Origin of the sequence: Caulobacter sp. Root1472 (assembly GCF_001426985.1) — a bacterium.
GTDB classification, from domain to species: Bacteria; Pseudomonadota; Alphaproteobacteria; order Caulobacterales; family Caulobacteraceae; genus Caulobacter; species Caulobacter rhizosphaerae.
The window spans coordinates 1-50,363 of sequence record NZ_LMFX01000026.1 but is presented as its reverse complement, the minus strand read 5'-3'; the positions used below and the strand labels follow the sequence as shown (position 1 = coordinate 50,363).

Annotated in this window: 59 protein-coding genes and 4 pseudogenes; 53 read left to right on the top strand and 10 right to left on the bottom strand. The window is 68.1% G+C overall.

The genetic code is table 11. The annotated features are described in order from the left end of the window. Positions 1-326 precede the first annotated feature (326 nt). Positions 327-1,694 carry a serine hydrolase gene (locus ASD47_RS17705; protein ID WP_056759358.1) on the bottom strand — a complete coding sequence of 456 codons (1,368 nt, stop codon included), beginning with the start codon at positions 1,692-1,694 and terminating at the stop codon, positions 327-329. 132 nt (positions 1,695-1,826) lie between these two features. On the opposite strand from ASD47_RS17705, the gene ASD47_RS26710 reads away from it, so the two are divergent. Beyond that, on the top strand, positions 1,827-2,216 hold the full coding sequence (locus tag ASD47_RS26710) for a hypothetical protein (protein WP_156402303.1): 390 nt from the start codon (positions 1,827-1,829) through the stop codon (positions 2,214-2,216). 3 nt (positions 2,217-2,219) lie between these two features. On the opposite strand, the gene ASD47_RS17695 is transcribed toward ASD47_RS26710, so the two are convergent. Beyond that, positions 2,220-3,887, bottom strand: a complete 1,668-nt coding sequence (locus ASD47_RS17695; protein WP_056759355.1) for a cyclic nucleotide-binding domain-containing thioredoxin-disulfide reductase — start codon at positions 3,885-3,887, stop codon at positions 2,220-2,222. Positions 3,888-4,019: 132 nt separating this feature from the next. Between ASD47_RS17695 and fdhD the strand changes: the two genes are divergently transcribed. The 4 genes from fdhD (at position 4,020) to ASD47_RS17675 (ending at position 9,224) form a co-directional block, all read left to right on the top strand. After that, positions 4,020-4,835 carry a formate dehydrogenase accessory sulfurtransferase FdhD gene (gene fdhD / locus ASD47_RS17690; protein WP_056759353.1) on the top strand — a complete coding sequence of 272 codons (816 nt, stop codon included), beginning with the start codon at positions 4,020-4,022 and terminating at the stop codon, positions 4,833-4,835. Continuing rightward, entirely contained in the window at positions 4,835-7,129 is a 2,295-nt protein-coding gene (locus tag ASD47_RS17685) for an FdhF/YdeP family oxidoreductase (RefSeq protein ID WP_056759352.1), read from the top strand. The genes fdhD and ASD47_RS17685 overlap by 1 nt, the downstream gene beginning before the upstream one ends. Before the next feature lie 128 nt (positions 7,130-7,257). Beyond that, positions 7,258-8,097 (top strand): GIN domain-containing protein, encoded by an 840-nt coding sequence (locus tag ASD47_RS17680; protein WP_056759350.1) that lies wholly within the window; start codon positions 7,258-7,260, stop codon positions 8,095-8,097. 125 nt (positions 8,098-8,222) lie between these two features. Then, a complete protein-coding gene (locus ASD47_RS17675; RefSeq protein ID WP_200945271.1) occupies positions 8,223-9,224 on the top strand; it encodes a glycoside hydrolase family 43 in 1,002 nt (333 codons plus the stop codon). 100 nt (positions 9,225-9,324) lie between these two features. Here the strand turns inward: ASD47_RS17675 and ASD47_RS17670 are convergent, their stop codons facing one another. Beyond that, entirely contained in the window at positions 9,325-10,089 is a 765-nt protein-coding gene (locus ASD47_RS17670) for a P22 phage major capsid protein family protein (protein WP_056759347.1), read from the bottom strand. A 573-nt stretch (positions 10,090-10,662) separates the two neighbouring features. On the opposite strand from ASD47_RS17670, the pseudogene ASD47_RS27705 reads away from it, so the two are divergent. The 29 genes and pseudogenes from ASD47_RS27705 to ASD47_RS17530 all read left to right on the top strand — a co-directional run. Beyond that, positions 10,663-10,755: pseudogene (locus ASD47_RS27705) on the top strand (hypothetical protein); the annotation flags it as partial. Positions 10,756-10,768: 13 nt separating this feature from the next. Next, positions 10,769-11,077, top strand: coding sequence for a 30S ribosomal protein S10 (rpsJ, locus tag ASD47_RS17665; RefSeq protein ID WP_004616952.1), 309 nt, complete (start codon positions 10,769-10,771; stop codon positions 11,075-11,077). Between the two features lie 14 nt (positions 11,078-11,091). Continuing rightward, the gene (rplC, locus tag ASD47_RS17660; RefSeq protein WP_056759345.1) at positions 11,092-11,859 is read left to right on the top strand and encodes a 50S ribosomal protein L3; all 768 of its coding nucleotides are present in this window, start codon (positions 11,092-11,094) and stop codon (positions 11,857-11,859) included. Then, entirely contained in the window at positions 11,859-12,497 is a 639-nt protein-coding gene (rplD, locus tag ASD47_RS17655; protein WP_056759343.1) for a 50S ribosomal protein L4, read from the top strand. The genes rplC and rplD overlap by 1 nt, the downstream gene beginning before the upstream one ends. Beyond that, positions 12,497-12,793 carry a 50S ribosomal protein L23 gene (locus tag ASD47_RS17650; protein ID WP_029912290.1) on the top strand — a complete coding sequence of 99 codons (297 nt, stop codon included), beginning with the start codon at positions 12,497-12,499 and terminating at the stop codon, positions 12,791-12,793. The genes rplD and ASD47_RS17650 overlap by 1 nt, the downstream gene beginning before the upstream one ends. 3 nt (positions 12,794-12,796) lie before the next feature. After that, positions 12,797-13,633 (top strand): 50S ribosomal protein L2, encoded by an 837-nt coding sequence (gene rplB / locus ASD47_RS17645; protein ID WP_028041110.1) that lies wholly within the window; start codon positions 12,797-12,799, stop codon positions 13,631-13,633. A 3-nt stretch (positions 13,634-13,636) separates the two neighbouring features. Beyond that, a complete protein-coding gene (gene rpsS, locus ASD47_RS17640; protein WP_012285669.1) occupies positions 13,637-13,915 on the top strand; it encodes a 30S ribosomal protein S19 in 279 nt (92 codons plus the stop codon). A gap of 3 nt (positions 13,916-13,918) precedes the next feature. Further along, positions 13,919-14,299: a 50S ribosomal protein L22 gene (gene rplV, locus ASD47_RS17635; protein WP_012285670.1), complete on the top strand. Its 381-nt coding sequence runs from the start codon at positions 13,919-13,921 to the stop codon at positions 14,297-14,299. Continuing rightward, positions 14,299-15,048, top strand: a complete 750-nt coding sequence (rpsC, locus tag ASD47_RS17630) for a 30S ribosomal protein S3 (RefSeq protein WP_028041108.1) — start codon at positions 14,299-14,301, stop codon at positions 15,046-15,048. The genes rplV and rpsC overlap by 1 nt, the downstream gene beginning before the upstream one ends. Before the next feature lie 12 nt (positions 15,049-15,060). After that, a complete protein-coding gene (rplP, locus tag ASD47_RS17625; protein ID WP_012285672.1) occupies positions 15,061-15,501 on the top strand; it encodes a 50S ribosomal protein L16 in 441 nt (146 codons plus the stop codon). Then, on the top strand, positions 15,498-15,692 hold the full coding sequence (gene rpmC, locus ASD47_RS17620; protein WP_012285673.1) for a 50S ribosomal protein L29: 195 nt from the start codon (positions 15,498-15,500) through the stop codon (positions 15,690-15,692). The genes rplP and rpmC overlap by 4 nt, the downstream gene beginning before the upstream one ends. A gap of 10 nt (positions 15,693-15,702) precedes the next feature. Beyond that, entirely contained in the window at positions 15,703-15,942 is a 240-nt protein-coding gene (gene rpsQ, locus ASD47_RS17615) for a 30S ribosomal protein S17 (protein WP_035080025.1), read from the top strand. A 17-nt stretch (positions 15,943-15,959) separates the two neighbouring features. Next, positions 15,960-16,328 (top strand): 50S ribosomal protein L14, encoded by a 369-nt coding sequence (rplN, locus tag ASD47_RS17610; RefSeq protein WP_007662742.1) that lies wholly within the window; start codon positions 15,960-15,962, stop codon positions 16,326-16,328. Beyond that, positions 16,328-16,642, top strand: a complete 315-nt coding sequence (rplX, locus tag ASD47_RS17605) for a 50S ribosomal protein L24 (RefSeq protein WP_056759341.1) — start codon at positions 16,328-16,330, stop codon at positions 16,640-16,642. Before rplN ends, rplX begins: the two co-directional genes overlap by 1 nt. Next, complete coding sequence (gene rplE / locus ASD47_RS17600; protein ID WP_035080021.1) at positions 16,635-17,192, top strand: 50S ribosomal protein L5; 558 nt, start codon at positions 16,635-16,637, stop codon at positions 17,190-17,192. The genes rplX and rplE overlap by 8 nt, the downstream gene beginning before the upstream one ends. A gap of 21 nt (positions 17,193-17,213) precedes the next feature. Then, positions 17,214-17,519: a 30S ribosomal protein S14 gene (gene rpsN / locus ASD47_RS17595; RefSeq protein ID WP_018061186.1), complete on the top strand. Its 306-nt coding sequence runs from the start codon at positions 17,214-17,216 to the stop codon at positions 17,517-17,519. A 10-nt stretch (positions 17,520-17,529) separates the two neighbouring features. Further along, the gene (rpsH, locus tag ASD47_RS17590) at positions 17,530-17,928 is read left to right on the top strand and encodes a 30S ribosomal protein S8 (protein WP_007662733.1); all 399 of its coding nucleotides are present in this window, start codon (positions 17,530-17,532) and stop codon (positions 17,926-17,928) included. Between the two features lie 18 nt (positions 17,929-17,946). Next, positions 17,947-18,480, top strand: coding sequence for a 50S ribosomal protein L6 (gene rplF, locus ASD47_RS17585; RefSeq protein ID WP_018061187.1), 534 nt, complete (start codon positions 17,947-17,949; stop codon positions 18,478-18,480). Between the two features lie 3 nt (positions 18,481-18,483). Continuing rightward, entirely contained in the window at positions 18,484-18,840 is a 357-nt protein-coding gene (rplR, locus tag ASD47_RS17580; RefSeq protein ID WP_028041103.1) for a 50S ribosomal protein L18, read from the top strand. Positions 18,841-18,850: 10 nt separating this feature from the next. Continuing rightward, entirely contained in the window at positions 18,851-19,456 is a 606-nt protein-coding gene (rpsE, locus tag ASD47_RS17575) for a 30S ribosomal protein S5 (protein ID WP_018113050.1), read from the top strand. A 3-nt stretch (positions 19,457-19,459) separates the two neighbouring features. Further along, positions 19,460-19,648 (top strand): 50S ribosomal protein L30, encoded by a 189-nt coding sequence (gene rpmD, locus ASD47_RS17570; protein ID WP_028041101.1) that lies wholly within the window; start codon positions 19,460-19,462, stop codon positions 19,646-19,648. Positions 19,649-19,773: 125 nt separating this feature from the next. Further along, positions 19,774-20,259: a 50S ribosomal protein L15 gene (rplO, locus tag ASD47_RS17565; protein WP_056759339.1), complete on the top strand. Its 486-nt coding sequence runs from the start codon at positions 19,774-19,776 to the stop codon at positions 20,257-20,259. A gap of 271 nt (positions 20,260-20,530) precedes the next feature. Continuing rightward, positions 20,531-21,889 carry a preprotein translocase subunit SecY gene (gene secY, locus ASD47_RS17560; protein WP_056759337.1) on the top strand — a complete coding sequence of 453 codons (1,359 nt, stop codon included), beginning with the start codon at positions 20,531-20,533 and terminating at the stop codon, positions 21,887-21,889. Positions 21,890-22,023: 134 nt separating this feature from the next. After that, on the top strand, positions 22,024-22,593 hold the full coding sequence (locus ASD47_RS17555; RefSeq protein ID WP_056759334.1) for an adenylate kinase: 570 nt from the start codon (positions 22,024-22,026) through the stop codon (positions 22,591-22,593). A 174-nt stretch (positions 22,594-22,767) separates the two neighbouring features. Next, entirely contained in the window at positions 22,768-23,136 is a 369-nt protein-coding gene (gene rpsM, locus ASD47_RS17550; RefSeq protein ID WP_012285684.1) for a 30S ribosomal protein S13, read from the top strand. A 12-nt stretch (positions 23,137-23,148) separates the two neighbouring features. Further along, complete coding sequence (gene rpsK, locus ASD47_RS17545) at positions 23,149-23,538, top strand: 30S ribosomal protein S11 (protein WP_018112960.1); 390 nt, start codon at positions 23,149-23,151, stop codon at positions 23,536-23,538. A 75-nt stretch (positions 23,539-23,613) separates the two neighbouring features. Further along, positions 23,614-24,630: a DNA-directed RNA polymerase subunit alpha gene (locus ASD47_RS17540; RefSeq protein WP_056759332.1), complete on the top strand. Its 1,017-nt coding sequence runs from the start codon at positions 23,614-23,616 to the stop codon at positions 24,628-24,630. A 185-nt stretch (positions 24,631-24,815) separates the two neighbouring features. Beyond that, the gene (gene rplQ / locus ASD47_RS17535) at positions 24,816-25,229 is read left to right on the top strand and encodes a 50S ribosomal protein L17 (protein WP_026176397.1); all 414 of its coding nucleotides are present in this window, start codon (positions 24,816-24,818) and stop codon (positions 25,227-25,229) included. A gap of 168 nt (positions 25,230-25,397) precedes the next feature. Next, on the top strand, positions 25,398-27,200 hold the full coding sequence (locus tag ASD47_RS17530; RefSeq protein ID WP_162251669.1) for a HAMP domain-containing methyl-accepting chemotaxis protein: 1,803 nt from the start codon (positions 25,398-25,400) through the stop codon (positions 27,198-27,200). 9 nt (positions 27,201-27,209) lie between these two features. On the opposite strand, the gene ASD47_RS17525 is transcribed toward ASD47_RS17530, so the two are convergent. From ASD47_RS17525 to ASD47_RS17515, 3 genes are read right to left on the bottom strand one after another with little or no spacing between them, the layout of a single operon-like run. Then, the gene (locus ASD47_RS17525) at positions 27,210-27,896 is read right to left on the bottom strand and encodes a hypothetical protein (RefSeq protein WP_156402302.1); all 687 of its coding nucleotides are present in this window, start codon (positions 27,894-27,896) and stop codon (positions 27,210-27,212) included. A gap of 6 nt (positions 27,897-27,902) precedes the next feature. After that, entirely contained in the window at positions 27,903-28,718 is an 816-nt protein-coding gene (locus ASD47_RS17520) for an ABC transporter permease (protein WP_056759325.1), read from the bottom strand. Then, positions 28,708-29,628, bottom strand: coding sequence for an ABC transporter ATP-binding protein (locus ASD47_RS17515; RefSeq protein ID WP_056759324.1), 921 nt, complete (start codon positions 29,626-29,628; stop codon positions 28,708-28,710). The genes ASD47_RS17520 and ASD47_RS17515 overlap by 11 nt, the downstream gene beginning before the upstream one ends. 160 nt (positions 29,629-29,788) lie before the next feature. On the opposite strand from ASD47_RS17515, the gene ASD47_RS17510 reads away from it, so the two are divergent. The 7 genes from ASD47_RS17510 (at position 29,789) to ASD47_RS17480 (ending at position 35,815) form a co-directional block, all read left to right on the top strand. Then, entirely contained in the window at positions 29,789-31,039 is a 1,251-nt protein-coding gene (locus ASD47_RS17510) for an ectonucleotide pyrophosphatase/phosphodiesterase (RefSeq protein ID WP_056759322.1), read from the top strand. A 162-nt stretch (positions 31,040-31,201) separates the two neighbouring features. Then, complete coding sequence (locus tag ASD47_RS17505) at positions 31,202-31,654, top strand: VOC family protein (protein WP_056759320.1); 453 nt, start codon at positions 31,202-31,204, stop codon at positions 31,652-31,654. A gap of 37 nt (positions 31,655-31,691) precedes the next feature. Then, a complete protein-coding gene (locus ASD47_RS17500) occupies positions 31,692-32,021 on the top strand; it encodes a helix-turn-helix transcriptional regulator (RefSeq protein ID WP_056759318.1) in 330 nt (109 codons plus the stop codon). Further along, positions 32,018-32,524 (top strand): SRPBCC domain-containing protein, encoded by a 507-nt coding sequence (locus ASD47_RS17495; RefSeq protein ID WP_056759317.1) that lies wholly within the window; start codon positions 32,018-32,020, stop codon positions 32,522-32,524. Before ASD47_RS17500 ends, ASD47_RS17495 begins: the two co-directional genes overlap by 4 nt. Further along, complete coding sequence (locus ASD47_RS17490) at positions 32,521-33,768, top strand: TCR/Tet family MFS transporter (protein WP_056759315.1); 1,248 nt, start codon at positions 32,521-32,523, stop codon at positions 33,766-33,768. The genes ASD47_RS17495 and ASD47_RS17490 overlap by 4 nt, the downstream gene beginning before the upstream one ends. 109 nt (positions 33,769-33,877) lie before the next feature. Continuing rightward, positions 33,878-35,308: a Do family serine endopeptidase gene (locus tag ASD47_RS17485; RefSeq protein ID WP_156402301.1), complete on the top strand. Its 1,431-nt coding sequence runs from the start codon at positions 33,878-33,880 to the stop codon at positions 35,306-35,308. A gap of 84 nt (positions 35,309-35,392) precedes the next feature. Next, complete coding sequence (locus ASD47_RS17480) at positions 35,393-35,815, top strand: GFA family protein (RefSeq protein ID WP_056759311.1); 423 nt, start codon at positions 35,393-35,395, stop codon at positions 35,813-35,815. Between the two features lie 7 nt (positions 35,816-35,822). Here ASD47_RS17480 and ASD47_RS17475 read toward each other — a convergent pair whose 3' ends face one another. Next, a complete protein-coding gene (locus ASD47_RS17475; protein WP_056759308.1) occupies positions 35,823-36,239 on the bottom strand; it encodes a VOC family protein in 417 nt (138 codons plus the stop codon). 34 nt (positions 36,240-36,273) lie between these two features. On the opposite strand from ASD47_RS17475, the gene ASD47_RS17470 reads away from it, so the two are divergent. Genes ASD47_RS17470 through ASD47_RS17455 form a run of 4 tightly spaced genes read left to right on the top strand, consistent with a single transcriptional unit; the run spans position 36,274 to position 39,708 of the window. After that, positions 36,274-37,575 (top strand): replication-associated recombination protein A, encoded by a 1,302-nt coding sequence (locus ASD47_RS17470; protein WP_056759306.1) that lies wholly within the window; start codon positions 36,274-36,276, stop codon positions 37,573-37,575. Next, a complete protein-coding gene (locus ASD47_RS17465; RefSeq protein ID WP_056759304.1) occupies positions 37,572-38,345 on the top strand; it encodes a hypothetical protein in 774 nt (257 codons plus the stop codon). The genes ASD47_RS17470 and ASD47_RS17465 overlap by 4 nt, the downstream gene beginning before the upstream one ends. Beyond that, a complete protein-coding gene (locus tag ASD47_RS17460; protein ID WP_056759302.1) occupies positions 38,342-39,175 on the top strand; it encodes an RluA family pseudouridine synthase in 834 nt (277 codons plus the stop codon). The genes ASD47_RS17465 and ASD47_RS17460 overlap by 4 nt, the downstream gene beginning before the upstream one ends. Before the next feature lie 20 nt (positions 39,176-39,195). Then, positions 39,196-39,708, top strand: coding sequence for a hypothetical protein (locus ASD47_RS17455; protein ID WP_056759300.1), 513 nt, complete (start codon positions 39,196-39,198; stop codon positions 39,706-39,708). Here ASD47_RS17455 and ASD47_RS17450 read toward each other — a convergent pair. Beyond that, positions 39,705-40,949, bottom strand: coding sequence for a hypothetical protein (locus tag ASD47_RS17450; RefSeq protein WP_056759359.1), 1,245 nt, complete (start codon positions 40,947-40,949; stop codon positions 39,705-39,707). The two genes, ASD47_RS17455 and ASD47_RS17450, sit on opposite strands and share 4 nt — an antisense overlap. Before the next feature lie 278 nt (positions 40,950-41,227). Between ASD47_RS17450 and crcB the strand changes: the two genes are divergently transcribed. From crcB to ASD47_RS17430, 5 genes and pseudogenes are all read left to right on the top strand, one after another. Further along, a complete protein-coding gene (gene crcB, locus ASD47_RS17445; RefSeq protein ID WP_056759297.1) occupies positions 41,228-41,614 on the top strand; it encodes a fluoride efflux transporter CrcB in 387 nt (128 codons plus the stop codon). After that, a complete protein-coding gene (locus ASD47_RS17440) occupies positions 41,611-42,600 on the top strand; it encodes an RluA family pseudouridine synthase (protein ID WP_028041081.1) in 990 nt (329 codons plus the stop codon). The genes crcB and ASD47_RS17440 overlap by 4 nt, the downstream gene beginning before the upstream one ends. 70 nt (positions 42,601-42,670) lie before the next feature. Continuing rightward, on the top strand, positions 42,671-42,877 hold the full coding sequence (locus ASD47_RS17435; protein ID WP_056759294.1) for a hypothetical protein: 207 nt from the start codon (positions 42,671-42,673) through the stop codon (positions 42,875-42,877). A gap of 104 nt (positions 42,878-42,981) precedes the next feature. Continuing rightward, positions 42,982-43,776 (top strand): annotated as a pseudogene (locus tag ASD47_RS28290) (PAS-domain containing protein); the annotation flags it as partial. A 21-nt stretch (positions 43,777-43,797) separates the two neighbouring features. Further along, positions 43,798-45,090 (top strand): annotated as a pseudogene (locus ASD47_RS17430) (putative bifunctional diguanylate cyclase/phosphodiesterase); the annotation flags it as partial. On the opposite strand, the gene ASD47_RS17425 reads toward ASD47_RS17430, so the two are convergent. Both ASD47_RS17425 and ASD47_RS17420 read right to left on the bottom strand, forming a co-directional pair. Further along, positions 45,087-46,421 (bottom strand): DUF1501 domain-containing protein, encoded by a 1,335-nt coding sequence (locus ASD47_RS17425; protein WP_056759292.1) that lies wholly within the window; start codon positions 46,419-46,421, stop codon positions 45,087-45,089. The pseudogene ASD47_RS17430 and the gene ASD47_RS17425 overlap by 4 nt on opposite strands. Then, a complete protein-coding gene (locus tag ASD47_RS17420) occupies positions 46,418-47,800 on the bottom strand; it encodes a DUF1800 family protein (protein WP_056759290.1) in 1,383 nt (460 codons plus the stop codon). The genes ASD47_RS17425 and ASD47_RS17420 overlap by 4 nt, the downstream gene beginning before the upstream one ends. A gap of 106 nt (positions 47,801-47,906) precedes the next feature. Between ASD47_RS17420 and ASD47_RS17415 the strand changes: the two genes are divergently transcribed. The 3 genes and pseudogenes from ASD47_RS17415 to ASD47_RS17410 all read left to right on the top strand — a co-directional run. Further along, positions 47,907-48,632, top strand: a complete 726-nt coding sequence (locus tag ASD47_RS17415; RefSeq protein WP_056759288.1) for an ATP12 family chaperone protein — start codon at positions 47,907-47,909, stop codon at positions 48,630-48,632. A gap of 138 nt (positions 48,633-48,770) precedes the next feature. Then, positions 48,771-48,929 (top strand): annotated as a pseudogene (locus tag ASD47_RS28285) (carboxyl transferase domain-containing protein); the annotation flags it as partial. Positions 48,930-49,026: 97 nt separating this feature from the next. Continuing rightward, positions 49,027-50,363, top strand: a 1,337-nt coding sequence (locus tag ASD47_RS17410) for an acyl-CoA carboxylase subunit beta (RefSeq protein ID WP_369800318.1), incomplete at its 3' end; no start/stop codon positions are given.

Below are 50,363 nucleotides of genomic sequence, written 5' to 3'. Positions count from 1 at the left end.
GGCCGCACCGTCGGCGCCGGCGTCGTCGCGAAAATCGTTGAATAACGATTTTCTCGACCATGCTTAGTGGCCAGAAACGCATGCGTTTCTGGCGCGCCAAGATCGTCGAGTAGTCTCGAACGATCTAGCTTCGGCTGAGACATGCGAAGGCCCCGGAGGAAACTCCGGGGCCTTTTGCTTTGGGGGCTCCCCACTTGCCCCCACCTGACCGCTTCGCGGTCTGTCGCGGCAAGGGGGCGGAGCCTTAGGCGCGAGGCTCTTCCCCCTATGGGGGAAGACGGTCGCGAAGCGGCCCGTAGGGGGGCGCCGGCGTGAGCTGCAGAATCCTAGGGCTTAACCTCCACCCTCGGCGCCGTCCGGTCCCGACCGCCCTGATGCAGCACCAGCGCCGTGGCCGGAGCGTCTCCAGACTGGGTGAAGCTGATCTTGGCGTTGACCGTCTTGGCGAAGAACTCGCCCGGGGCGCTGGCGTAGATCGGCACAGGACCTTGGTTCGTGCCCTGGCTGATCAACTGCTCGCCCTGGCGGCTGATCGTCAGGGTGAAGGTCGGCGACAGGACATAGTCGCCGACATAGCGGTCGAGGGTCGCGACCGGCAGGGCGATCGCCTTGGGCGGCTGATAGGTTCCCACGCACAGCCCCGCCAGATTGTCGGAGATGCTGCTGGAGGGAGACGCGTTGTAGTTGGCCAGGACGATGGCGACGACGCCGTCCTTGAGGTAGCGCGCGATGCCCGTCGAAAAACCGTTGATCCCGCCGCCGTGGCCGACCCGTGCGTGGCCGTCATCGGTGTCGACCCGCCAGCCGAACCCGTATTCGTGGCCATAGTCGGTAAACATCGCCTGCCGCGAAGCCGGGGTCAGGATCTTGCCGTCGGCCAGGGCCCGGTCCCAGATCAGCAGGTCGCCGGTCGTGGAATAGAGCGAGCCGGCTGCATAGGGCAGGGTCATGTCCAGATAGTCAGCGTTCCTCCAGCCCTCCTTGGAGCCCTGGTAGCCCGAGGCCCGATGGCGCAGGATCACGCCGGAGACGTCGTAGCCGGTATCCTTCATGCCCAGCGGCGTGAAGATGTGCTTGGCCAGGTAGTCGGCGTAGGTTTCGCCCGAGACCTTCTCGATCACATAGCCGAGCAGGATGTAGCCGGTGTTGTCGTAGTTGTACTTCGCGCCCGGCTCGAATTCGAGCGGCAGGTCCCGAGTCAGCTTGACGATCTCCTCGGGGGTCAGCGGCAGCTTGGAGTTCTTCTCGAAGAAGCCGGGCAGGGCGGTGTAGCTGGGGATCCCCGAGGTATGGGTCAGCAGGTGTTTGATCGTCACCTTCGACCAGGCGGCCGGGGCGTCGGCGTAGTATTTCGAGATCGGATCGTCGACCGACAGCTTGCCCTGGTCGACCAGTTGCAGGATCGCCGTGGCGGTGAACTGCTTGGTGATCGAGCCGAGGCGGAACTTGGTGTCGGCGGTGTTGGCCACGTCCCATTCGCGGTTGGCCGCGCCGAAGCTTTCGCGCCACACCGGCGCGCCGTCCTTGGCCACCAGGATCGATCCGCTGAAGCTCTCGGCCTCCAGGTAGGGCGCTATCAGCGCACGGGCCTGCTGGGCGTAGTTGGCGACAGCGCAGGTCGGCTGGGCGGCCCAGGCCGACGACGTCGGCAGCAGAAGGGCGGTCGCCAAGCCCGTGAGGATCAAGGTCTTCATGGGCGCCTCAGGTTGATTTGAGACGTACTAGGCATAGCCTTTGAGGCGGCTGCAAGGCAGCGCTTCGAGCGCCCGCTTGTCGGCGCCGATCGGGTCGACAATAATCAAAAGTAGAACGACGAGGCGCCGCCGATGTCCTGGATGAAGTATCAAGGTTGGGGGCGTGCGAGCTTTCCCTATGCCTGCTTTAGTTGCCGGCGGTCATTCAAGAGAACCGTTTCTTCCAACTTTCTCGAGCGCGCGGCCGTTCTGGCCTGCCCGCATTGCGGCGGCGCGGCGGTAGGCCTGTCACGGAAGTTCAAGGCGCCTCGGCGGGACGACATCGCCCAATGGAAAAAGGTGCACGCCTTGGTTCTGGGCGGCTGTCTCTTCTATTCACACAATGACCCTTATCAGGAGACCCTGCGCGAGGTTCCTGGGTTTCTCCACCGCCGCCGGACGGAGATCGAGCAGGATCTTGCACGATTTCCGCGTCAGTATGCGGCGATCCTCGACGCCGCCCAGGGCGTCATCATTTCCTGACCCTTAGGCCGTCGTCACCGGTTCGGCCAGATAGGCGTGGATGGCGGCCACCACCTGGGCGCCTTCGCCGACCGCCGCCGCCACGCGCTTGACCGAACCCGCCCGCACGTCGCCGATCGCGAACACGCCGTGGCGGCTGGTCTGCAGGGACGGATGGCCCGGCGCCAGGTCCTGGCCAGTGCGCACGAAACCATGGTTGTCCAGCTCCACCCGACATTCGCTCAGCCAGGTGGTGTTCGGTGCGGCGCCGATGAACAGGAACAGGTGGCTGATCTCGCAGCGACCCTCCTCGCCGGTGTCGAGGTCGCGATGGCGGATCGCTCGCAGCTGGCCGTCCTCGCCTTCCAGCTCGACGATCGCGTTGCGGGTGACGATCTCGATATTGGGCAGGCTCTTGATGCGGTCGATCAGGTAGCGCGACATGCTGGCGTCCAGGCTCCTGCCGCGGATCACCAGCCAGACCTTCTTGACCTGGCTGGCCAGGTAGACGGCGGCCTGGCCGGCCGAGTTGCCCGCCCCGACCAGCGCCACCTCCTGGCCCGCGCACAGCTTGGCCTCGAGCGGCGAGGCCCAGTAGTGGACGCTGCTGCCCTCGAACGCGTCGAGATTGGGCACGTCCAGCCGCCGATAGCGGGCCCCGCTGGCGATCACCACGGTCTTGGCCTGGGTGGTCTCGCCGCTGACCAGTTTCAGGTGATAGCCGCTGAGGCCCCCATTTTCGTTGGCGTCACCATCGCAGTCCAGGCTCGCCACCTCATCGGGAATGGCCAGGTTGGCGCCGAACTTCTGGGCCTGGTTGTAGGCCCGGGCCATCAGGGCCATGCCGGAGACGCCGGTGGGGAAGCCCAGATAGTTTTCGATCCGCGCCGAGGCCCCGGCCTGGCCGCCGAACGCCCGGGTGTCGAGCACCAGCACCGACAGGCCCTCGGAGGCGGCGTAGACCGCGGTGGCCAGCCCCGCGGGGCCCGCGCCGACCACGGCCACGTCGTAGACGCGGTCCGGATCCAGGTCGCCGACCATGCCGATGCAGCGGGCCAGCTCGGCGTTGGACGGGTGGCGCAGCAGCTGGCCGCCGGGGCAGAGCACGATCGGCAGCTCGGCCTCGTCGACCGAGAACCGCTCGATCAGCACCCTGGCGCAGTCGACGGTGTCGGGGTCCAGATGCTGGTAGGGATGGCCATTGCGACCCAGGAAGCCGGACAGGCGGATGACCACGCTGTCGGCGGCCCGGCCGATGATCACCGGGCCGCCGGCTCCGGTTTCCAGCAGCCCGACCCGGCGCAGGATCAGGGCCCGCATGATCCGCTCGCCCAGCTCGGCCTCGGCGACCAGCACCGCGCGCAGCCGCTCGGGTTTGATCCGCAGCACCTCCAGATCGGTCAAGGCGTGGACGTCGACCAGCGACGGACGGTTCGACAGCTGGGCCAGTTCCCCGATGAAGGCGCCGGGGCCGTGCTCGGCGATCAGGTGGGTCTCCTCCATCGCGTCGCGACGGGTGACCCGGGCGCTGCCCTCCAGCACCACCATAACTCCGGGCGAGACCTCGCCGGCCTTGGCCAGCACGGCGCCGGCCTTGGCGTGGGCGATGTCGCCGAAGCGGCGGATGCGGTCGATCTCCTCCGGCTGAAGGATGGGAAACATCTGGTCGCGGCGGGTGTCGATGATGGCCATGGCCCTAGAGTGCGTCAGGATCGTCGCGCGGTCATCCGCCGTGCGCGACGGATTTTGAATGTTCCTGCCGTCGTGAGCCTCTCCTAAGCATCAGGGTTGGAGATGCGCATGGCCAGGCGGTAGACTTCGGCCATGTCGAAAGCCGCCGCTCAACGCCGTTCCGCCGTCCAATGGCGGGTCGGGGCCGGGTCCGAGACCATCGCCCGCGCCACGCCCCAGGAAGTCGCCGTGGGCCTGTCGTTCGACGGCCGGCCGCACACCGTGCTGATGGCCACGCCCGACGACGTCGCGGACCTGGCGCGAGGCTTCACCCTGACCGAGGCGGTGGCCCGCGCCGAGGATATTCTCGAGATCGAGGTCACCGAAACCGACCTTGGCGTCCTGGCCGACGTCAGGCTCAAGCCCGGGACGCTCCAGCGCAAGGCGCGGCCGCGCACTCTGGAAGGACGGTCCAGCTGCGGCTTGTGCGGCGTGCAGCGCCTGGCCGATGCGGTGCGGCCGTTGCCGCGCCTGGACGGTGGGGCGAAGGTGTCGCACCAGGCCGTGCAGCGGGCGGTCGACGCCCTGGACGACGTCCAGGCCCTGGGCCGCCTGACCCGGGCCACCCACGCGGCGGCGTTCGCGGACGATGAGGGGGCGCTTATCTTGGTCCGCGAGGACGTGGGCCGTCACAACGCGCTGGACAAGTTGGCCGGGGCGATGGCGGGCCAGGGGCGCGACGCATCAGGCGGCTTCGTGCTGGTCACCAGCCGCTGCTCGTTCGAGATGGTCGAGAAGACCGTGCGGATGGGCTGTTCGATCCTGGTGGCGGTCTCGGCGCCCACCGACCTGGCGATCCGCCGCGCCGAGGAGTCGGGCTTGACCCTGGTGGCCCTGGCGCGCGCCGACGGCCATACCGTTTTTGCACATGCCGAGCGCTTGCTCGACGCCGCGCCGGAGTATGCGTGATGGCCGACCGTAGACCCAATGCCGGCGTGCCCGGCATCCATCGCTACGACAACGCCGCCGGCGGCTGGGGCGCGCTGAAGGCGGTGGCCGGGGCGCTGAGCGACCAGGCCACGGTGATCGAGGGCGGCAAGACCCTGCTGCGCGCCAACCAGCCGGAGGGCTTCGACTGCCCCGGTTGCGCCTGGCCCGATCCCAAGCACACCTCGTCGTTCGAGTTCTGCGAGAACGGGGCCAAGGCGGTGGCCTGGGAGGCGACGTCCAAGCGCGCCACGCCGGAGGTGTTCGCCGCCCACACCGTCACCGAGCTCCTGACCTGGAGCGACCACGCCCTGGAGGACCTGGGCCGGCTGACCCATCCCATGGCCTACGACCAAGCGACGGACCGCTATCTGCCCATCGCCTGGGACGACGCCTTCGCGCGCACGGCCGACGCCCTGCGAACGCTCGACCATCCCGACCAGGCCGAGTTCTACGCATCGGGCCGGGCCTCGAACGAGGCGGCGTTCCTGTTCCAGCTCCTGGGCCGGCGTGTCGGGACCAACAATTTCCCCGACTGCTCGAACATGTGCCACGAGCCGACCAGCGTCGGCCTGCCGGACTCGATCGGCATGGGCAAGGGCTCGGTGACCCTGGAGGACTTCGATCATGCCGACCTGATCCTCAGCTTCGGCCACAATCCGGGCACCAACCATCCGCGGATGATGACCACCCTGCGCGACGCCTCGCGGCGCGGGGCGACCATCCTGGCTTTCAATCCGCTGAAGGAGCGGGCGCTGGAGAAGTTCGCGGCGCCGCAGGATCCGGTCGAGATGGCGACCCTGTCCTCGACCCCGATCGCCTCGGCCTACTACCAGGTCGCCATCGGTGGCGACGCCCTGGCCGTGCAGGGGATCATGAAGGCTGTGCTAGCCCTGGACGCCGAAAGCCAAGGCGCGGTCCTGGACCGCGCCTTCATCGCCGAGCACACCGAGGGCTTCGAGATGGTCAAGGCCGTGGTCGAGGGCCTGACCTGGGACGAGATCGAGGCTGGCTCGGGCCTGTCCCGGGGGCAGATCGAGGACGCGGCCCGCGTCTATGCCGGCGCCAAGGCCACGATCCTCTGTTACGGCATGGGCCTGACCCAGCACCGGAACTCGTCCAGCACCGTGCAGCAACTGGTCAACCTGCTGCTGCTGAAGGGCAATATCGGCCGTCCCGGGGCGGGGATCTGCCCGCTGCGAGGCCATTCCAACGTTCAGGGCGACCGGACGGTCGGGATTTGGGAGAAGCCCTCGGCGGCGTTCCTGGACTCCATGGACCGAGTGTTCGCCTTCAAGTCGCCGCGCGACCACGGCCACACGGTGGTCGAGACCATCGCCGCCATGGAGGCGGGCCAGATCCGGGTGTTCGTCGGCCTGGGCGGCAATTTCGCGGTCGCCGCGCCCGACCCCACCCGGACCTTCGCGGCGATACGGAAGGTCGGGCTGAGCGTCCACGTGGCTACCAAGCTGAACCGCACGCACCTGCTGCACGGCGCCGAGAGCCTGCTGCTGCCGTGCCTGGGGCGCACCGAGATCGACGTCCAGGCCGGCGGCCGCCAGGCGGTGACGGTCGAGGACTCCATGTCGATGGTCCACGCCTCGCGCGGGCTGAACGCCCCGGCCTCGGACCAGCTGAAGTCCGAACCCGCCATCATCGCAGGGATCGGGGCGGCGCTGTTCGGCCCGGACGACGTCGTCGACTGGCCGGGCCTAGCCGGCAATTACGACAAGATCCGCGACCTGATCGAGGCGGTCTTTCCCGAAGCCTTCGCTGACTATAACGCCCGTGTGCGCCAGCCGGGCGGCTTCCGCCTGCCGGTCCCGCCGTCCGAGCGGGTCTGGAAGACGCCCAGCGGCAAGGCCCAGTTCCTGGTCCATCGCCACGACGGGCAGGACGCGAGGCGCGGCCAGGCCGACGTCCTGCTGCTGACCACCCTGCGCAGCCACGACCAGTACAATACTACCATCTATGGCCAGAACGACCGCTATCGGGGGGTGTTCGGCCGGCGCGACGTGGTGTTCGCCCATCCCGACGACATCGCCGCGCGAGGGCTGAAGGCCGGCGACCGGATCGACCTCACCGCGGCGTTCGACGACACCGGGCGGCGGGCGGTGCGCGGCTTCACCCTTGTCGAGCGCGACATCCCGCGCGGCTGCCTGGCCGCCTACTATCCCGAAGCCAATGTGCTGGTCGCGCTGGAGGACCACGACCGCCGCAGCGGCACGCCCGCTTACAAGTCGGTTCCCGTGCGGCTGGCGGCCCACGCGGGCTGAGGTCGAGCGGCGCCGCTTCGATTGCGGCCTGATCATGACAATCGGGTCATGACCTCGAATTAAGTCGTTTCTCGATAAGGGCGCGGCTAGCCTTCCCTCAACAAACGCTTTGCTTCGAGGGAATACCGATGCGCGCTCTTCTGCTCTTGGCCACCGCGGCCGCCGCCCTGGGCTTCGCCGGAACCGCCGCCGCCGATCCGTCCGTGAAGATCAAGGACGCCGTGGCCCGGGTGGTCGTGGTCCCCGAGGCGCGCGGCGACGTGAAGGTCGAGTTCCTGACCACCAACAAGAGTCTGCCGCTGGACATCCGCAAGAACGGCTCCGACGTGACGGTCGACGGCGGCCTGCGCCGCAACCGCATCAACGGCTGCAACACGGTGATGGGCAAGACCGTGATCCATGTACGCGGCGTCGGCGACGTGAAGTGGGAGGACATCCCGCAGATCGTGGTTCGCGTGCCGATGGACGCCGAGGTCGGGGCCGCCGGCGCGGTGTTCGGCAGCGTCGGCCGCACCGACCACCTGGAGCTCTCCAACGCCGGCTGCGGCGACTGGACCGTGGCCAACGTCAGGGGCAAATTCGAGCTGAATCAGGCCGGCTCGGGCGACACCAAGGCCGGCAGCGCCGGCTCGGCCGAGATCAACATCGCCGGCTCGGGCGACGTGAAGACCCAGGAGATCGGCGGCGACCTGGAGGTCAATATCGCCGGCTCGGGCGGCGTCACCGCCGCCAGCGTCACCGGCAAGCTTGAGGCCAACATCGCCGGCTCCGGCGACGTGACCATCAGCGGCGGCCGCTCGCGCTCGGTCGAAGTCAGCATCATGGGCTCGGGCAACGTCGATTTCGGCGGCGAGGCCGATACGGTCGATGCGCACATCGCCGGCTCTGGCGACGTCCGCATCGCCAAGGTCAACGGCTCGATCCAGAAGTCGGTCGCCGGCTCGGGCCAGGTGATCGTCGGCCGCTAGGAGCCCGGCGCGCTGATCCTCGAGATCCCGGACAGCCTCTGCGAGGCTTCCGGGATGACAATAGTCTGAGTTAATGCTCTTTCTGACCGTTCGCGGCGTGGCCGTGTTCGGATCGAGGGAGCGGCATGAAACTGCAGGTGTTGGCCTTGGCTTGCGCATTGGCGCTGCCCGCTGTTTCGCAAGCCGCGGCCCCCAAGCCGCTCTATCGCGATCCCGTCACCGACGGCGCCGCCGACGTGTCGATCGTGTTCGACAAGGCCCATCGCGAATGGGTGATGTTCTACACCAATCGCCGGGCCACGATGAAGAGCCCCGACCCCAAGGACGTGGCCTGGGTGCACGCCACGCCGATCGGCATGGCGACGTCCAGGGACGGCTTGGCCTGGACCTACAAGGGTGTGGCGAAGATCCCCGCCGCCTGCACCGGCCAGACCCTGTGGGCGCCGGAGCTCTACGCCGAGGGCGGCGTCTACCACATGTGGCTGACGGTGGTGCCCGGCGTCTTCCATCGCTGGGGCGAGGCCGGGGCGACCGCGCGGATCGTCCACCTGACCAGCAAGGACCTGAAGGCCTGGACCTGCGGCGACAGGCTGGACCTGGGCTCGGACCGGGTGATCGACGCCAGCGTGGCCAAGGTCGGCGACCGCTACCGCCTCTGGTACAAGGACGAGCACAGGGGCAGCCGGATCGTGGCGGTCGAAAGCCCTGACCTCGTCCATTGGAAGACGGCCGGCGACAAGCCCGTGGTCGACATGGCCGCCGAGGGACCCAAGGTGTTCCGCTGGAAGGACGCCTGGTGGATGGTCGCCGACGCCTGGAAGGGCCTGATCGTGCTGCGCTCGGACGACGCCGCGACCTGGACCCTGCAACCGACCCGCCTGCTGGAGCAGCCGGGGACCCAGGCCACCGATACCGGCATGGGCCAGCACCCCGACGTGGTGGTCAGCGGGGGCAGGGCGTTCCTCTATTATTTCGTCCACCAGTCCCACGAACCGCAGGCCAAGGCCGACCCCTATTACGGCCAGCGGACGGTCATCCAGGCAGCGGAGCTGAAGGAGGCGGGCGGCGTGCTGTCGGTGGATCGCGAGGCGCCGGTGGAGCAGGGGCTGGTCGCGCCCGCCCGCTGAGGTTCGGCGAACCGCGCTCGCGCATATATATAAAGTGAAACGCCCCGGAGCCGAAGCTCCGGGGCGTTCCGTTGTCCGCTGATCGCGAACGGCGTGCGGGTTAGCGGACGCCGAAGCCGAACAGGGTGTCGGCGTCGATCAGGTCGGCGCCCGAACGGTCGCGGGTCTTCAGGCTGCCGCCGAAGGTGTAGCGGAAGCCGACCTTCACGGCTTCGGCGTTCAGGTCGGCCAGGTCCTTGGACTCGGTGTGGGTGTACTTGCCGAAGGTCGACCAGCCGGTGTTGGCGAACTTGTATTCGCCGCCGACATTGACGTCCCAGATGTCGGCTTCCAGGCCGGCGTCAGCGTCCAGCTTGGAGTAGCCGGCGCCGGCGTCCAGACGGAAGTCGTCCGAGACGAAGTAGCGGGCCTCGCCGCGCACGGCGTACAGGTCAGCGTCCAGGTCGTTCGACTGGCCATAGGCGACCAGGCCGTTCAGGGTGACCTTGTCGAAGTACTTGCTGGCTTCGGCGCCGACGGCCCACAGGGTGTCGTTCGACGGACGCGACAGGGCGGCGAAGCCGCCGACGCGCACGGTGTCGCCGGCGACCAGGGTCGTGGCGTGAGCGGCGGTCGAGGCGACGGTTTCGTCGCTGATGTCGTTGTCGTTGACCGAGACATTGCCGTTCACGGTGACGGTCCAGGCGCCGGTCGGGATGGCGACATTGCCGTCGACCTTCACCGAGGTGCCGTCGGCGTCGATGCCGGTGGCCTTGACGTCGCCGTAGTTCACCGCGGCGCCGATCGAGCCGACGTTCTGGGCGAAGGCGGGAGCCGAGACGGCCAGCGCCAGGACGGCGGCGGCGGCGAAGAGTTGGGTCTTCATAGTGGGTAATCCCCTTACTGTGTGGCCTCGATCGGCGGGCGGTCGTTTGGGGAGGGCCGCTCGTCCGTCGAGGAGCGGCGGATCTATGGAGCTTCGCCCAAGGCGGCAAGACCGGTTGGAACGGTCGCTAGAGCATTGATGCAGTTTTATGACACTTGCGCCGACGGCTTAACGTGCCTAACGCGCGCGCTCGCCCATTCATGTTCATGCGCCATAGTTCGAACTTGTTTCACCCGACACTGTTATATTGAAGACTAACTTCCCAAAGACCTCCGGTCGCTGGCCATCAAGCTCTTGCCGGGGGCGACTTGCTCCCTGGGGCGACATGCGACCCGCACACCAGGCCGGAGCCGAGACGCGGTGACGCACGGAGAAGCGGGGTGGGGGAGGGGCGGTGGAAGCCCTTTCGAAACCGGCCCCCGAAGCGCTTGACGAAACCGATTCACACACGTAAAAGCCCCCTTCTGTTGGACCGGCTGTGAGCTTTCGGGCTTAAACGCGGTTCGCGAACGACTGCGGGCGGCGCCTTCTGGGGCGTCGTTTTCAGTCACCGGCCCTAGCGGGTGACCGCCGGGGCCTATTTGTTTTGCGGACGCTGCGTTCGGACCCCTCGCGGGGACCGAGTTGGTCTTTGAAATGGTTCGAGACGCGGGCGCAGCCCACTAGGAAACCGAGCGATATGGATCGTCAGAACATCCGCATCCGGCTCAAGGCCTTCGATCACCGCGTGTTGGATCATTCCACGCGCGAGATCGTCAATACGGCCAAGCGCACAGGTGCGACGGTACGGGGCCCGATCCCCCTGCCCACGCTTATCGAGAAATTCACCGTCAACCGCTCGCCGCACGTCGACAAGAAGTCGCGCGAGCAGTTCGAGATCCGTACGCACAAGCGCGTCCTCGACATCGTTGATCCGACTCCGCAGACCGTGGACGCGCTGATGAAGCTCGACCTGTCGGCCGGCGTCGACGTCGAAATCAAGCTGTAAGGAGGGCCGAACAGATGACTCTCCCCGCTAATCGTACTGGCGTGATCGCCAAGAAGCTGGGCATGACCCGCTTCTTCGATGAAACCGGACAGCACGTCCCGGTCACCGTCCTGTCGCTGGATGGTTGCCAGGTCACGGGCCAGCGCACGGTCGAGAAGGACGGTTACACCGCCCTGCAACTCGGCGCCGGCGCCAAGAAGCCCAAGAACACCTCCAAGGCCCTGCGCGGCCACTTCGCCAAGAACTCGGTCGAGCCCAAGCGGATCGTCGCCGAATTCCGCGTCGAAGAGTCGGCTCTGATCGACGTGGGCGCGGAATTCACCGCCGACCACTACGTCGCCGGCCAGAAGGTGGACATCCAAGGCATCACCGTCGGTAAGGGTTTCGCCGGCGCCATGAAGCGCTGGAACTTCGGCGGTCTGCGCGCCACCCACGGCGTCTCGGTCTCGCACCGTTCGCACGGCTCGACCGGCAACCGCCAGGATCCGGGCCGTACGTTCCCGGGCAAGAAGATGGCCGGTCACCTGGGTCAGGAAACCGTCACCACCCTGAACGTCACCGTTTGGAAAGTGGACGTCGAGCGCGGCCTGATCCTGGTCAAGGGCGCCGTCCCTGGCTCGGAAGGCTCGTACGTCAAGGTTCGCGACGCGATCAAGAAGGCCGCTCCGGCCGACCTGCCGCGTCCGGGCGCCTTCCGCAAGGCTGGCGAGGCTCCGGCCGCCGCCGCTGAAACCCCCGCTGAGGAAGCCCCCGCGGCGACGACCGAAGAGGGCGAAGGCTAATGAAACTCGACGTCATCAAACTGGACGGCGGCAAGGCCGGTTCCGTTGATCTCGACGACGCCATCTTTGGCATCGCCGACATCCGCGGCGACATCCTGCAGCGCGTCGTCACCTGGCAGCTGGCCAAGCGCCGCTCCGGGAACCACAAGATTCAGGTCCGCAACGAGGTCTCTCGTACGGGCAAGAAGATGTACAAGCAAAAGGGCACCGGCTCGGCCCGTCACGGTTCGCGCCGTGCGGCCCAGTTCGTCGGCGGCGCCAAGGCCCACGGCCCTGTCGTCCGTAGCCACGCGTTCGATCTGCCCAAGAAGATCCGCGCCATGGCTCTGCGCCACGCGCTGTCGTCGAAGGCCAAGTCCGGTTCGCTGGTCGTGCTGGACAGCGCCGTTCTGACCGATCCGAAGACGGCCGCCCTGCGCGCCAACTTCGAGAAGATCGGCCTGAAGAACGCGCTGGTCATCGCGGGTCCGGAAGTGGACGGCAACTTCAAGCTCGCCGCCCGCAACATTCCGAACATCGACGTGCTGCCGAACGCCGGCCTGAACGTCTATGACGTGCTGCGTCGCCAAACGCTCGTCCTGACCAAGGACGCGATCGAGGCGATCTCGGCCCGTTTCGCTGAGAAGGAAGCCGCCTGATGGCCGCAACCGCCCGCCACTACGACACGATCCTGTCGCCGGTGATCACCGAGAAGGCCACCCTGCTCAGCGAGCAGAACAAGGTCGTCTTCCGCGTGGCCGCCGATGCGTCGAAGGACGAAATTGCCGCCGCCGTCGAAGAGCTGTTCAAGGTCAAGGTCACCAAGGTCAACACCCTGGTCACCAAGGGCAAGACCAAGCGCTTCCGTGGCATCGTCGGACGCCGCTCCGACGTCAAAAAAGCCATCGTGACCCTGGCCGACGGCCAGTCGATCGACATCACGACGGGGCTCTAAGACATGGCCTTGAAGCACTTTAACCCGACCAGCCCCGGCCAGCGCGGCCTGGTGCTGATCGACCGCAGCGAGCTCCACAAGGGCCGCCCGGAAAAGAAGCTGGTCGAAGGTCTGACCAAGTCGGGCGGTCGCGGCGGCAACGGCCGCATCGCGGTCCGCTTCCGCGGCGGCGGCGCCAAGCGCCTCTACCGCCTGGTCGACTTCAAGCGTCGTAAGCAAGGCACGGCCACGGTCGTCCGCCTTGAGTACGATCCCAACCGGACCGCCTTCATCGCCCTGATCAAGTATCAGGACGGCGAGCTGGCCTACATCCTGGCCCCGCAACGCCTGAAGGCCGGCGACGAAGTCGTCACCGCCGACAAGGTCGACGTGAAGCCGGGCAACGCCTCGCCGCTGCGCACCCTGCCGATCGGCACGATCATCCACAACGTCGAGCTGAAGCCCGCCAAGGGTGGTCAGATCGCGCGTTCGGCTGGCGCCTACGCCCAGCTGGTGGGTCGTGACGCCGGCTACGCCCAGATCCGCCTGAACTCGGGCGAGCTGCGCATGGTGCTGGACAGCTGCATGGCCACCGTCGGCGCCGTGTCGAACCCGGACCACATGAACGAAAACCTCGGCAAGGCCGGGCGCGTTCGTCACATGGGCCGTCGTCCTCACGTCCGCGGCGTCGCCATGAACCCGGTCGACCACCCGCACGGCGGTGGTGAAGGCCGCACCTCGGGCGGCCGTCACCCGGTGACCCCGGCTGGTAAGCCGACCAAGGGCGCCAAGACCCGCGTCAACAAGGCCACGGATAAGTTCATCATCCGTTCGCGCCACAAAGCGAAAAAGGGCCGCTAAGCCATGACCCGCTCCGTCTGGAAAGGCCCGTTCGTCGACGGGTACCTCCTGAAGAAGGCCGACGCCGCTCTCGCGTCGGGCCGCAAGGACGTCATCAAGACCTGGTCGCGCCGCTCGACCATCATGCCGCAGTTCGTCGGCCTGGTGTTCGGCGTGCACAACGGTCAAAAGCACGTTCCCGTCTCCGTGTCGGAAGACATGGTCGGCATGAAGTTCGGTGAGTTCGCGCCCACCCGGAACTTCCCCGGCCACGCCGCCGACAAGAAGGCGAAGAGGAAGTAGGCCATGAGCCAAGCTAAACAACCTCGCCGCCTGCCGGCCAATGAAGCGATGTGCAAGGTTCGCACCTTGCGCACCAGCGCCCGCAAGCTGAACCTGGTCGCTCAGTCCATCCGTGGCCTGAACGTCCAGCGCGCTCTGAACGAGCTCGAATTCAGCCACAAGCGTATCGCTCAGGACGTCCGCAAGGCGCTGTACTCGGCCATCTCCAACGCCGAGAACAACCACAACCTCGACATCGACTCGCTGGTCGTCGCCGAGGCCTATGTGGGCAAGAACCTGGTGATGAAGCGCTTCTCGCCGCGTGCTCGCGGTCGGGCCACGCGCGTTGAAAAGCCGTTCTCCGAGATCACCATCGTGGTCCGCGAACTGGGTGAGGCCGCCTGATGGGTCAGAAAGTCAATCCGGTCGGGCTGCGGCTCGGCGTCAACCGTACCTGGGACAGCCGTTGGTTCGCCGACGGCGAGCAGTACGGCAAGCTCCTGCACCAGGACCTCGCGGTCCGTGCGATGCTGAAGAAGCGCCTGTATCAAGCCGGCGTCTCGCGCATCATCATCGAGCGTCCCCACAAGAAGTGCCGCGTCACGATCTATGCCGCCCGTCCGGGCGTCATCATCGGCAAGAAGGGCGCTGACATCGACAAGCTCCGCAAGGACCTGTCGGTGATGACGGAAGGCGAGGTTCACCTGAACATCGTCGAGATCCGCAAGCCCGAAACCGATGCGCAGCTGGTGGCCGAGTCCATCGCCCAGCAGCTCGAGCGTCGTATCGCGTTCCGTCGCGCCATGAAGCGGTCGATCCAATCGGCCGTCCGTCTCGGCGCCAAGGGCATCCGCATCAACGTGTCGGGCCGCCTCGGCGGCGCGGAAATCGCGCGGATGGAATGGTATCGCGAAGGTCGCGTGCCGCTCCACACCCTGCGGGCCGACATCGACTATGGTTTCGCGGAAGCCAAGACCACCTACGGCATCATCGGCGTGAAGACCTGGATCTTCAAAGGCGAAGTGCTGGAGCATGACCCGATGGCGCTCGACAAGCGTCTGGCCACTGAATCCGGTCCCGCCGGCGAAGGTGGCGGACGCGAGCGCGGCGATCGTCCCGACCGGGGCGACCGCGGCCGTCGCGATCGGGGCTAAGGATAGAGCGCTATGCTGTCACCGAAAAAAACCAAGTATCGCAAGCAGTTCAAGGGCCGTATCCACGGCACCTCGAAGGGCGGCACCCTGCTGAACTTCGGTTCGTACGGCCTGAAGGCCGTCGAGCCGGAGCGCATCACGGCTCGCCAGATCGAAGCTGCTCGTCGCGCCATCACCCGCCAGATGAAGCGTCAAGGCCGCGTCTGGATCCGTATCTTCCCGGACGTGCCGGTCACCGGCAAGCCGGCTGAAGTGCGGATGGGTAAGGGCAAGGGCGCCGTGGACCACTGGGCCGCTCGCGTGGCTCCGGGCCGCATCATGTTCGAAATCGACGGCGTGCCGGACGATATCGCGCGCGAAGCCCTGCGCCTTGGCGCCGCCAAGCTGCCGATCCGTACCCGCGTCGTCACCCGCATCGACGCTGGTGCGGCTCTGGAGGCCGAAGCGGCATGACCAAGATCCAAGACATCCGGGGCATGACTCCCGACCAACTCGCCGAGCAGCTGCTCAACCTGAAGAAGGAGCAGTTCAACCTGCGCTTCCAGGCGGCGACCGGTCAGGTGGAAAAGACCCACCGCGTCGGCGAGATCCGCAAGGAAATCGCCCGCATCAAGACCGTGCTGCGCGCCAAGGCCGCGGCTTAAGGAGAACGATATGCCCAAGCGTATCCTCGAAGGGGTTGTCGTCTCCGATAAGGGCGACAAGACCGTAGTGGTCAAGGTTGAACGGACCATCGTTCACCCGCTGCTGAAGAAGATCGTGCGTCGGTCCAAGAAGTACCACGCGCATGATGAGAGCAATGCGTACAAGGCGGGCGAAGTGGCCCGTATCATCGAGTGCGCTCCGAAGTCCAAGCTGAAGACCTGGGAAGTCCTTCCCAAGGCTTCGGCTTAATCTGGAAGGTTTGAACCATGATCCAGATGCAAACTAACCTGGAAGTCGCCGACAACTCCGGCGCTCGCCGGGTCATGTGCATCAAGGTGCTGGGTGGCGCAGGTCGTCGCTACGCCAGCGTCGGTGACGTGATCGTCGTGTCCGTGAAGGAAGCCATTCCGCGCGGCCGCGTGAAGAAGGGCGACGTGCTCCGCGCCGTCGTCGTTCGCGTGAACCAAGGCATGAAGCGTAAGGACGGGTCGCTGATCCGTTTCGACAAGAACGCCGCGGTCATCGTCAACAAGCAGAGCGAGCCGGTCGGCACGCGGATCTTCGGCCCGGTTCCCCGTGAACTGCGCGCCAAGAACCACATGAAGATCATCTCCCTCGCCCCCGAGGTGCTGTAATGGCTGCCAAGATTAAGAAGGGCGACCGCGTTGTCGTCCTGGCCGGCAAGGACAAGGGCAAGCAAGGCGCCGTGACCCAGGTTCTCCCCAAGGAGAACCGCGTCCTGGTGCAAGGCGTGAACCTGGTTCAACGCCACACCAAGGCCACACAGGCTGATCCGCAAGGCGGCATCAAGAGCAAGGAAGCGACCCTGCACGTCTCGAACGTGGCTCTGGTCGATTCCAACGGCAAGCCCACCCGCGTCGGCTTCAAGATCGAAGGCGACAAGAAGGTGCGCGTCGCCAAGACGACGGGCGAGGTGATCAATGGTTGATCAAGCTTACGAGCCGCGACTGAAGTCCGAATATCGCGCGCGCATCCGCGCCGCGATGAAGGAGCAGTTCGGCTACACCAACGAAATGCAGATCCCCAAGCTGGACAAGATCGTCCTGAACATGGGTATCGGCGAGGCCGTGGCCGACTCCAAGAAGGCCCAGACCGCGCTGAAGGATCTGATGGCCATCGCTGGCCAGAAGCCGGTCGCCACGAAGGCCCGCAAGTCGATCGCCGGCTTCAAGCTGCGCGAAGGCATGGTGGTCGGCGCCAAGGTGACCCTCCGCAAGGACCGGATGTACGAATTCCTCGACCGCCTGGTCACGATCGCGCTGCCGCGCGTGAAGGACTTCCGCGGCCTGAACGGCAAGAGCTTCGACGGCCGTGGCAACTACGCCATGGGCCTGAAGGAGCACCTGGTGTTCCCGGAAATCAACTATGACCAGATCGAACAGATCTGGGGCATGGACATCATCGTCTGCACCACTGCGAAGACCGACCAGGAAGCCAAGGCTCTCCTGAAGGAATTCCAGTTCCCGTTCACCAATTAAGAGCGGGCAGGGAAACACACCATGGCCAAGAAAAGCGCCGTTAACCGTAATCTCGCGGTCAAGGCCCTCGTCAAGCAATACGCCGACAAGCGCGCCGCGCTGAAGGCGATCGCCAACGACGAAAGCCTGCCGCTGGAAGAACGCTTCGAAGCCCGCCTGAAGCTCGCGAAGCTTCCGCGCAGCTCGTCGGCTGTTCGCATTCGCAACCGCTGCGAAGTGACCGGCCGCCCGCGCGCCTACTATCGCAAGCTGAAGATGAGCCGGATTGCTCTGCGCGAACTGGGTTCGCAAGGGCAGATCCCCGGCCTCGTCAAGTCGAGCTGGTGAGGACGATCAGATGTCGATGAACGATCCCCTGAGCGATATGATCGCTCGCATCAAGAACGCCGCCACGCGCAAGCGCGCCAAGGTCGCGACGCCGGCTTCCAAGCTGCGCGCCCGCGTCCTGGACGTGCTGGCCGACGAAGGCTACATCCGCGGCTACTCGCTGGTCGAGAAGCCCGGCGCGTTCCCCGAATTCGAGATCGAGCTCAAGTATTTTGACGGTGAGCCCGTGATCGCCGAGATCAGCCGCGTGTCCAAGCCTGGCCGTCGCGTCTATTCGTCGATCAAGGACCTGAAGCCGATCAAGAACGGCCTGGGCATCTCGATCCTTTCGACGCCGAAGGGCGTCATGTCGGACTCCGCCGCACGCGACGCTAATGTCGGTGGCGAAGTCCTCTGCCGCGTCTACTAGGCGCGGGAGGGAAAGAGCATGTCACGTATCGGTAAGAAGGCCGTCTCGATCCCCAAGGGCGTCACCCTGACGCTCGAAGGCCAGACGGTGTCGGTGAAGGGGCCCAAGGGCCAACTCTCCTGGACGGTTCCGGAAGAAATCGAGATCAAGGTCGAAGGCGAAGAGCTGACCCTGGTCCCGCGGAACGAATCCACCCGCGCCAAGTCGATGTGGGGTCTGTCCCGCACGCTGGTCGCCAACATGGTGCACGGCGTCACCACGGGCTTCGAGGAAACCCTCGAGCTGGTGGGCGTTGGTTACCGCGCCGCGATGAAGGGCACCGCGCTCTCCATCCAGCTCGGTTTCTCCCACGACGTGGACGTCGAGGCTCCGGCCGGCGTCACCTTCGCGGTGCCCAAGCAGACCGAAATCAAGATCGCCGGCGCTGACAAGCAGGCGGTTGGCGAGATTGCCGCGAAGATCCGCCGCATTCGTCCGCCGGAGCCCTACAAGGGCAAGGGCGTGCGGTATGCTGGCGAGAAGGTTCGCCGCAAGGAAGGCAAGAAGAAGTAAGCCATGGCGCTCTCACCTCGCGAATCCGCCGTGCGTCGTGCCCAACGCACCCGCACCCGCCTCAAGGCCCTGTCCAACGGTCGTCCGCGCCTGTCGGTCTTCCGTTCGTCCAAGAACATCTACGCCCAGGTCATCGATGATGAACGCGGCGTGACCCTGGCTTCGGCCTCCACCCTCGAGGGTGAAGGTTCGGCCAAGGGCGCGGACAAGGACGCGGCCGCTCTGGTCGGCAAGCTCGTCGCCGAGCGCGCCATCGAAAAGGGCGTCAAGGACGTCGTCTTCGATCGCGGCGGCTACATCTTCCACGGACGGGTGAAAGCCCTGGCCGACGCCGCGCGCGAAGCCGGCCTGAACTTCTAAGGGAAACATCATGGCTCGTGGTGACCAACAGCGCGGTGAAGGCGGCCAACGCCGGGACCGTCGCGACCGCAACGCCCCCGAGGAGCGGGTCGACAGCGACATCGTCGAAAAGCTCGTCCACATCAACCGCGTCGCCGCCACCGTTAAGGGCGGCCGTCGCTTCAGCTTCGCCGCTCTGATGGTCGTCGGCGACCAGAAGGGCCGCGTCGGCTACGGTCATGGCAAGGCGCGTGAAGTGCCGGAAGCCATCCGCAAGGCGACCGAAGAAGCCAAGAAGACCATGGTCCGCGTCCCGCTCCGCGAGTCGCGCACCCTGCACCACGACGGCTACGGCCGTTGGGGCGCTGGCAAGGTCATGATGCGCGCCGCCCCTCCCGGCACGGGCGTCATCGCCGGTGGTCCGATGCGCGCGGTTCTCGAAACCCTGGGCGTCCAGGACGTCGTGGCCAAGTCGACGGGGTCTTCGAACCCGTACAACATGGTTCGCGCCACGTTCGAGGCCCTGAAGGTTCAATCGTCGCCCCGCCAGATCGCCGCCAAGCGCGGCAAGAAGGTTGGCGACATTCTCGGCCGCCGCGCCGACGGAGCCTCGGCTCCGGACGCCATCGAGGGCTAAGACATGGCTACGCAAACCAAGACCGTGAAGGTTCGCCAGACCGGCAGCCCGATCCGCCGCAACGCCGTCCAGCGCGCCACGCTCGCTGGCCTGGGTCTCAACAAGCTGGGCCGCGAGTCCGAGTTGGAAGACACCCCTTCGGTGCGCGGCATGATCCGCAAGGTCCAGCACCTGCTGGAAATCGTCGAGTAGGTCTGCTACGAGACGTCGAAATCGCCACCCCGGTGAAAACCGGGGTGGTTTTCGTTTGAGTTTCTTTGTTTCCAAAAGCCGAGTCTGGCCGCTGGCCAGGCGCAGATCTCCAAGGAGAGGCACACATGACCAAGCTGAATGAACTGGCTCCGGCGCCCGGCTCGACCAAGGGCCGCATGCGCATCGGCCGCGGCCCGGGTTCGGGCAAGGGCAAGACCGGTGGTCGCGGCGTGAAGGGCCAGAAGGCGCGCTCGGGCGTGGCCATCGCCGGCTTCGAAGGCGGCCAGATGCCGCTGCACATGCGCATGCCCAAGCGCGGCTTCAACAACCCCTTCCGCCTGGAGTTCGCCGAAGTGAACCTGTGGCGCCTGGAGCAGGCCGTGGCCGCCGGCAAGTTCAAGGCCGGCGCCGAGCTGGCCCCCGCTGACCTGGTCGCCGCCGGCGTGATCCGCCGCGAACTGGACGGCGTGAAGCTGCTGGGCAAGGGCGAGATCAAGACCGCCCTGAAGCTGACTGTCTATTCGGCGACCGAAGCGGCCATCAAGGCCGTTGAAGCCGCCGGCGGTTCGGTGACCGTGACCAAGAAGGCCAAGGCGCAAGCCGAAGCCTGAAGCCATAATGTCATCCCGGCCGGCGCCCTGGCGCTGTCGCCGGGATCGCGGATAGGGCGGGGGAGACCCCGCCAGGTCCGCCGTTTCCCGCCGGGATGACAGAATAACGAGGCTCGCCGTGACATCGCGGCGAGCCTCACCTATGTACGGCTCCGTACTCGGGCTTGATCCGGCCCCGGCGATTCACCGCCATCCGGATCTGGCTCGGATTTATGCTTGGAGCGCGACCAAGGCCGCGGACGCGGTGCGCGCTCTCGACGTGGGGATTTGAATGGCCTCGGCCGCCGAACAACTCGCAGCCAACATGAACTTCGGGTCCTTCCAGAAGGCCACCGAACTTCACAAGCGCATCTGGTTCACGCTCATCGCCCTGATTGTCTACCGGCTCGGCACCTATGTGCCGATCCCGGGGATCAATCCGGAAGCCTTCGCCGCCGCGTTCTCGCAGCAGTCGAAGGGCATCCTGGGCATGTTCAACATGTTCTCGGGCGGGGCCGTGCAGCGCATGGCCGTGTTCTCGCTGAACGTGATGCCCTACATCAGCGCCTCGATCATCGTGCAGCTGATGGGCTCGGTGTATCCGCCGTGGGAGAAGCTGAAGAAGGAAGGCGGCGAAGCCGGCCGCAAGACCCTCAACCAGTACACCCGCTACCTGGCGGTCATCCTGGCCATCGTGCAGTCGTTCTCGATCGCCGTGGGCCTGCAGAGCCAGCCCAACATGATCGTCGGCGGCATCGCCCCGGTCTTCTTCATCATCTCGACCGTCGTCGCCCTGACCGGCGGCACCCTGTTCCTGATGTGGCTGGGCGAGCAGATCACCAGCCGGGGCGTCGGCAACGGCGTGTCGCTGATCATCTTCGCCGGCATCGTGGCCGCCCTGCCGCTGGGCGTGGTGCAGATGTTCACCCAGGTGCAGACCGGCGCGATGTCGGGTTTCGCCCTGTTCGCCGTGGCCGTGCTGGCCGTGGCCGTGATCTTCTTCATCGTCTTCATCGAGCGTTCGCAGCGCCGGTTGCTGGTGCACTATCCCAAGCGCCAGCAAGGCAACCGGATGATCGGCGGCGACACCTCGTTCATCCCGCTGAAGCTGAACACCGCCGGTGTCATCCCGCCGATCTTCGCCTCCAGCCTGCTGCTGCTGCCGACCACCGCCATGGGCTTCCTGGCGACGGCCAACCTGCCCAACTGGCTGCAATGGCTGCCGACCGTGGTCGGCGCCCTGCAGCACGGCCAGCCGCTGTTCATGGTGCTCTACGCGACCCTGATCATCTTCTTCTCGTTCTTCTACACCTCGGTCGTGTTCAATCCCGACGAGACGGCCGAGAACCTGCGCAAGTACGGCGGCTTCATGCCGGGCATCCGGCCAGGTAAGCGGACGGCGGAATATCTGGACTACGTCCTGACCCGCCTGACGGTGATCGGCGCGGCCTACATCACCGCCGTCTGCATCCTGCCCGAACTGCTGATGAGCAGCATGGGCCCGACCAAGTTCGCCCTGGGCGGCACCTCGATCCTGATCGTGGTGACGGTGACCATGGACACCGTCGCCCAGATCCAGTCCCACCTGCTGGCGCACCAGTACGAGGGCCTGATCAAGAAGTCGAAGCTGCGCGGCGGCAAGGGACGCTAAACCCCTTTGCGCGCGACGGAAGGCCAGAATGCGGAAGCCGGTTTGTCACAAACCGGCTTCCGTTTTTATCGAACCCACTCTAGGTCTGAGCGGGGCGCGGGCGTTAGACTCGCGGAAACGCAGGAAGCGCATTGATGAACTTGATCCTGTTCGGTCCGCCCGGCGCGGGGAAGGGCACCCAGGCCAAGCGTCTGGTCGAGCAGCGGGGCATGGTCCAGCTGTCGACCGGCGACATGCTCCGCGCCGCCATCGCCTCGGGGTCCGAGCTCGGCCAGAAGGTGAAGGGCGTGCTGGATCGCGGCGACCTGGTCACCGACGAGATCGTCATCGCCCTGATCGAGGACCGCCTGGCCGAGGCCGAGGCGGTCGGCGGCGCCATCTTCGACGGCTTCCCGCGCACGGTGGCCCAGGCTCAGGCCCTGGACTCCATGCTGGCCAAGCGAGGGCAGAAGATCGACTCCGTTCTCCGACTCAAGGTAGACGAACCCGCCCTGATCGAACGGATCACCAAGCGATACGCCGAGCAGGGACGGTCGGACGACAATCCCGAAACCTTCGTGAACCGCCTGGATCGCTACAACGCCGACACCGCGCCGCTGCTGCCGTACTACCGGGAGCAGGGCAAGCTGTCGGAGGTCGACGGCATGGGAACCGTGGAAGCGGTGGCCAGCTCTATCGACGCCGCGCTTTCGGTCGTGGCTTAAGACTTCGTTGGAATCCTCTCGATCGAGCGGATTCCGCCATTGACGGACGCGCAACTATCCCTATAACGGGGCGCTTCCGCGAAAGGGCGCGATCTGTGCGCGCCGGACTGGGTCGAAAGACCGGGCCGGGCGCGCCGTTCGCGTCTTTAGTGCGTGACTAGGAGAACATTAGACGTGGCCCGTATTGCAGGCGTCAACATCCCGACGAACAAGCGCGTTTTGATCGCGCTTCAGTACATTCATGGCATTGGCCAGAAGTCCGCTCGTGACATCGTCACGAAGGTGGGCATCGATGACGCCCGCCGGGTCAATCAGCTGACCGACGCCGAAGTGCTCGCGATCCGTGAAACGATCGACAAGGACTTCACCGTCGAAGGCGACCTGCGCCGCGAAAATTCGATGAACATCAAGCGCCTGATGGACCTGGCCTGCTATCGCGGCCTGCGTCACCGTAAGGGCCTGCCGGTCCGCGGTCAGCGCACGCACACGAATGCTCGTACCCGCAAGGGTCCGGCCAAGCCGATCGCCGGCAAGAAGAAATAAGGTAGCCTGACGATGGCCAAGGAACCGGCTCGCGTTAAAAAGCGCGAACGCAAGAACATCACCTCGGGCGTGGCGCACGTGAACGCCTCGTTCAACAACACCATGATCACCATCACCGACGCCCAGGGGAACACCATCTCCTGGTCGAGCGCCGGCATGATGGGCTTCAAGGGCTCGCGCAAGTCGACCCCGTACGCCGCTCAGATGGCTGCGGAAGACGCGGGCAAGAAGGCCGCCGAGCACGGTGTGAAGACCCTTGAGGTCAACGTGTCGGGTCCGGGTTCGGGCCGTGAGTCGGCCCTGCGCGCCCTCCAGGCCGCCGGCATGACCATCACGACCATCCGCGACGTGACGCCGATCCCGCACAACGGTTGCCGTCCGCCCAAGCGTCGTCGCGTCTAGTACTTTTTAGACCCAATTCTCCTTCGCCGGCTGCGCCAAACGCGGCCGGCGAGCCGCGTTCAAGGGATCGACCACGTGATCGAAAGAAACTGGAACGAGCTGATCCGTCCTGAGAAGCCGCAGATCGAGACTGGCGCCGACGCGACCCGCAAGGCTCGCATCGTGGCTGAGCCGCTCGAACGCGGCTTCGGTGTGACGCTCGGCAACGCTCTCCGCCGCGTCCTGCTCTCCTCGCTTCAGGGCGCCGCCGTCACCGCCATCCAGATCGATGGCGTCGTACACGAATTCTCCTCGCTCGAAGGCGTCCGCGAAGACGTCGTCGACATCGTTCTGAACATCAAGCAACTGGCCGTGCGCATGCACGCCGAAGGCCCCAAGCGCATGACCCTGCGCGCCACGGGCCCCGGCCCGGTCACCGCGGGTCAGATCGAAACCCCGGCCGACATCGAGATCCTGAACCCCGACCACGTGCTGTGCACGCTGGACGACGGCGCCTCGGTGCGCATGGAGTTCACGGTCAACACGGGCAAGGGCTACGTGCCGGCCGACCGCAACCGCCCGGAAGACGCCCCGATCGGCCTGATCTCGGTCGACGCCCTGTACTCGCCGGTCAAGCGCGTCGCCTATCGCGTCGAGCCGACCCGCCAGGGCCAGTCGCTGGACTATGACAAGCTGATCCTGGAAGTGGAAACCAACGGCGCGGTCACGCCGGTGGACGCGGTGGCCTACGCCGCCCGCATCCTGCAAGACCAGCTGCAGATCTTCATCACCTTCGAAGAGCCCAAGGCCAAGACCGCCGACGAGGCCAAGCCGGAACTGCCGTTCAACCCGGCCCTGCTGAAGAAGGTGGACGAACTGGAACTGTCGGTCCGCTCGGCCAACTGCCTGAAGAACGACAACATCGTCTATATCGGCGACCTGATCCAGAAGACCGAAGCCGAGATGCTCCGCACCCCGAACTTCGGCCGTAAGTCCTTGAACGAGATCAAGGAAGTGCTGGCCGGCATGGGCCTGCACCTGGGCATGGACGTGCCGAACTGGCCGCCGGAAAACATCGAAGACCTGGCCAAGAAGTTCGAAGACCAGATCTAAACGTACTGAGTACCGCGCTTAATCCGGGCCGCTCTCTCGCAGGGCGGCCTGGGCCTTTTGAAGCCGCAACAGCGGTGGAGGGCCCCGGCGCTTCGTTCTGAACCCGGCCGGGACGCCGCTGGGATTGGTGACAATCCGCGCTTCTTCCTCGCGCGACAGCGGGCCACGGCCCAGGAGACACTACAATGCGTCACGGTAAGGCTCACCGTAAACTCGGTCGCACGTCCGCTCACCGCACCGCCATGTTCGCCAACATGTCGGCCTCGCTGATCAAGCACGAGCAGATCGTCACCACCCTGCCCAAGGCCAAGGAACTGCGTCCGTTCGTCGAAAAGCTGGTCACCCTGGCCAAGCGCGGCGACCTGCACGCTCGCCGTCAGGCCATCTCGACCGTCCGCGACGTCGAACAAGTCGGCAAGCTGTTCGCCACCATCGGTCCCCGCTACAAGGACCGTCAGGGCGGCTACATCCGCGTCCTGAAGGCCGGCTTCCGCTACGGCGACAACGCCCCGCTGGCCGTCATCGAGTTCGTCGACCGCGACGTCTCGGCCAAGGGCAAGGACTCCGGCCCGGTGTTCACCGCCGACTCGGAAGACTAAGGATTTTCAGCCTCGGCTGACGAAAGGGCCTCGGAGCGATCCGGGGCCCTTTTTGCGTCTCGCCGCCCCGGCGCGGGTGCGTCGATACACCGCTGGGCCCTGGTAGAGGTTTTGTTCACCTCGCCGCCGCATGCTTCGTGGTTAAGAAGCCCCGGGGGAGGGATGGAGATGAAGATCTCCGACGTCATGCGCGCCTTTGGCGGCGCGCTTACGGTCGGCGTGGTCCTGGCCGGCGGCCTGGCGTTGTTCGCGATCGAAGGCCTGCGGGTCGGCGGTCCGCTGTTCCGCCAGATCGTCGACAACAAGGACATCGTCGCCGACATCCTGCCGCCGCCGCTCTATGTGGTCGAGGCCGACTTGGTCGCCACCAAGCTGGTGGCCCATCCCGAGACGGTGGACGCCGCCGCCGACAAGCTGGCGGCGCTGCGCAAGGACTACGACACCCGCCGCGCCTATTGGACGACCGCGCCGATCGACCCGGCCATGCGCGAGCTGCTGGTCGACCAGTCCGCCGCTCCCGCCATGACGTTCTGGAACCAGATCGACCAGGAAATCCTGCCGGCCGTCCGGTCCGGCGACCTGGAGCGGGCCCGGCGCGGCCTGGCCCGGGCCGACGTCGCCTACGAGGCCCATCGCGCCGTGATCGACAAGGTCGTGGTCATGGCCAATCGCGACGCCGCCGCGGTGGAGGCGCGCGCCGTGGCCCAGACCCGCCTGGCCTTCGTCCTGCTGGCCGGGGCTGGGGCGCTGGTGCTGCTGGTGGTCGGTGGCGGCATCGTCCTGATGAGCCGTCGCATCGTCCGCCCGATCCAAGCCATGACCGGCTACATGGGCCGGCTGGCGGCCGGCGACTATGGCCGGGCCGTGCCGTTCGCCGGGCGCGGCGACGAGATCGGCGAGATGGCCAATTCGGTGGCCGTGTTCCGCGAGGCGATCGTCGCGCGTCAGACCGCCGAGGACCGCATCGCCGCCGACCGCGACGAGACCGAGGCGGCCAAGAGCCGGCACGACGCCGAACGTCGGGCCGAAGAGGCGGGACGGGTGCAGGTGGTCGAAGCCCTGGGCGCGGCCGTGGCCCGGCTGAAGGCCGGCGACCTGACGGCCCGTTTGGGGACGGCCTTCCCCGCCGCCTATGAAGGGCTGCGCGGCGACTTCAACCGGGCGATCGCCGGGCTCGAGGCGGCCATGCTGGAGGTCGCCCAAGGCGCGGGCGGCCTGCGGGCGGGGGTCGGCGAAATCAATCGCGCGATCGAGGACCTCTCGACGCGGACCGAGCGTCAGGCCGCCAACCTGGCCAGGACGGCCGCCGCCCTGGGCCAGGTCAGCGCCAGCGTCCGGCGCACGGCCGAGGGCGCGAGCGAGGCCAACGCCGCGGTGACCGACAGCCGCGCGGTCGCGGACCGTTCCAGCCAGGTCGTGGGCCGCGCGGCCCAGGCCATGAGCCAGATCGAAAGCTCGTCGGCCAAGGTCTCGCAGATTCTGGGCGTGATCGACGAGATCGCCTTCCAGACCAACCTCCTGGCCCTGAACGCCGGCGTCGAAGCGGCGCGCGCCGGTGACGCCGGTCGAGGCTTCGCGGTCGTGGCCCAGGAGGTGCGGGCCCTGGCCCAGCGCTCGGCCGAAGCGGCCAAGGAGATCAAGGGGCTGATCTCGGAGTCCTCGGACCATGTCCGCTCCGGCGTGACCCTGGTCGGCGAGGCGGGCGAGGCGCTCGGCGATATCGTCGAACGGGTGGGGCTCATCGGCGGCCTGATGGAGCAGATCGCCCAGTCCAGCCGCGAGCAGGCCGCGGGCTTGGCCGAGGTCGATCAGGCGGTCGGCCAGATGGATCAGGTTATCCAGCAGAACGCCGCCATGGCCGAGCAGGCCACCGCCGCCAGCCGCGGCCTGGCCGACGACGCCGTGCGGCTGGAGGCCCAGGTCGAGCACTTCCAGGTGTCGAGCGGGCAGGAGGCCTGGGCGGCGGCCTAGGAGAGCGAGCTACTTCAAGTCGGGATAGTAGGAGCCAAGCTCGGGAAGTCCCAGGCGACGCTGCTCTTCCTGATAGGCCCGGGCCGTGAAGGGGCCTCGCACGGAGTCGGCGCCGGCGTCACGATGGTCGTCCGCCCGCACGATGTAGAAGTAACGTGCCTGAGACTTGTCGATCTCGCCGGTCGCCGCTCGGGGATGGCTGGCGGCGACCACGTAGGCCGCGTTCCAGCCCCAGCTGAAGACGACGCCAGGGATCCGCTCGACGCAGTCCACGCGCCTGTCGTAGCAGACCGCAGTCGATGTGGGACCATCCAAGGCGGCCAAGCGATAAGGCCCGTCAAGCGCATCATACCGGCCTGAATCGTAGAACCAGACGCCGTCTTCATTCCGCAGCCGCGCATCGCGGGCGACCCACGGCGAACTCTTGTAGAGCTTGCTGACCAGGCGGCAGACGAAGACGCCTGGCTGGCGCGTGGGCAGGCAGCGTGCTGGCTTGCGGGCGACTGGACCCGCCAGGATCAACGGGCTGATGCCTTGTTTCTCCAGTCTCGCCACATCCGCACCCGTCGCGATGTCGTCGGCCTTGCGCTGGTCTTTCACCGAAAGAACAACTGAGGGATCGTGAGTCGCGCAGGCCGACAGCCACAGACCGCAGCTCAAGCCCGCGAAGGCGGCTACGGGTCTGACCGACGCCATGGGCTCCTATTCCTTCGTCAGGTCCTGGCGGCGGAACAGCACCACCGCGCCGCCGGCCAGCACGATCAGCCAGGCCAGCAGCAGCACCAGGGCCAGGCCGGCGGGGCCCGCCTCGGGGCGCACCTCGTCGGGGGCGGCGATGAAGCCCTTGAGGATACGGCCCGCATAGGCCGGGATCGCCAGGCTCTTCCAGGTCGTGGCCTGCATCGTGGCGGCCAGGGTCGATTGCACGAACACCACGACGAGGCCGGCGATCACCGCGCCCATCGTCGACCGGGTGAGCACGCCGACCAGGCCGGCCAGGGCGCCGATCAGCATCACCTCCAGCCAGGTGATCAGGAAGACGCCGGCGAAATGGCCAAGGAAGGCCGAGCCGTTGGGTGGACCGACCAAGGCGGCGTGGTTGACGGCGCTGCCGAACAGGCCCGCCAGGACCGACGTCAGGGCGGTCAACAGCAGGCTCCAGGCCGCGACCTCGGCGAAGACGATCAGCTTGGCGGCCAGCAGGTTGACGCGGCTGTTGCGCGGGGTGAGCAGGCGCCAGGTCTCCCAGCGATAGTCGCCGGCAAAGATCGCCGCCGCGCCGATCAGCAGGAACAGGGCGGTGAACGGGCCCGAGGCCCCGGCCACCGCGCCCATGGCCCGGTTGGCCAGGTCGGTCGTTTCGCCGGGAATGGTCCGGTGCAGGGCCGCGCGGGTGAAGACGTCGATCCCCATGCTGAACAGCATGGCGACCAGGGGCGCGAAGCCGAAGCCCCAGAACAGGGCGGTCCGGTCGCGGGACAGGCGGAAGCGCTCGGCGGCGATGGCGTCAGCGAGCATTGGCGAGGTCCCCATTCTTCTGGTCGGGCGGGCCAAGCGCGCCGAGATAGGCGCTTTCCAGGTCGCCCTCGCGCCAGCGCGCTTCGGTGATCTCGACCCCGGCCTCGACCAGGGCGCGGATCAGGGCCGGGGTCTCGGCGCGCAGCACGTCGGCCAGCACCGCGTTGGCGCCGTCCGGTTGGCCCTTGGCGCCCAGCACCGCCAGGGCCTTGTCGGCCGGCGAGACGGTCAGGCGCAGGCGCGGCTTGCCGCCGGTCAGGGCCTCGACGTCGCCCTCGGCGGCCAGCTTGCCCTTGGAGAAGATCGCCACCCGGTCGCAGACCCGGCGGACCTCGTCCAACTGGTGGCTGGCCAGAATGATCGTCACGCCCTCCTTGGCGGCCAGGTCGCGGATCAGGGCGCGGATTTCCTGGATGCCGGCCGGGTCCATGCCGCTGGTCGGCTCGTCCAGGATCACCAGCTCGGGCCGGGTGAAGAAGGCCGCGGCCAGGCCCAGGCGCTGCTTCATGCCCACCGAGAAGGTGCCGGCCTTGCGGTCGGCTGCGCCGCCCAGCCCGACCCGCTCGAGCCAGTAGTTGACGTCGGCCGAGCCGACGGCGCCGCTTTCCATCGCCAGCATCCGCAGCACGTCGCGGGCGGTCAGATAGGGCGGATAGCGCGGGGTCTCGATCATCGCGCCGACCCTGCGCAGGGACGAGGTCTGCCCGGCTGGGACGCCGAACAGCCGCGCCGTGCCGCTGGTCGGCCGCACCAGCCCCAGGGCGATGCGGAACAGGGTGCTCTTGCCCGCGCCGTTCGGACCCAGCACGCCGAACACCCCGCCGGCCGGGATGCGTAGGGACAGGCCATCCAGCGCGCGCACCGCGCCATAGGTCTTGACGAGGCTCTCGGCCTCCAGGGCGAAGCTCATGCGCGAGAGGTTCCGGCGGCGGTCATGCGGGGCGACTCCCTGAAAGTTGCGGCGACTATGGCCGGGCGGGCCTCCAACGCCAAGTTAAGTCGCCGACAGACATGGCGAGCCGTCACAAGCCTGGGCTATAGGGCGAGCGTCCCAGTACGAGGTGTGCGTGATGGCCGTTGTGTGTCGGTGGATGGTCCTGGTCGCGGCCCTGATGCTGACGACCTTCGCCGCGAGTTCGCCGGCCGAGGCGGCCAAGAGGCCGTCGAAGCCGGGGCTGACCATCTTGATCTCGCTGGACGGCTTTCGGCCCGACTACCTGGACCGCGGGAACACCCCGACCCTGAGCGCCCTGGCGGCCGACGGCGCGCGCGGGGCCATGCGGCCGTCGTTCCCATCCTTGACCTATCCGAACCACTACACCCTGGTGACCGGCAAGCGGCCCGACCACCACGGCATGGTCAACAACACGCTGGAGGACGAGGCCATCCCCGGCGGCAGCTTCAGCATGTCCAACCACAAGGCGGTCGGCGACGGGCGCTGGTGGGACCAGGCCAAGCCGATCTGGGTCAGCGCCGAGCAGCAGGGCGTGCACGCCGGCATCCTGTTCTGGCCGGGCTCGGAAGCGCGGATCGACGGGGTGCGGCCCAGCCGCTGGAAGGTCTTCGACATAAAGGTCTCGTCCAACGACCGGGTCGACACCCTGCTGTCGTGGATTGACGCCAAGGCTCCGCGGCTGGGTTTCGCCACCCTTTATTTTGACCGCACCGACACCGAGGGGCACCACTACGGCCCGGACTCGCCGGAGGTGAACGCGGCCGCCGCCGAGGTCGACGCCGCGATCGGCCGGCTGGTGGCGGGGCTGAAGGCGAGGGGGCTGTACCGGGCCACCAACCTCGTCGTCGTCGCCGACCACGGCATGGCGCCCCAGCCGCTGAGCGGCCTGGTCGAGGTCTCGACCCTGGTCGACCCGGCCAAGGTCAAGTTCGTCAGCACCGGTTCGATCGTCGGCGTGCGCGCCTTGCCGGGGTTCGAAGCGGAGGTCGCGGCGGCGATGCTGAAGGCCCATCCGCACCTGACCTGCTGGGAGAAGGGCAAGATCCCGGCTCGTTTTGGCTACGGGACCAATCCGCGCGTGCCGCCGATCGTCTGCCTGGCCGACCTGGGCTGGTACTTCGTCACCGCCAGCGCCCTGAAGAAGCGGTTGGAAGAGCACCCGCGCGACGGCGGGGCCCACGGTTACGATCCGTTCGATCCCGCCATGCGGGCGGTCTTTGTCGCCCACGGGCCGGCCTTCCGGCGGGGCGTCATGCTGCCGGTGTTCGACAATGTCGACGTCTATCCGCTGCTGACCCGGCTGATCGGCGTGAAGGGCGACAAGGGAGACGGTTCGCTGGGGCCGGTGAAGGCGGCGCTGCGGTAGGGCCTCGGGGCGACGTCAGGGCTATGGCGACCACGCCGCAGGCCGCCTTCCCTAAAGCCGTGCGGGGGTTCGTGAGCTACGGCGAATTCGTGATGACCCCGCTTGCGCTGATAGTTTCGATATGCGTTAAATATTGCGGATATTGGAAATCGGAGCTTCGCCATGATCCGCAGCGCCCTGACCTCGGCCCTCTGCTATCGCGACCCTAAGGCTGCGCTGGACTTCCTGGAGGCGGCGTTCGGCTTCGAGCTGGTGATGCTGATCGAGGACAACGAAGGAAACCTGGCCCATGCCGAGATGAGCTTCGGCGACAGCCCGGTGATGATCGGCAATGAATGGACCGCGCAGCACAAGAGCCCGGCCTCGATCGACGGCTTCAACACCCAGAGCGTCCACATCCATCTGGAAGGCGACATCGACGCCCACTGCGAGCGGGCGCGGGCGGCCGGAGCCGAGATCCTGATGGAGCCGGCCGACCAGTTCTATGGCGATCGCACCTATCGGTGCCGCGACCCAGAGGGCCATTTCTGGACGGTCGGCGCGCCGGTCCGCGCCGTCAGCGTGGAAGAGGCCGAGGCGGAGTCGGGCCTGAAAGTGGTGAAGGGCTGGGCGTGACTCCCGACGAGTTTCGCCGCTTGGAGGCCACCTCGGCATGAGCGCCTCGCTGGACGTCACCCTGGCCGCCCTGGCCGACCCGCATCGGCGGGCGACCGTCGACCTGCTGCGCCAGGGACCGCGCCGGGCGGGAGAGCTGGCCCAGGCCGCGGGCCTGTCGGCCCCCGCCATGAGCCGCCACCTGCGCACCCTGCGCCTGGCCGGCCTGGTGGAGGAGACCCACCCGCCGTTCGACGCCCGGGTGCGGGTCTACGCCCTGCGGCCCGGACCAATGGCCGAGCTCAAGGCCTGGGCCGAGGCGGCCGAGGGTCTGTGGAGCGACCAGCTGCTGGCGCTGAAAGCCCACGTCGAGGGAGAGGGCGGGTGAGCTCCAAGGTCCTGGTCGCCCTGCGCATCAAGGCCGCGCCGTCGCGGGTGTTCGAGGCGTTCACCGCCGACATCGGCGCCTGGTGGAGGCCTAACGCCCTGTTCTCGTTCACCCCGCGCTCGCCCGGCGTGCTGGCGTTCGAGGGGATCGGCCAGGGCGCCCGCCTGGTCGAGCGCCTGCCGTCGGGCAAAGTGTTCGAGATCGGCGCCGTCCGGATCTGGAACCCCGGGGAGCGGCTGGTGTTCGGCTGGCGCCAGGCCAGCTTCGCGCCGGGCATGGAGACCGAGGTCGAGGTCCGCTTCGAGCCGGCAGGAGACGAGACCCGGGTCACGGTCGAGCATCGCGGCTGGGATACGGTGCCGACCGAGCACGTGGCGCGCCATCGGTTTCCGGACGCCGTCTTCCTGCAGCGCCATGCCGAATGGTGGCGCGCGCTGCTGACAAGTCTCGCCAGCCGGGCGGCTATGGACGTAAAAGAACGCGCCAGGGAGGGCGACGCATGACCAAGGCCATCAGCCGAAACCACCGACAGGCCGCGCTGGGCTTCATCTTCATCACCGCCTGCCTGGACGTGCTGTCGCTGGGGGTGATGATCCCCGTGCTGCCCGAGCTGATGAAGCGCTTCAACGGCGGCGACACCGCCTCCACGGCGCTGTGGGTGGTGCTGTTCGCCACCACCTGGGGCGTGATGCAGTTCTTCTGTTCGCCGATCCTGGGCCTGATGTCCGACCGCTGGGGCCGCCGCCCGGTGATCCTGACCTCGATCTTCGGCCTGGGGGTGGATTTCCTGTTCATGGCGTTCGCCCCGACCCTGTGGTGGCTGTTCGTCGGCCGGGTGTTCAACGGCATGACGGCGGCCAGCTTTTCGACGGCCGGCGCCTATGTCGCCGACGTCACCAAGCCGGAAGACCGGGCCAAGGGCTTCGGCCTGATGGGCGCGGCGTTCGGGGTGGGCTTCACGTTCGGCCCGGCCCTGGGCGGCTGGCTGTGGCAGTTCGACCATCGGCTGCCGTTCCTGGTCTGCGCGGGCCTGGCCCTGTGCAACTGGCTGTACGGCTTCTTCGTGCTGCCGGAATCGCTGCCGCCCGAGAAGCGCGTCCATCGCTTCGACTGGAGCAAGGCCAATCCGCTGGGCTCGCTGAATCTGCTCCGGAGCAAGCCGGACCTGCTGGGGCTGGCCGGCGTGGGCTTCCTGTTCCAGCTGGCCCACAACGTGCTGCCCAGCGTCTTCGTGCTGTACATGGGCTTCCGCTATCACTGGTCGACGGCGGTGATCGGCCTGACCCTGATGGGCAGCGGCATTGCGGGCATCCTGTTGCAGAGCTTCGTGGTCGGTCCGGTGGTCAAGCGGGTGGGCGAGCGCGGGGCGCTGCTGATCGGCCTGTTCTCGGGCTGCGTCGGCTTCATGATCTATGGCCTGGCGCCGACGGGCTGGCTCTATCTGTGCGGCCTGCCGATCTTCGCTTTCACAGGTCTGATCCAGCCCGGTCTGCAAGGCCTCATGACCCGCCGCGTGCAGCCCTGGGAGCAGGGCCAGCTGCAGGGGGCGAACTCGGCGATGATGGGCGTCACCGCCATCGTCGGGCCGTCGCTGTACCTGCTGCCGTTCTCCTGGGCGGTCCGCCACGACGCCACCGTGCACCTGCCCGGCCTGCCGGCCCTGATCGCCGCGGCCCTGCTGCTGGCGGCCACGCTCCTGGCGATCCGCGTGGCGCGTCCGGTCGCGGTGGAACCCAGCGTCGCCTGACCGTCTTTGAACGGGGGCGGGAATGGCCATGCGCCGAAATCCGGACGTTGGCCGCCATCAATGCGCCCGAAAGCTCGGCTGATCTCGCGGGCTGAATTCACGGAGTTTCCTGACAACCATGCGGTCCTATCGCGTCGTGCTTCCCGCCCTGGCCCTGCTGGCCGCCTGCTCGCCGCAGGGGCCGTCGAAGGCCCAGACGATCCCGGACCTGGCCCAGCCGACCCGCCGCGCGCCCACCGACCCCGGGTCGATGAAGGCGTCGTTCTCGCCGGTGGTGAAGAAGACCGCCCCGGCCATCGTCAACGTCGCCAGCAAGCGTGTGGTGCGCCAGCAGGCCGACCCGTTCTGGGACTTCTTCATGGGCGGCGGCGGTGGGACGCCGCGCGAGCAGGTGCAGGGCTCGCTGGGCTCGGGCGCCATCGTCCGGGCCGACGGGGTGATCATCACCAACCACCACAATATCGAGGGCATGAGCGACGTCACCGTCCAGCTGGCCGACCGTCGGGAGTTCCCGGCCACGGTGCTGCTGGACGATCCGCGCTCGGACCTGGCGGTGCTGAAGATCGACACCAAGGGCGAGCGCCTGCCGGTGATCGCCATCGACGACCAGGAACAGTTGGAGGTCGGCGACCTGGTCCTGGCCATGGGCAACCCGTTCGGGGTCGGCCAGACGGTGACCAACGGCATCGTCTCGGCCCTGGCCCGCACCGACGTGGGCGCCGCCGAGTTCGGCAGCTACATCCAGACCGACGCGGCGATCAATCCGGGCAATTCCGGCGGCCCGCTGGTCGACATGGACGGCGACCTGATCGGGGTGAACACCTTCATCATCTCGCGCTCGGGCTCGTCCAGCGGCGTCGGCTTCGCCATTCCCGCCGCCGTGGTGCGCCAGGTGGTCAACACCGCCCTGGGCGGCGGCCACAGCGTGGTGCGGCCCTGGCTGGGCGTGAAGGGCCAGCCGGTCACCGGCGACATCGCCCGCAGCCTGGGCCTGGCTGCGCCGCGCGGGGTGGTGATCTCCGACGTCTATCCGGGCGGCTCGGCCGAGCGAGCCGGCATCCGTGACGGCGACGTGATCCTGTCCATCGATGGCCAAGCGGTCAACGACGAGGGCGGCGGCGCCTTCGCCATCGGCACCCACAAGATCGGCGACCGGGTCCAGGTGCTGATCAACCGCAACGGCAAGGAACAGACCCTGACCCTGCGCGCCGAGGCGGCCCCGGAAAGCCCGGCCCGTGACGAGCGGGTGCTGAAGGGTCGCAACCCGTTCGACGGTGCCACGGTGGTCAACCTGTCGCCGGCCGTGGCCCAGGACCTGAACATCGACCCGTTCGCCGGCCGCGGCGTGCTGGTCACCAAGATCGGCCAGGGCTTCGCGCTGAACGCCGGCCTTCGTCCGGGCGACTTCGTCCGCGAGGTCAACGGCCGGGCCATCAACACCACCGCCGACCTGGCGGCGGTCTCCAACGCCGGGGCCGCGACCTGGACGGTGACCATCGAGCGGAACGGCCAGCGGATCACGGCGCGGCTGCGGGCATAGGGGGGCGACGGTCGGCAAAGCTTGTTGCCACGCGTCGAAAGCGGTACCGTCCAGCTTCTGGTCACGCGAACCCAGGAGCGTGTCATGACCTACGTCGGAAGCTGCTTTTGCGGCACGGTGCAGTTGGAGGTCGACGGCGAACCGGAGGGCATGGGCTATTGCCACTGCCGCTCGTGCCGCGCCTGGTCTGGCGGGCCGGTCAACGCCTTCAGCCTGTGGAAGCCCGAGGCGGTCCGGATCACCTCGGGCTCCGACGAACTGGCGACCTACCAGAAGACCGCGTTCAGCCAGCGGCGCTATTGCGCGAAGTGCGGCGGCCACCTGATGACCGATCACCCGACCTTGGGGCTGGTCGACGTATTCGCCGCGACGCTCCCGACCCTGGTCTTCGCGCCGGGCGTGCACATCAACTATGCCGACACCGTGCTGCCGATGCGCGACGGCCTGCCCAAGCTGAAGGACTTTCCAGCCGAGTTCGGCGGGTCCGGCGAGACGATGGCGGAATAGGACCGCGCTATGCCTTGATCTTCGAGGCCACCGACCAGGTGTGGCCGAACGGATCGACGAGCTGGCCGTAGCGGTCGCCCCAGAACTGGTCGGCCAGCGCGAAGCGCACGGTCGCGCCGGCCTCGACGGCCCGGTTCCACCAGGCGTCGGCGTCGTCGACCTCCAGGTGCAGCGTGACGGCCGAAGGCGGAACATAGTCGCCATGGGCCATCTCGCTGAAGTGGTCGGACAGCATGACCCAGTCGCCATTGATCAGCAGCCGGGAATGCAGCAGGCGCTCGCCGTCGTCGGCGGTGTTGCGGAACACCTCCTCGGCGCCGAACGCGCGCTTGTAGAAGTCCACGGCCGCCTTGCCGCCGACGACGGAAAGATAGGGGGTGACGCCGGTCGTCGGACCCCGGGCGGGATCGCCTTCGTTGGTCATGGTGGTTCCCTCCGTGATTAAGTAAACCTAGCCCATGTCCGATCTTTTCCAAGCCGCCGGCCTGACGCCCCATGCGCCGTCGCCGCTGGCCGACCGCCTGCGTCCCCAGACCCTCGACGAGGTGGTGGGCCAGGAGCACCTGCTGGGCCCCGACGGTCCCATCGGCCGCATGGCGGCCGCCCGCCGCCTGGCCTCGATGATCCTGTGGGGGCCGCCCGGCACCGGCAAGACCACCATCGCCCGCCTGCTGGCCAAGGCCGGCGGCTACGAGTTCATGCAGATCTCAGCGGTGTTCTCGGGCGTCGCCGACCTGAAGAAGGCGTTCGAGCAGGCCCGCGTGCGCCGTTCGGCCGGCCAGAGCACCCTGTTGTTCGTCGACGAGATCCATCGCTTCAACCGCGCCCAGCAGGACGGTTTCCTGCCGTTCGTGGAGGAGGGGATCGTCACCCTGGTGGGCGCCACCACCGAGAACCCGTCGTTCGAGTTGAACGGCGCTCTGCTGTCACGCTGCCAGGTCTTCGTGCTCAAGCGGCTGGACGAGGACGCGCTGGAGGCCCTGCTGGTCAAGGCCGAGGCCGCCGAGAACCGCAAGCTGCCGCTGGACGGCGACGCCCGCTCGACCCTGATCGCCATGGCCGACGGCGACGGCCGCTACCTGCTGACCCTGACCGAGACCCTGCTGGCGATCGGCACGGACACGCCGCTGAACCCCACCCAGCTCACCCAGTTCCTGCAGAAGCGCCGCCCGGCCTACGACAAGAACCGCGAGGAGCACTACAACCTGATCTCGGCGCTGCACAAATCGGTGCGCGGCAGCGATCCGGACGCGGCGCTCTACTGGCTGGCGCGGATGCTGGAGGGCGGCGAGGACCCGCTGTTCATCGCCCGCCGCCTGGTGCGCATGGCGTCGGAGGACATCGGCGCGGCCGATCCCCTGAGCCTGCTCCTGACCACCGCCGCCAAGGACGCGTACGACTTCCTCGGCAGCCCCGAGGGCGAACTGGCCCTGGCCCAGGCCGTGGTGCACATGGCCAGCGCGCCCAAGTCCAACGCCGTCTACAACGCCTATAAGGCGGCCCGGCGCCTGGCCAAGGAAACCGGCAGCCTGACGCCGCCGGCCCACATCCTCAACGCCCCGACCAAGCTGATGAAATCGCTGGGCTATGGCGACGGCTACGCCTACGACCATGACGTCGAGGGCGGGGTCTCGGGCCAGAACTATTTCCCGGACGGAATCGAGCGGCCTAGCCTCTATGAGCCCAAGCCGGTCGGGGCTGAGGCCAAGGTCAAGGAACGCCTCGACGCCTGGAACCGCCTGCGGAGAGACGGCAAGTGAAGCTTACCCCCGCGGTCCGCGTGACCGCCGCGATCGCACTGGCCCTATTGCTGGCGGGCGCCGTCCTGCTGTGGCTGGCCGCCGTCACGCCGTGGCATAGCGACTCTAACGCCTATTTCACCGCGCTGCGGCGGCTGCGCGCGACGCTCTATTTCGGCCAGCCCGACGCCGAGGCGTTCAAGGCGGCCACCCTTCGGTTCGGAGCGTTGCAGGCCCAGTACGCGACCCGCAAGTGGCTGTACGCCGACCTGGCCTACGCCTGCTTCAGCCTGGGCGCGTGCGCGGCCGTGGTCGCCGGCCTGACGATGCGGTTCGGGGCGCGGCTGCTGCGCACGCAGAAGAACGCGGTGGTCGTGCTGGGCGTGACGCTGCTGGCCTTGATCGCCACCCTGGCCGGGCTGGCGGCCGATCCGCTGCACCGGTTCTATCGCGAGCAACTGCCCGAATGGTCCGACACCCTGGAGATCCCGCTGGCCGGGGCGCTGGTGGCGATGATCCCGATCGCGACGATCACCCTGCTGCTGGTCCTGCCGCCGCTGATCTTCCGGCGCCGGGCCAGCGGGCCGCTGCTGGTCTTCACCCGACCGCCGCACTGGCCGTCGATCGCGGCCAACGCCGTCTACGCCCTGCCGCTGGCCTTCGCGGTGTTCCTGCTGACCAGCTTCGCCTCGCGCGGCGGCTGGGCCCTGGCCCCGGCGGGGCTGATGCTGCTGTGGCTGTTCCTGAACGGCCGGGCGCTGTGGATCGCGCCGAAAGGAGAGGCCGCATGAGCCGTCCGCCCCCCGGTAAGCCGGACCGGCGCCCGCCCGGCGTCGCCAAGCCCAAGGCGTCCGACACGCCGGTCGTCCTGACCCCGGAGGAAATCGCCTTCACCCGGTCGCTGGTGATCCACGAGGACGACAGCGTCTTCGTGTTGAACAAGCCGGCGGGCCTGTCCAGCCAGGGCGGGCGCATCCAGGCCCATACGCTGGACGACCTGCTGTGGGCCCTGGCCCGGCGGGACCGCTCGCGGCCGCGCCTGATCCATCGCCTGGACCGCGACACCTCGGGCGTGATCCTGACCGCCCGCACCAAGCCGGCCGCCACCTTCCTGGGCAAGGCCCTGATGGGCAAGCGGTTCCGCAAGACCTACCTGGCCATCGTCACGCCGGGCGCGCCAGAGCCGCGCGGCGGCCAGATCGACGCGGCCCTGCGCCGCGAGTCGATCGGTCGCGAGGCCTATATGCGGGTCTGCGCGCCCGACCACCCCGACGCCGAGGCCGCCCGCAGCCGCTACCGCACCCTGGCCGCCACCGAGGGCGCGGCCCTGGTCGAGCTCTCGCCCGATACCGGCCGCATGCACCAGTTGCGGGTCCACATGGCCTCGATCGGTCGGCCGATCGCCGGCGACAGCCGCTATGGCGGGGCGCTGATGCTGGGCGGCGCGCCCGTGCCGCGCCTGATGTTGCACGCCGTCCAGCTGGTCTTCCCGCATCCCGAAGGCGGCGAGCGGCGGATCGGCGCGCCGATCCCCGGCGACATGCGCGCGGTTTTGGATAAGCTGGGCCTTGAACTTCCCGAGCGCGGCCCTCCGGAACAGGGCCGGCCGGAAAACCGTTAAGCCTGGCAGGAGATTTCGCCATGAAGCGTCAGAATACGAAAGGGCTGATCGCGCTCGCCTTTTCCGCCGCCCTGCTGACCGCCTGCGCCACCTCGCCGACGCTCTACGGGCCGCAGACCGGACCGCGCGGGGCGGGCTATTCGGAGTATCGCCTGGAGGCCGGCCGCTACCGGGTGACCTTCCAGGGCAATCCCGGCGCCCCGGTCAACCAGGTCTCGGACTACGCCCTGCTGCGCTCGGCCGAGCTGGCCCTGCGCGACGGCTACGACTGGTTCCGGGTGGCTGACCGGGTGACCCAGCAGACCGGTTCCGGCCGGGGCTCAAGCCTGTCGATCGGCGGCGGCTCGGGCAGCTACGGCCGACGCAGCGGGGTCGGGCTGGGCGTCGGCACCAGCTTCAACCTCGGCCCCGGCCCGGCGGTCAGCAGCTCGATGGAGGTGGTGTTCGGTAAGGGCCAGCCGCCGCGCGACGCCGACGTCTATGACGCCCGCGCCATCGTCCGCACGGTGGGGCAGGGACGGGCGGCGGTCTAACCCGCCGCCTTCTTCGTGCCGGTCGCCGCGACCGGGTAGGCGGCCCGCAGGGCCGCGTGGGTCAGGCCGGCGGTCTCGGCGGCCGCAAAATAGCCCTCGGCCGGCAGGCCCTGTAGAGCGACCATCGGGGCCAGGCCCCGCGCCTCGCGCCCGAAGGCCATGATGTCGGCGGCGATCTTTTCGGCCGGCCCGGTCAGGTCGCTGGCGTCCAGTGTCAGCCCCTGCAGGCGGGCGTCGCGCAGCACGCGCAGGGCTTCCTTCTCTGGCGGCACGCGGGCGATGACGCCGCGCGTCAGGGCCTTCAGCAGGCCGACCACTTCCAGCAGGCGGCCCGCGGGCGTGCCGCGCGTCACGTCGACCAGCTCCATCATCACCCCGCCGCGCAGCAGGGCCAGGGACAGGCCAGAGGTGCCGGTCAGCATGTCGCGACCGCGCTGGGTGCCCAGAGTGCGGAACGAGGCCGGCACGATCAGGTCGGGCCGGTCGTGGCCCTGCGAGGCGCGGGCGAAGACGGCGGCGTATTTCAGGGCCGCCTCGTCGATGAAGGCGGCGTCGCGGTCGGGCAGGCGCGAGACGGCGCGGGCGCTGATCTGCTTGCCCGAGCCCAGGTGGGTGACCACCGGCTCGATGCGCACCGCCGTGGCGATGTTGCGCTTGAGGCTGATCATGTGCTCGAGCGTGAAGTCGACGCGCAGGGCCGCCCCGCCGGCGGTGGTGAAGGCGACGGGTGTGCGCCGGGTCTCTTCCAGCGGATCGATGTCGAAGCGGATGGGCGAGCGGGTCGAGTCGCGGCGCGCTCGGGCCGCCAGGATTACCGACGCGTCGACCGGACGGCAGACCAGGCCGCCGGCCTCGACGCCGATCACGGCGCGCACGCCCAGGTCCGTGGGTTCCGCCGCGCCCAGCAGGTGGGTCAGAACGTCTTCCAGGATGCGCACGCTGGTCGCCTGGGCCGCCAGGCCCTGGTCGTTGTTCATGGCGATCAGGAAGTCTTCCTCGCCGATGCGGGCGCGCAGGTCGCTGCGGTCCAGGTGCTCGGCCAGCTTGCGCTCGACATAGGTCCAGACGTCGACGCGCTTCTTGTCCCACCAGTCGCCGGCCCAGCGACGGATGGCCTTGACGCTGATGACGTTGACCGAGCCGCGGGTGATCAACTCCGACCCCGCCAGCCGCTGGAGTACGGGGCCGCTGAGAGCCAGGTGCTCGTTCCGGTCGTCGTTTTGCATCGAATCGAAGGGCATGTTCGCCTTGGCGCGGGAGGAGCCCATAAGATGCATTTTACAGCCTTAACGGTCAGTGCAGGAACACGGTGTGCAAACGAGGTTACCGTAACGCGCTCAAACGTTAAGATGCCCATTTCCCGGGCCTTTTGCCGGTCTTCGAAGGCTGCTTTAAGGCTCTCCGAGGCAGCATAAACCATGATGACGGCGGATCGGCGTTAACCCTTCGCCGAACTTGCTGGCGAAACCGCTTTCAGGCGCGGCTTGGCGTTCGCGGCCGCGCGGCGCATAAGGGCGCGATGACCAAACTCCTCCTTGTCGCCGCCGGCGGCGCCTTGGGCTCCGTCGCGCGCTACCTCGTGGGGGTTCAGGCCCTGCGCCTGTTCGGGGCCAGCTGGCCCTACGGCACCTTCATCGTCAACCTGACGGGCGGGCTGCTGATGGGGCTGCTGGCGGCCTGGCTGGCCCTGCGGGGCGGCGCGCAGCAGGAGCACTGGAGGGTGTTGCTGGGTGTCGGCGTCATGGGCGGCTTCACCACCTTTTCGGCCTTTTCGCTGGAGACCGCGCTGCTGATCGAGAAGCGCGCCTACGCCCAGGCCTTTACCTATACGACCGCCAGCGTGATCCTGTCCGTGGCGGCCGTTTTCGCGGGCCTCTTGATCGCCCGCAGGATCTTTTCGGCATGAAAGAAGTACGTACGATCTATGTGGACGCCGGCGAAGACGGCGTCCGCCTGGACCGCTGGTTCAAGCGCCGCTGGCCGCACCTGAACCATATCCAGCTGAACAAGCTGTTCCGCTCCGGCCAGGTGCGGGTCGACGGCTCGCGCGCCAAGGCCGACACCAAGCTGGCGGCCGGCAGCCAGATCCGCGTGCCGCCGCTGCCAGACGCCCCCGATCCGGCCGACAAGGGCAAACTGTCGCCGCGCGACATCGCCTTCGCCAAGTCGCTGGTGCTGTACGAGGACGAGGAGGTCCTGGCCCTGAACAAGCCGGCCGGCCTGGCCGTGCAGGGCGGCACCAAGACCACCCACCACATCGACAAGCTGCTCAGCGCCTGGGGCGAGGGCGTCGATCGGCCCAAACTGGTCCACCGCCTGGACCGCGACACCTCCGGCGTGCTGCTGCTGGGCAAGACCCCGAGCGCGGCCGCGCGGCTGTCCGGGGCCTTCGCCAAGCGCCGGGCCCAGAAAACCTATTGGGCCATCGTCGCCGGCAATCCGCATCCCACCGAGGGGGTGATCGAGCTGCATCTGGCCAAGCGGGGCGTCGGCGACCGCGAACTGGTGGTGCCGGCGGAGCCGAAGGACCCGGACGCCCAGCCGGCCGAGACCGAATTCGTCTCGATCAGCCGGGCCGGCCCACGTGTCACCTGGATGGCCCTGCGTCCGCACACCGGCCGCACCCATCAGCTGCGCGCCCACATGAAGGCCATCGGCCACCCGATCCTGGGCGACCCCAAATACAGCGACGACAAGTCCACGCCGCTGTCGGAGGGCCTGAAGCTGCAACTGCACGCCCGCTCGATCATCCTGCCGCACCCGACGGTCGGAACCCTGGCCATCGAGGCGCCGCTGAGCCCGGAGATGAAGGCCGGCTTCGCCAAGTTCGGCTTCTCGGAGGACGAGGCCGAGTACGATCCGTTCGCGCGGCGGCAGACCAGGCGTCGGTAGGCGCGCGCGGCGGCCTTGAGCGCCCTCATGGGCTGTGACAAGGTTCCCTCTCAACCTGAGGGAATGCGTCATGGCCTTCGTGAGCTTCACGCGTCCGGACGACTCGCCGGTGTCGATCAATACCGCCGAGGTGCTCAGCTTCGCGCCTGTGCCGACCGACGGCCCCCTGAGAGGGCCGCTTGAGGCCGGCACGCGGATCGCCTTCAGGAACGGCAAGCACCAGGACGTCAAGGAACCGGTCGAGGCGGTCGAGCGCAGGCTGAACGGGGCGGGGTAACGCCGCCCTGCGACGTTGCACCACAGGTGGCCGGAGCCTTCCGTCATCAACTTATTAGCGACGTTCGCCGACCCTGCCGTCGAGGGCAGGAAAGGGTGTTCGTCATGAGTTCGCAGGTTATCGCGCTGGATCTTCTGGAGCGCCGATCGGCCGCTCTATCCGCGGCTGAAAGGGCGCTGCGGATCACGTTGAGCGGTTCGCCGACCCCCATCGTGCTGCTCGACCTGGACCTGAAACCCGTGCTGTTCAGCCAAGGCTGGCTGGATCAGGCCGTGACGCCCCGAACCTCGCAGTCTCCGAACGCCGAACCGCTGGCGCCGAACGCCGAGTTCACGGCCGCCGCGGGACGCTGTCTCGAAACCGGCGCGGTGGAGACCTGCCGCGTCGAAATTCCCGCGGACGCCGAAGGCTGCACGCGCTGGTTCAGCTTCGAGTTCAGCCCCTGGCCGCGCGGCTCCGCCTATAGCCGGTTCGTCGTCGTCGGGCGGGAAGTGACCGAGGCGGTCCTGGCCGCGCGCGAAGCCGAGATCGCCGGCCAGCGCCTGGCCGAGCAGAACGCGCGCTTCGACGCGGCCCTGAGCAACATGCCCCACGGCCTCTGCATGTTCGACGCCGAGAAGCGGCTGATCCTGTGCAACACCGCCTATCGCCGGCTTTACGACGTGCCGGACGCGCTCAGCGTCCCCGGGACGCGGCTGGACGACATCCTCGAGCATCGCTGCTCGATCGGCAAAGGGCCCCGCAGCTTCGCGGCCTTCTACGCCGCGACCGTCGAGGCGGCTGTGAGGGGCGCGGCGGCGACGCGCGACGTGGAGCTGACCGATGGGCGCACCATCCGCATCACCCACAATCCCACCGCGGACGGCGGCTATGTGGCCACCCACGAGGACGTCACCGAGTCGATCAGCGCCGCCGCCCAGATCGAGTTCCTGGCCTTTCGCGATCCCCTGACCGGCCTGCCCAACCGGGCCGCCTTCCAGCGCGCCTATGACGACGCCGTGGCCGCCGCCGAACAGGGCGAGATGTTCGGCCTGATCATGCTCGACGTCGACCACTTCAAGGACGTCAACGACACCCTGGGCCACGACGCCGGCGACGCCCTGCTGAAGGCGCTGGCCGGCCAGCTCAAGCGGGCTTTCCGGCGCAACGACACCGTGGCCCGCCTGGGCGGCGACGAGTTCGCCATCGTGCTGCGCGACCTCAAGAGCGAGGCCGACATGACCCGCCCGATCGAGGTGCTGCAGGGCTTGCTGCGCACGCCGATCGAACATGGCGGCCAGAGCTTCACCATCTGCGCCAGCATCGGCGCCGCGGTTCACGGCGATCCCGACGCCGATCCCACCCACCTGCTCAAGAACGCCGACGTGGCGCTGTATCAAGCCAAGTACGACGGCCGCAATCGCAGCGTCGTCTTCCGGCCGGCGATGCGGACGGAGGTCGAGCAGCGCGTCGAGCTGCTGCGGGAGGTGCGGTTGGCCATCAGCCAGGGCGAGTTCGACCTGTTCTACCAGCCGGTCGTCGACCTGGCCGGCAACAGCGTGGCCGGCTTCGAGGCCCTGATGCGCTGGAACCATCCGGAGCAAGGCGTCCTGCCGCCAGCCGCCTTCATGGCCGCGTTCGAGGACAACGACCTGTCGCTGCAGCTGGGCGAGGTGGCCTTCGAGCGCGCCTTGGGCCAGATGCGCGCCTGGCTCGACCAGGGCGTGGAGTTCGGCCGCGTGGCGATCAACATCTCCTCGGCCCAGTTCCGCACCGGACGCCTGGCCGCCGAGATCGCCGCCAAGCTGGCGCGCTGGAACGTGCCGGCCGACCGTCTGACCATCGAGGTCACCGAGAACGTCTATATGGGCTGGGGCGCCGAGGTGGTCAGCGACACGGTCAAGCAGTTGCACGACGCCGGCGTGCTGATCGCGCTGGACGATTTTGGCACTGGCTACGCCTCATTGGCGAACCTGCGGCAATTCCCGATCGATCGCCTGAAGATCGACAAGTCCTTCGTCCAGAACAGCCAGGACGACGCCATCGTCCGCGCGGTGATCAACCTCGGCTCCAGCATGGGCATGAAGGTGGTGGCCGAAGGGGTCGAGCGGCCCGACCAGGTGGCGACGCTGACGCAGTACGGCTGCGACCAGGTCCAGGGCTACCACTTCGCCCGGCCCATGCCGGCCGCCGAGGTGGCCGGCTTCATCGACGCCTTCTCGACGCGGGGCTAGACCAGTCCGGACACCGGCTTGGCGTCAGCGCTGTCGGGGAAGACCTTGGTTTCCAGGGCCGCGCGGTCGACGCCCATGTGGTCGGCCAGCACGCCCTTGAACAGGCCGCGCATGTCGAGGGTGGGGCGCACGTCGCGGTTCTCGAACAGGGCGTCCGGCCTCAGCGTCGGCCAGTCGCCGATGAGGCCGCCCTTCCGGAGCCCGCCGCCCAGCACCAGGGCGGTCGAGCCGGTGCCATGGTCGGTGCCGCCCGTGCCGTTGACCCGGGCCGTGCGGCCGAACTCGGTGGCGGCGACGACGACGGTGTTGCGCCATTCTTCGCCCAGGCCGGTGTTCAGGCCGTCGAGCACGGCGTCGAGATAGGACAGGCGGGTGTTCAGCTGGCCGACCTGGCCGGCATGGGTGTCCCAGCCGTCCAGCGAGATGGCGGCGATGCGTGGTCCGCCGTCCTGCACCATGAAGCCGGCCAGGGTCGCGCCCAGCTTGCGGGCGGCCTCGCGGCCCTGGCGCTGGCCGGCGATGGCCCGGGCGTCCTGGGTCATCGCCGTTGGAGCCATCGCCTGGGCCACGGCCGGCGGCGCCGCGACCTGGGGCGTCATTCCGGAGGTGTTCATCGCCGTCGTGTCGGTCGAGACGGGGGCGGGGGCGGGGTTTAGCGCAGTCATCGCCGCCTGGGCCATGGTCTCGGTCTCAAGGCCGCGCGCGAAGGCCGGCCCCATCAGCGGGTCGGCCTTGTAGAGGTCCTGCAGCAGGGTGGGCAGACGGGCGGCCTCGTCGACGCCCTTGCCTGGCGACCAGCTGGCGGCTTGGACCTTGCCGCGCAGGATCAGCGGCGCGGTGGCGCCCACCGATAGGCCTTCGACCTTCGACGGTCCCATCACCTCCAGCGTGCGGTTCAGCCAGCCGGTGTTGACGCCATAGACCTGGGCGGCGCCGGTCTCCAGCACGTCCTGGGCCTCGAAGTGTGAGCGGGCGCGGTCGGGGCTGGCGATGGCCGGGGCGATGCGGGCCTGGCCCTTCAGGGCCAGGGCGTGCACCGATTGCAGCGCCGGGTGCAGGCCGAAGGTTCCGTCCAGCTTCAAGGCCTGGTCGGGCGCCACCGCCACCGCGCCGCGCAGGGCCGCGTAGTCGGGATCACCGATCGGCGGGCTGACGGTCAGGCCGTCCATGCCGCCCCGGCAGATGACCACGACCAGCTTGCGACGGGCCATCGCGCCGTCGGCGGCGGCGAAGGCCGACCCGCCCAGGAAGCTGACGGAAACGCCCAGGCCGGCGGCCTGCAGCAGCAGCGAGCGACGGGAGGTCGTTTGAGGGGAGGCTTGGGCGGTCATCGGCGTTGGAACTCCGGACTCATCAGCAGCAGGGCCATGGCCTCGCGGCGGGTCTCGGCCCGGGCCACGGCCTTGGCGACCGCCGGGGTCAGGCGCGCGCCGAGGGCCGTCTGGGCCAGCAGGCTGGGATCGAGGCGGTCGGCGACCACGGCGGCGAAGCCCTCGCTGAACCGCAGGCGCTTGATCAGGGCGTCCGGCGCGCACCAGACCTGGGCCTCATCCGCCCAGCCCTTGGGCGAGGGGGCCGAGAACGGCTTCTGGCCCAACCCCGTCAGCACCGGGGCCAGCTTGTCGATGCCCGACGGCTGGGCGTCGATGGACCGCCAGGTCGAGATGGCGAACTCGTAGGGGGTCTTGAATTTGGCGGCGACGGGATCCCAGGCTTCGGGCGCGGCGACCAGGGCGCGGGCCACCTCGTCCAGGCGACCGTCGCTGTCGAGATAGGCCTTCTGCAGCCGGGCGACGAGGGCGGGCGGCGGGGTGTCGCTGACGAAGTGGACGGCCAGCTTGGTCGCCAGGTGGCGGGCGGTGTGGGGGCTGGCCGCCAGGTCGCGCATCACCGCCAGGGCCTGGGCCTGGCCTTCCTGGGGATAGCGCCGTCCCATCACCGTCCGCGGGCCCGGCTCGTGGGCGTTGTCACGGAACAGGAACCGGTGCGGGCTCGGGTCCTTCGGTCGGCCGATGCTGAACCCGGTCATGGCCCGGGCGAATTCCGTAACGTCGGCCTGCTTGTAGCCGGCGTCGACTCCGACCGTGTGCAGCTCCAGGATCTCGCGGGCCAGGTTCTCGTTCAGCCCGCCGGCCTTCTTGCCGCTCTTGCGCTGGTACTGCGCCGCCCGGCTGTCGGGGCCCACCGACTGGGCCTGGTCGAGATAGAGCAGCATGGCCGGATGGGTGGACGAGGCCACCAGCAGGTCCTCGAAGCGGCCGAACACGTGCGGGCGGATGGCTTCCTGCTCGAACGGCCCCGCCACCGAGCCGACGGCCAGGCTGGTGGCCGAGACGGTGAAATGGTTGGCCCAGAACAGCGCCCAGCGCTCGCGGAACGCCGCATCCGTCGTGGCCCCAAGCCGAGCGCGGGCCAGGAAGTCGTCGCCCGCCTGATCCTTGAGGTCCTTCTGGAGGTCCTTGACCGCCGGACCCTTGGCCTCGCCCATCGCCTTGGCGTCGCGCTTCTGCATCTGGTAGTCACTGACCTCGGCCAGGCGCCGGGCCGAGTCTTCGCCGCCCTGCGGCTGGTCGGCGCCCGCGGGGCGGATCTGGGCCGCCAGGAAGCCGCGCGGATCGTCGCGCGCCGCGTCGATCTCGCCGGGCCGCGCGCCCAGGCCGAAGCGGGTCGTGGCGATGGCCGCCATCAGGTCGTTGGAAGGCAGGCTCACGCCGTTTGTTCTCCCTTGCGTCGTCGGTCTTGCCTCGGGCGCGTTGTTTGCCCATTCAACGGCTTGAAACCGCTGTTTTGATGTCTGGACTGAAAAGAAGTTCGCCTTGGCCGACAAGCCCGACCTGCTGCAACGTCCCCGCCGCTTCTACAGGGCCGCCGCGGCCGGCCCCATCGACGGCGGTTTCGCCGTGCTGCTGGACGGCCGCACGCCCAAGTCTCCGGCCCGGTCGCCGCTGGTCTTGCCGACCCTGGCGCTGGCCCAGCTGGTCGCCGCCGAATGGGACGCCCAGGTCGAGGTGATCGACTCCACGGCCATGCCCGCCACCCGCCTGGCCTTTACCGCCATCGACCGGATCCGCGAGACCCGCGCCGAGGTGGCCGGCGAGGTCGCGGCCTACGCCGGCTCGGACCTGCTGTGCTACTGGGCCGACCACCCCACGCCGCTGGTCGAGCGCCAGAAGCGCGACTGGGGCGCCCTGCTGGACTGGGCCAGGGCCGAGCTGGACGTGCACCTGACCCCCGCGTCCGGCGTGATCCACACGGCCCAGTCGCCGGCCGCCCTGGCCAGTGTCGAGGCCCTGGCCCTGACCTTGGACGACTTCACCCTGGCGGGGGTGGCCTATGGCGCGGGTCTGTTCGGCTCGACGGTGCTGGCCCTGGCCCTGCGGGCGGGCAGGGTCACCGGCCGCAAGGCCCTGGACCTGTCACGGCTGGAGGAGATCTTCCAGGCGCAAACGTGGGGGCAGGACGCCGAAGCGGTCGCCCGGGCCGAGGCCCTGGCCGTCGAGGCGCAGGTGCTGGAGCGCTGGTTCGCGGCGCTGCGGCGCTGAGGCCCGACTTCTTTGACCCAAGGCCGGTCGCCGCGGCGCGGTCCTCCGGTGCGCCTTGTCACGGAAAGCTCGCGCCATTAGGCCTCGGTCCATAAGGTGGGAAAACCGCCCAGGTAAGAGAGCAGGGAGCCAATCCGCGTGCAGCACATACTCGAGGAACTGGATCGCCGTCGCGCGCAGGCTCGGGGCGGGGGCGGCGAGGGGCGGGTGGCGGCCCAGCACGCCAAGGGCAAGCTGACGGCGCGCGAGCGGATCGACCTGTTGCTGGACGAGGGCTCGTTCGAGGAGTTCGACATGNGAGGGGCGGGTGGCGGCCCAGCACGCCAAGGGCAAGCTGACGGCGCGCGAGCGGATCGACCTGTTGCTGGACGAGGGCTCGTTCGAGGAGTTCGACATGTTCGTCGAGCACCGGGGGACGGAGTTCGGCATGGCCGAGCAGAAGGTGCCCGGCGACGGGGTGGTCACCGGCTGGGGCACGATCAACGGCAAGGTSGTCTAYGTSTTCTCCAAGGACTTCACGGTGTTCGGCGGCTCGCTRAGCGGGGCSCACGCGGCCAAGATCGTCAAGGTCCAGCGCCAGGCCATGAAGGTGGGCGCGCCGATCATCGGCCTGTTCGACGCGGGCGGGGCGCGCATCCAGGAGGGCGTCGACAGCCTGGCCGGCTATGCCGACATCTTCCTGGAGAACGTGATGGCCTCGGGCGTGATCCCGCAGATCAGCGTGATCATGGGCCCCTGCGCCGGCGGCGACGTCTATTCGCCGGCCATGACCGACTTCATCTTCATGGTCCGCGACACCAGCTACATGTTCGTGACCGGGCCGGACGTGGTCAAGACGGTGACCAACGAGGTGGTCACGGCCGAGGAGCTGGGCGGGGCGCGGGTGCACGCGGCCAAGTCCGGGGTGGCCGAGGGGGCGTTCGACAACGACCTGGAGGCCCTGACCCAGGTGCGCCGGCTGGTCGATTTCCTGCCCTCGTCCAATCGCGAGACCGCGCCCGCCCGCCAGAGCTTCGACGACCCCTGGCGCGCCGAGCCCAGCCTGGACAGCCTGATCCCGTCCGACCCGGGCAAGCCCTACGACATCAAGGAGCTGATCCTGAAGATCGTCGACGAGGCCGACTTCTTCGAGATCTCCAGCGAGTGGGCCAAGAACATCGTCTGCGGCTTTGCGCGGATGGACGGCGAGACGGTGGGGGTGGTGGCCAACCAGCCGCAGGTGCTGGCCGGGGTGCTGGACATCGACAGTTCCAGGAAGGCCGCCCGCTTCGTGCGGTTCTGCGACGCCTTCAACATCCCCATCCTCACCCTGGTGGACGTGCCCGGCTTCATGCCCGGCACCAAGCAGGAGTACGGCGGGCTGATCAAGCACGGGGCCAAGCTGCTGTTCGCCTATGCCGAGGCCACCGTGCCCAAGATCACCCTGATCACCCGCAAGGCCTATGGCGGGGCCTATGACGTGATGAGCTCCAAGCACCTGCGCGGCGACTTCAACTACGCCTGGCCCACCGCCGAGATCGCGGTCATGGGCGCCAAGGGGGCGGTGGAGATCATCTTCCGCCAGGAGGCCAAGGACCCCCAGGCCCTGGCCGCCCGCGAGGCCGAGTACAAGGACCGCTTCGCCAACCCGTTCGTGGCCGCCTCCCGCGGCTATATCGACGACGTCATCATGCCCCACGGCACCCGCAAGCGCATCGTCCGAGCCCTCAAGAGCCTCAAGGGCAAGCAGCT

Excerpts from the sequence above, each read along its gene's own strand:
- ASD47_RS17705 (WP_056759358.1), bottom strand. The coding sequence starts at position 1,694 with ATGAAGACCTTGATCCTCACGGGCTTGGCGACCGCCCTTCTGCTGCCG.
- ASD47_RS26710 (WP_156402303.1), top strand. The coding sequence starts at position 1,827 with ATGTCCTGGATGAAGTATCAAGGTTGGGGGCGTGCGAGCTTTCCCTAT.
- ASD47_RS17695 (WP_056759355.1), bottom strand. The coding sequence starts at position 3,887 with ATGGCCATCATCGACACCCGCCGCGACCAGATGTTTCCCATCCTTCAG.
- fdhD (WP_056759353.1), top strand. The coding sequence starts at position 4,020 with ATGTCGAAAGCCGCCGCTCAACGCCGTTCCGCCGTCCAATGGCGGGTC.
- ASD47_RS17685 (WP_056759352.1), top strand. The coding sequence starts at position 4,835 with ATGGCCGACCGTAGACCCAATGCCGGCGTGCCCGGCATCCATCGCTAC.
- ASD47_RS17680 (WP_056759350.1), top strand. The coding sequence starts at position 7,258 with ATGCGCGCTCTTCTGCTCTTGGCCACCGCGGCCGCCGCCCTGGGCTTC.
- ASD47_RS17675 (WP_200945271.1), top strand. The coding sequence starts at position 8,223 with ATGAAACTGCAGGTGTTGGCCTTGGCTTGCGCATTGGCGCTGCCCGCT.
- ASD47_RS17670 (WP_056759347.1), bottom strand. The coding sequence starts at position 10,089 with ATGAAGACCCAACTCTTCGCCGCCGCCGCCGTCCTGGCGCTGGCCGTC.
- rpsJ (WP_004616952.1), top strand. The coding sequence starts at position 10,769 with ATGGATCGTCAGAACATCCGCATCCGGCTCAAGGCCTTCGATCACCGC.
- rplC (WP_056759345.1), top strand. The coding sequence starts at position 11,092 with ATGACTCTCCCCGCTAATCGTACTGGCGTGATCGCCAAGAAGCTGGGC.
- rplD (WP_056759343.1), top strand. The coding sequence starts at position 11,859 with ATGAAACTCGACGTCATCAAACTGGACGGCGGCAAGGCCGGTTCCGTT.
- ASD47_RS17650 (WP_029912290.1), top strand. The coding sequence starts at position 12,497 with ATGGCCGCAACCGCCCGCCACTACGACACGATCCTGTCGCCGGTGATC.
- rplB (WP_028041110.1), top strand. The coding sequence starts at position 12,797 with ATGGCCTTGAAGCACTTTAACCCGACCAGCCCCGGCCAGCGCGGCCTG.
- rpsS (WP_012285669.1), top strand. The coding sequence starts at position 13,637 with ATGACCCGCTCCGTCTGGAAAGGCCCGTTCGTCGACGGGTACCTCCTG.
- rplV (WP_012285670.1), top strand. The coding sequence starts at position 13,919 with ATGAGCCAAGCTAAACAACCTCGCCGCCTGCCGGCCAATGAAGCGATG.
- rpsC (WP_028041108.1), top strand. The coding sequence starts at position 14,299 with ATGGGTCAGAAAGTCAATCCGGTCGGGCTGCGGCTCGGCGTCAACCGT.
- rplP (WP_012285672.1), top strand. The coding sequence starts at position 15,061 with ATGCTGTCACCGAAAAAAACCAAGTATCGCAAGCAGTTCAAGGGCCGT.
- rpmC (WP_012285673.1), top strand. The coding sequence starts at position 15,498 with ATGACCAAGATCCAAGACATCCGGGGCATGACTCCCGACCAACTCGCC.
- rpsQ (WP_035080025.1), top strand. The coding sequence starts at position 15,703 with ATGCCCAAGCGTATCCTCGAAGGGGTTGTCGTCTCCGATAAGGGCGAC.
- rplN (WP_007662742.1), top strand. The coding sequence starts at position 15,960 with ATGATCCAGATGCAAACTAACCTGGAAGTCGCCGACAACTCCGGCGCT.
- rplX (WP_056759341.1), top strand. The coding sequence starts at position 16,328 with ATGGCTGCCAAGATTAAGAAGGGCGACCGCGTTGTCGTCCTGGCCGGC.
- rplE (WP_035080021.1), top strand. The coding sequence starts at position 16,635 with ATGGTTGATCAAGCTTACGAGCCGCGACTGAAGTCCGAATATCGCGCG.
- rpsN (WP_018061186.1), top strand. The coding sequence starts at position 17,214 with ATGGCCAAGAAAAGCGCCGTTAACCGTAATCTCGCGGTCAAGGCCCTC.
- rpsH (WP_007662733.1), top strand. The coding sequence starts at position 17,530 with ATGTCGATGAACGATCCCCTGAGCGATATGATCGCTCGCATCAAGAAC.
- rplF (WP_018061187.1), top strand. The coding sequence starts at position 17,947 with ATGTCACGTATCGGTAAGAAGGCCGTCTCGATCCCCAAGGGCGTCACC.
- rplR (WP_028041103.1), top strand. The coding sequence starts at position 18,484 with ATGGCGCTCTCACCTCGCGAATCCGCCGTGCGTCGTGCCCAACGCACC.
- rpsE (WP_018113050.1), top strand. The coding sequence starts at position 18,851 with ATGGCTCGTGGTGACCAACAGCGCGGTGAAGGCGGCCAACGCCGGGAC.
- rpmD (WP_028041101.1), top strand. The coding sequence starts at position 19,460 with ATGGCTACGCAAACCAAGACCGTGAAGGTTCGCCAGACCGGCAGCCCG.
- rplO (WP_056759339.1), top strand. The coding sequence starts at position 19,774 with ATGACCAAGCTGAATGAACTGGCTCCGGCGCCCGGCTCGACCAAGGGC.
- secY (WP_056759337.1), top strand. The coding sequence starts at position 20,531 with ATGGCCTCGGCCGCCGAACAACTCGCAGCCAACATGAACTTCGGGTCC.
- ASD47_RS17555 (WP_056759334.1), top strand. The coding sequence starts at position 22,024 with ATGAACTTGATCCTGTTCGGTCCGCCCGGCGCGGGGAAGGGCACCCAG.
- rpsK (WP_018112960.1), top strand. The coding sequence starts at position 23,149 with ATGGCCAAGGAACCGGCTCGCGTTAAAAAGCGCGAACGCAAGAACATC.
- rplQ (WP_026176397.1), top strand. The coding sequence starts at position 24,816 with ATGCGTCACGGTAAGGCTCACCGTAAACTCGGTCGCACGTCCGCTCAC.
- ASD47_RS17530 (WP_162251669.1), top strand. The coding sequence starts at position 25,398 with ATGAAGATCTCCGACGTCATGCGCGCCTTTGGCGGCGCGCTTACGGTC.
- ASD47_RS17525 (WP_156402302.1), bottom strand. The coding sequence starts at position 27,896 with ATGGCGTCGGTCAGACCCGTAGCCGCCTTCGCGGGCTTGAGCTGCGGT.
- ASD47_RS17520 (WP_056759325.1), bottom strand. The coding sequence starts at position 28,718 with ATGCTCGCTGACGCCATCGCCGCCGAGCGCTTCCGCCTGTCCCGCGAC.
- ASD47_RS17515 (WP_056759324.1), bottom strand. The coding sequence starts at position 29,628 with ATGAGCTTCGCCCTGGAGGCCGAGAGCCTCGTCAAGACCTATGGCGCG.
- ASD47_RS17510 (WP_056759322.1), top strand. The coding sequence starts at position 29,789 with ATGGCCGTTGTGTGTCGGTGGATGGTCCTGGTCGCGGCCCTGATGCTG.
- ASD47_RS17505 (WP_056759320.1), top strand. The coding sequence starts at position 31,202 with ATGATCCGCAGCGCCCTGACCTCGGCCCTCTGCTATCGCGACCCTAAG.
- ASD47_RS17500 (WP_056759318.1), top strand. The coding sequence starts at position 31,692 with ATGAGCGCCTCGCTGGACGTCACCCTGGCCGCCCTGGCCGACCCGCAT.
- ASD47_RS17490 (WP_056759315.1), top strand. The coding sequence starts at position 32,521 with ATGACCAAGGCCATCAGCCGAAACCACCGACAGGCCGCGCTGGGCTTC.
- ASD47_RS17480 (WP_056759311.1), top strand. The coding sequence starts at position 35,393 with ATGACCTACGTCGGAAGCTGCTTTTGCGGCACGGTGCAGTTGGAGGTC.
- ASD47_RS17475 (WP_056759308.1), bottom strand. The coding sequence starts at position 36,239 with ATGACCAACGAAGGCGATCCCGCCCGGGGTCCGACGACCGGCGTCACC.
- ASD47_RS17470 (WP_056759306.1), top strand. The coding sequence starts at position 36,274 with ATGTCCGATCTTTTCCAAGCCGCCGGCCTGACGCCCCATGCGCCGTCG.
- ASD47_RS17460 (WP_056759302.1), top strand. The coding sequence starts at position 38,342 with ATGAGCCGTCCGCCCCCCGGTAAGCCGGACCGGCGCCCGCCCGGCGTC.
- ASD47_RS17455 (WP_056759300.1), top strand. The coding sequence starts at position 39,196 with ATGAAGCGTCAGAATACGAAAGGGCTGATCGCGCTCGCCTTTTCCGCC.
- ASD47_RS17450 (WP_056759359.1), bottom strand. The coding sequence starts at position 40,949 with ATGCCCTTCGATTCGATGCAAAACGACGACCGGAACGAGCACCTGGCT.
- crcB (WP_056759297.1), top strand. The coding sequence starts at position 41,228 with ATGACCAAACTCCTCCTTGTCGCCGCCGGCGGCGCCTTGGGCTCCGTC.
- ASD47_RS17440 (WP_028041081.1), top strand. The coding sequence starts at position 41,611 with ATGAAAGAAGTACGTACGATCTATGTGGACGCCGGCGAAGACGGCGTC.
- ASD47_RS17435 (WP_056759294.1), top strand. The coding sequence starts at position 42,671 with ATGGCCTTCGTGAGCTTCACGCGTCCGGACGACTCGCCGGTGTCGATC.
- ASD47_RS17425 (WP_056759292.1), bottom strand. The coding sequence starts at position 46,421 with ATGACCGCCCAAGCCTCCCCTCAAACGACCTCCCGTCGCTCGCTGCTG.